This window comes from Micromonospora sonneratiae, assembly GCF_042679305.1.
In the GTDB taxonomy this organism is placed as follows: domain Bacteria; phylum Actinomycetota; class Actinomycetes; order Mycobacteriales; family Micromonosporaceae; genus Micromonospora_H; species Micromonospora_H sonneratiae.
The window spans coordinates 57,672-115,342 of record NZ_JBHTMP010000004.1; the positions used below are offsets into that span (position 1 = coordinate 57,672).

48 protein-coding genes (1 of these 48 only partly in view) are annotated in these 57,671 nt (G+C 69.5%); 25 read left to right on the plus strand and 23 right to left on the minus strand.

What is annotated here, in order from left to right:
• Positions 1 to 434 carry the 5' portion of a hypothetical protein gene (locus tag ACFQ4H_RS04235; protein WP_377567150.1) on the minus strand. It extends 229 nt beyond the left edge of the window, so only the first 434 of its 663 coding nucleotides appear in the window; the start codon lies at positions 432 to 434; its stop codon lies beyond the left edge, outside the window.
• A gap of 112 nt (positions 435 to 546) precedes the next feature.
• Here ACFQ4H_RS04235 and ACFQ4H_RS04240 point away from each other — a divergent pair, with 112 nt between their 5' ends.
• The gene (locus ACFQ4H_RS04240) at positions 547 to 1,068 is read left to right on the plus strand and encodes a pyridoxamine 5'-phosphate oxidase family protein (RefSeq protein WP_377567152.1); all 522 of its coding nucleotides are present in this window, start codon (positions 547 to 549) and stop codon (positions 1,066 to 1,068) included.
• The gene (locus ACFQ4H_RS04245) at positions 1,068 to 2,174 is read left to right on the plus strand and encodes an SDR family NAD(P)-dependent oxidoreductase (RefSeq protein ID WP_377567339.1); all 1,107 of its coding nucleotides are present in this window, start codon (positions 1,068 to 1,070) and stop codon (positions 2,172 to 2,174) included. Before ACFQ4H_RS04240 ends, ACFQ4H_RS04245 begins: the two co-directional genes overlap by 1 nt.
• Before the next feature lie 68 nt (positions 2,175 to 2,242).
• Here the strand turns inward: ACFQ4H_RS04245 and ACFQ4H_RS04250 are convergent, their stop codons facing one another.
• The 8 genes from ACFQ4H_RS04250 to yaaA all read right to left on the minus strand — a co-directional run bounded on the left by ACFQ4H_RS04250 (position 2,243) and on the right by yaaA (position 13,352).
• Complete coding sequence (locus ACFQ4H_RS04250; RefSeq protein WP_377567154.1) at positions 2,243 to 2,623, minus strand: VOC family protein; 381 nt, start codon at positions 2,621 to 2,623, stop codon at positions 2,243 to 2,245.
• 121 nt (positions 2,624 to 2,744) lie between these two features.
• Entirely contained in the window at positions 2,745 to 3,107 is a 363-nt protein-coding gene (locus ACFQ4H_RS04255; protein ID WP_377567156.1) for a DUF3703 domain-containing protein, read from the minus strand.
• Positions 3,104 to 3,838 (minus strand): cation transporter, encoded by a 735-nt coding sequence (locus tag ACFQ4H_RS04260; protein ID WP_377567158.1) that lies wholly within the window; start codon positions 3,836 to 3,838, stop codon positions 3,104 to 3,106. Before ACFQ4H_RS04260 ends, ACFQ4H_RS04255 begins: the two co-directional genes overlap by 4 nt.
• Entirely contained in the window at positions 3,838 to 4,179 is a 342-nt protein-coding gene (locus ACFQ4H_RS04265) for an ArsR/SmtB family transcription factor (protein ID WP_377567160.1), read from the minus strand. Before ACFQ4H_RS04265 ends, ACFQ4H_RS04260 begins: the two co-directional genes overlap by 1 nt.
• Positions 4,180 to 4,213: 34 nt before the next feature.
• Entirely contained in the window at positions 4,214 to 7,003 is a 2,790-nt protein-coding gene (locus tag ACFQ4H_RS04270; RefSeq protein WP_377567162.1) for a cation-translocating P-type ATPase, read from the minus strand.
• Between the two features lie 83 nt (positions 7,004 to 7,086).
• Entirely contained in the window at positions 7,087 to 10,623 is a 3,537-nt protein-coding gene (dnaE, locus tag ACFQ4H_RS04275; RefSeq protein ID WP_377567164.1) for a DNA polymerase III subunit alpha, read from the minus strand.
• A gap of 192 nt (positions 10,624 to 10,815) precedes the next feature.
• Entirely contained in the window at positions 10,816 to 12,336 is a 1,521-nt protein-coding gene (locus ACFQ4H_RS04280; protein ID WP_377567166.1) for an SIP domain-containing protein, read from the minus strand.
• A gap of 218 nt (positions 12,337 to 12,554) precedes the next feature.
• On the minus strand, positions 12,555 to 13,352 hold the full coding sequence (yaaA, locus tag ACFQ4H_RS04285; protein WP_377567168.1) for a peroxide stress protein YaaA: 798 nt from the start codon (positions 13,350 to 13,352) through the stop codon (positions 12,555 to 12,557).
• Between the two features lie 247 nt (positions 13,353 to 13,599).
• Between yaaA and ACFQ4H_RS04290 the strand changes: the two genes are divergently transcribed.
• Positions 13,600 to 15,918, plus strand: coding sequence for an APC family permease (locus tag ACFQ4H_RS04290; protein ID WP_377567170.1), 2,319 nt, complete (start codon positions 13,600 to 13,602; stop codon positions 15,916 to 15,918).
• A gap of 64 nt (positions 15,919 to 15,982) precedes the next feature.
• Here ACFQ4H_RS04290 and ACFQ4H_RS04295 read toward each other — a convergent pair whose 3' ends face one another.
• Positions 15,983 to 16,645: a hypothetical protein gene (locus ACFQ4H_RS04295; protein ID WP_377567172.1), complete on the minus strand. Its 663-nt coding sequence runs from the start codon at positions 16,643 to 16,645 to the stop codon at positions 15,983 to 15,985.
• A gap of 629 nt (positions 16,646 to 17,274) precedes the next feature.
• Here ACFQ4H_RS04295 and ACFQ4H_RS04300 point away from each other — a divergent pair.
• A complete protein-coding gene (locus tag ACFQ4H_RS04300; protein ID WP_377567174.1) occupies positions 17,275 to 18,534 on the plus strand; it encodes a L,D-transpeptidase in 1,260 nt (419 codons plus the stop codon).
• Positions 18,535 to 18,636: 102 nt separating this feature from the next.
• Here the strand turns inward: ACFQ4H_RS04300 and ACFQ4H_RS04305 are convergent, their stop codons facing one another.
• Positions 18,637 to 19,383 (minus strand): zf-HC2 domain-containing protein, encoded by a 747-nt coding sequence (locus tag ACFQ4H_RS04305; RefSeq protein ID WP_377567176.1) that lies wholly within the window; start codon positions 19,381 to 19,383, stop codon positions 18,637 to 18,639.
• Between the two features lie 86 nt (positions 19,384 to 19,469).
• Between ACFQ4H_RS04305 and ACFQ4H_RS04310 the strand changes: the two genes are divergently transcribed.
• The 5 genes from ACFQ4H_RS04310 (at position 19,470) to ACFQ4H_RS04330 (ending at position 25,489) form a co-directional block, all read left to right on the plus strand.
• Positions 19,470 to 20,012, plus strand: coding sequence for a sigma-70 family RNA polymerase sigma factor (locus ACFQ4H_RS04310; RefSeq protein ID WP_377567178.1), 543 nt, complete (start codon positions 19,470 to 19,472; stop codon positions 20,010 to 20,012).
• An 11-nt stretch (positions 20,013 to 20,023) separates the two neighbouring features.
• Positions 20,024 to 21,271 (plus strand): sensor histidine kinase, encoded by a 1,248-nt coding sequence (locus ACFQ4H_RS04315; protein ID WP_377567180.1) that lies wholly within the window; start codon positions 20,024 to 20,026, stop codon positions 21,269 to 21,271.
• Positions 21,268 to 21,933, plus strand: a complete 666-nt coding sequence (locus tag ACFQ4H_RS04320; protein ID WP_377567182.1) for a response regulator — start codon at positions 21,268 to 21,270, stop codon at positions 21,931 to 21,933. The genes ACFQ4H_RS04315 and ACFQ4H_RS04320 overlap by 4 nt, the downstream gene beginning before the upstream one ends.
• Before the next feature lie 262 nt (positions 21,934 to 22,195).
• Positions 22,196 to 22,978: an ABC transporter ATP-binding protein gene (locus ACFQ4H_RS04325; protein WP_377567184.1), complete on the plus strand. Its 783-nt coding sequence runs from the start codon at positions 22,196 to 22,198 to the stop codon at positions 22,976 to 22,978.
• Positions 22,979 to 22,984: 6 nt separating this feature from the next.
• A complete protein-coding gene (locus tag ACFQ4H_RS04330; RefSeq protein ID WP_377567186.1) occupies positions 22,985 to 25,489 on the plus strand; it encodes an ABC transporter permease in 2,505 nt (834 codons plus the stop codon).
• A gap of 92 nt (positions 25,490 to 25,581) precedes the next feature.
• On the opposite strand, the gene ACFQ4H_RS04335 is transcribed toward ACFQ4H_RS04330, so the two are convergent.
• From ACFQ4H_RS04335 to ACFQ4H_RS04355, 5 genes are all read right to left on the minus strand, one after another.
• Positions 25,582 to 26,571: an NAD-dependent epimerase/dehydratase family protein gene (locus ACFQ4H_RS04335; RefSeq protein ID WP_377567188.1), complete on the minus strand. Its 990-nt coding sequence runs from the start codon at positions 26,569 to 26,571 to the stop codon at positions 25,582 to 25,584.
• Between the two features lie 135 nt (positions 26,572 to 26,706).
• A complete protein-coding gene (locus ACFQ4H_RS04340; protein ID WP_377567341.1) occupies positions 26,707 to 27,969 on the minus strand; it encodes a nucleotide sugar dehydrogenase in 1,263 nt (420 codons plus the stop codon).
• Positions 27,970 to 28,160: 191 nt separating this feature from the next.
• Entirely contained in the window at positions 28,161 to 29,516 is a 1,356-nt protein-coding gene (locus ACFQ4H_RS04345; RefSeq protein WP_377567190.1) for a serine/threonine-protein kinase, read from the minus strand.
• 242 nt (positions 29,517 to 29,758) lie between these two features.
• Positions 29,759 to 32,500: a bifunctional acetate--CoA ligase family protein/GNAT family N-acetyltransferase gene (locus tag ACFQ4H_RS04350; RefSeq protein ID WP_377567192.1), complete on the minus strand. Its 2,742-nt coding sequence runs from the start codon at positions 32,498 to 32,500 to the stop codon at positions 29,759 to 29,761.
• Positions 32,501 to 32,617: 117 nt separating this feature from the next.
• The gene (locus ACFQ4H_RS04355; RefSeq protein ID WP_377567194.1) at positions 32,618 to 33,508 is read right to left on the minus strand and encodes a universal stress protein; all 891 of its coding nucleotides are present in this window, start codon (positions 33,506 to 33,508) and stop codon (positions 32,618 to 32,620) included.
• A gap of 584 nt (positions 33,509 to 34,092) precedes the next feature.
• On the opposite strand from ACFQ4H_RS04355, the gene egtA reads away from it, so the two are divergent.
• The 6 genes from egtA (at position 34,093) to ACFQ4H_RS04385 (ending at position 40,114) form a co-directional block, all read left to right on the plus strand.
• Positions 34,093 to 35,328 carry an ergothioneine biosynthesis glutamate--cysteine ligase EgtA gene (egtA, locus tag ACFQ4H_RS04360; RefSeq protein ID WP_377567196.1) on the plus strand — a complete coding sequence of 412 codons (1,236 nt, stop codon included), beginning with the start codon at positions 34,093 to 34,095 and terminating at the stop codon, positions 35,326 to 35,328.
• A 19-nt stretch (positions 35,329 to 35,347) separates the two neighbouring features.
• A complete protein-coding gene (gene egtB, locus ACFQ4H_RS04365) occupies positions 35,348 to 36,694 on the plus strand; it encodes an ergothioneine biosynthesis protein EgtB (RefSeq protein ID WP_377567198.1) in 1,347 nt (448 codons plus the stop codon).
• A gap of 37 nt (positions 36,695 to 36,731) precedes the next feature.
• Positions 36,732 to 37,475 (plus strand): ergothioneine biosynthesis protein EgtC, encoded by a 744-nt coding sequence (gene egtC, locus ACFQ4H_RS04370; RefSeq protein ID WP_377567200.1) that lies wholly within the window; start codon positions 36,732 to 36,734, stop codon positions 37,473 to 37,475.
• Between the two features lie 94 nt (positions 37,476 to 37,569).
• Positions 37,570 to 38,541 carry an L-histidine N(alpha)-methyltransferase gene (gene egtD / locus ACFQ4H_RS04375; RefSeq protein ID WP_377567202.1) on the plus strand — a complete coding sequence of 324 codons (972 nt, stop codon included), beginning with the start codon at positions 37,570 to 37,572 and terminating at the stop codon, positions 38,539 to 38,541.
• Between the two features lie 114 nt (positions 38,542 to 38,655).
• The gene (locus ACFQ4H_RS04380) at positions 38,656 to 39,288 is read left to right on the plus strand and encodes a DedA family protein (RefSeq protein WP_377567204.1); all 633 of its coding nucleotides are present in this window, start codon (positions 38,656 to 38,658) and stop codon (positions 39,286 to 39,288) included.
• Between the two features lie 238 nt (positions 39,289 to 39,526).
• Positions 39,527 to 40,114, plus strand: a complete 588-nt coding sequence (locus ACFQ4H_RS04385; protein ID WP_377567206.1) for a TMEM165/GDT1 family protein — start codon at positions 39,527 to 39,529, stop codon at positions 40,112 to 40,114.
• A gap of 65 nt (positions 40,115 to 40,179) precedes the next feature.
• Here ACFQ4H_RS04385 and ACFQ4H_RS04390 read toward each other — a convergent pair whose 3' ends face one another.
• Entirely contained in the window at positions 40,180 to 41,160 is a 981-nt protein-coding gene (locus ACFQ4H_RS04390; protein WP_377567208.1) for an aldo/keto reductase, read from the minus strand.
• A gap of 63 nt (positions 41,161 to 41,223) precedes the next feature.
• On the opposite strand from ACFQ4H_RS04390, the gene ACFQ4H_RS04395 reads away from it, so the two are divergent.
• Positions 41,224 to 42,228: an ArsR/SmtB family transcription factor gene (locus tag ACFQ4H_RS04395; RefSeq protein WP_377567210.1), complete on the plus strand. Its 1,005-nt coding sequence runs from the start codon at positions 41,224 to 41,226 to the stop codon at positions 42,226 to 42,228.
• Between the two features lie 150 nt (positions 42,229 to 42,378).
• On the opposite strand, the gene nhaA is transcribed toward ACFQ4H_RS04395, so the two are convergent.
• Positions 42,379 to 43,716, minus strand: a complete 1,338-nt coding sequence (gene nhaA / locus ACFQ4H_RS04400) for a Na+/H+ antiporter NhaA (RefSeq protein WP_377567343.1) — start codon at positions 43,714 to 43,716, stop codon at positions 42,379 to 42,381.
• A gap of 325 nt (positions 43,717 to 44,041) precedes the next feature.
• On the opposite strand from nhaA, the gene ACFQ4H_RS04405 reads away from it, so the two are divergent.
• The 6 genes from ACFQ4H_RS04405 (at position 44,042) to ACFQ4H_RS04430 (ending at position 50,784) form a co-directional block, all read left to right on the plus strand.
• Positions 44,042 to 45,643 carry a tyrosine-protein kinase domain-containing protein gene (locus ACFQ4H_RS04405; protein ID WP_377567212.1) on the plus strand — a complete coding sequence of 534 codons (1,602 nt, stop codon included), beginning with the start codon at positions 44,042 to 44,044 and terminating at the stop codon, positions 45,641 to 45,643.
• A 40-nt stretch (positions 45,644 to 45,683) separates the two neighbouring features.
• Entirely contained in the window at positions 45,684 to 46,946 is a 1,263-nt protein-coding gene (locus ACFQ4H_RS04410) for a glycosyltransferase family 4 protein (RefSeq protein ID WP_377567214.1), read from the plus strand.
• A gap of 41 nt (positions 46,947 to 46,987) precedes the next feature.
• Positions 46,988 to 47,557, plus strand: a complete 570-nt coding sequence (locus tag ACFQ4H_RS04415) for a hypothetical protein (RefSeq protein WP_377567216.1) — start codon at positions 46,988 to 46,990, stop codon at positions 47,555 to 47,557.
• Positions 47,557 to 48,531: a pirin family protein gene (locus tag ACFQ4H_RS04420; protein WP_377567218.1), complete on the plus strand. Its 975-nt coding sequence runs from the start codon at positions 47,557 to 47,559 to the stop codon at positions 48,529 to 48,531. Before ACFQ4H_RS04415 ends, ACFQ4H_RS04420 begins: the two co-directional genes overlap by 1 nt.
• Before the next feature lie 103 nt (positions 48,532 to 48,634).
• Positions 48,635 to 49,297, plus strand: a complete 663-nt coding sequence (locus ACFQ4H_RS04425; protein ID WP_377567220.1) for a hypothetical protein — start codon at positions 48,635 to 48,637, stop codon at positions 49,295 to 49,297.
• 434 nt (positions 49,298 to 49,731) lie between these two features.
• Positions 49,732 to 50,784, plus strand: coding sequence for a DMT family transporter (locus ACFQ4H_RS04430; RefSeq protein WP_377567222.1), 1,053 nt, complete (start codon positions 49,732 to 49,734; stop codon positions 50,782 to 50,784).
• A 33-nt stretch (positions 50,785 to 50,817) separates the two neighbouring features.
• Here ACFQ4H_RS04430 and ACFQ4H_RS04435 read toward each other — a convergent pair whose 3' ends face one another.
• Entirely contained in the window at positions 50,818 to 51,414 is a 597-nt protein-coding gene (locus ACFQ4H_RS04435; RefSeq protein WP_377567224.1) for a DUF1345 domain-containing protein, read from the minus strand.
• Positions 51,415 to 51,500: 86 nt separating this feature from the next.
• Positions 51,501 to 51,773 (minus strand): DUF2795 domain-containing protein, encoded by a 273-nt coding sequence (locus ACFQ4H_RS04440; RefSeq protein ID WP_377567226.1) that lies wholly within the window; start codon positions 51,771 to 51,773, stop codon positions 51,501 to 51,503.
• Positions 51,774 to 52,112: 339 nt separating this feature from the next.
• Between ACFQ4H_RS04440 and ACFQ4H_RS04445 the strand changes: the two genes are divergently transcribed.
• Positions 52,113 to 52,517, plus strand: coding sequence for a DUF2267 domain-containing protein (locus ACFQ4H_RS04445; RefSeq protein ID WP_377567228.1), 405 nt, complete (start codon positions 52,113 to 52,115; stop codon positions 52,515 to 52,517).
• A 19-nt stretch (positions 52,518 to 52,536) separates the two neighbouring features.
• Here ACFQ4H_RS04445 and ACFQ4H_RS04450 read toward each other — a convergent pair whose 3' ends face one another.
• Entirely contained in the window at positions 52,537 to 53,712 is a 1,176-nt protein-coding gene (locus tag ACFQ4H_RS04450; protein WP_377567232.1) for a CaiB/BaiF CoA transferase family protein, read from the minus strand.
• 137 nt (positions 53,713 to 53,849) lie between these two features.
• Between ACFQ4H_RS04450 and ACFQ4H_RS04455 the strand changes: the two genes are divergently transcribed.
• Both ACFQ4H_RS04455 and ACFQ4H_RS04460 read left to right on the plus strand, forming a co-directional pair.
• Complete coding sequence (locus tag ACFQ4H_RS04455; RefSeq protein WP_377567234.1) at positions 53,850 to 55,070, plus strand: DUF418 domain-containing protein; 1,221 nt, start codon at positions 53,850 to 53,852, stop codon at positions 55,068 to 55,070.
• Positions 55,071 to 55,269: 199 nt separating this feature from the next.
• Positions 55,270 to 55,788: a TrmH family RNA methyltransferase gene (locus ACFQ4H_RS04460; protein ID WP_377567236.1), complete on the plus strand. Its 519-nt coding sequence runs from the start codon at positions 55,270 to 55,272 to the stop codon at positions 55,786 to 55,788.
• A gap of 308 nt (positions 55,789 to 56,096) precedes the next feature.
• On the opposite strand, the gene ACFQ4H_RS04465 is transcribed toward ACFQ4H_RS04460, so the two are convergent.
• Both ACFQ4H_RS04465 and ACFQ4H_RS04470 read right to left on the minus strand, forming a co-directional pair.
• The gene (locus tag ACFQ4H_RS04465) at positions 56,097 to 56,444 is read right to left on the minus strand and encodes a histone-like nucleoid-structuring protein Lsr2 (RefSeq protein ID WP_377567238.1); all 348 of its coding nucleotides are present in this window, start codon (positions 56,442 to 56,444) and stop codon (positions 56,097 to 56,099) included.
• A gap of 644 nt (positions 56,445 to 57,088) precedes the next feature.
• Complete coding sequence (locus tag ACFQ4H_RS04470) at positions 57,089 to 57,541, minus strand: YbhB/YbcL family Raf kinase inhibitor-like protein (RefSeq protein ID WP_377567240.1); 453 nt, start codon at positions 57,539 to 57,541, stop codon at positions 57,089 to 57,091.
• Positions 57,542 to 57,671: the final 130 nt, after the last annotated feature.

Genomic DNA, 57,671 nt, shown 5'->3' on the forward strand with positions numbered 1-57,671 from the left:
TTCAGCGGTAAGCGCCATTCGACGACGTACTTCCGTACCGCATCCATCGGCGAGGAGTTCGTCGACAGGGCGTTCAGGGACAGCTTCCAGTCCAGGATCACCCGTTGGACCAACGAGAACCTGATGACGTTGATGTACCCCTTCGCGGATCGGGTGAAGAAGTGGACCGAGAAGACCAGGGCGATGAGAACGACGTACAGCGCTGCCTCACTGGGAAAGAGTCCCGAGGCGACCATTGCGATCAGTGAGCCGGAAACGAGGACCAGTCCCCAGTTGGTTGCGTTGTGGAGATATTCCATTGCCGTCGACAACTGGTCGGTCGTCATGGCCAGCAGGTCACCGGCGATCCAGTTCTCGTTGCCGGACGGACGTTCCGTTTCGTCGTCCAGGACGATGCTGCCCCGCTGGTAGCGCTTGAGGTGCTCCTTCTTCATTCCGCCCTCCACGAGAGGCAGCAGTTGCCGCCCATGGTGACAGCGTCGAACAACCCTCAGGTCGTGGTCGGGTGCCGGGCCGACCGTGTGATCTTCAACGATAGGGTTCGTCATGGTCAATGTGGCGAATCCATGGCTGGTCGGACCGGCACCCCGGAAACGACTTCCCCGGGAACGGCTCGAGGAACGAATTCTCAACCTGCTCTCCTCGCAGAACATGTGCGTACTCGCGACCATGGGCGGGGACGGACCGTTGGCCACGCCGGTCCGGTACTACCACCGTGACCTGGTCGTGTTCTTCACCAGTCAGGCCGGGACGCCGAAGCTACGCAACATCGAGCGGGATCCGCGGGTGTCCATCGGGCTGTTCGCACCGCTGGTGGGGCAGGCCAGCTCCCGTGGCGCGCAGCTCTTCGGTACGGCTGAGGTACTGCTCCCCGGTACGCCCGAGCACGCGGACGGAATGGAGATCTACCGTTGGCAGTCGGACGCGGTCGAGCGGGGCCGGTCGCTGGCTGACCCGCCCAGCGGACCACTGGTCCGGGTGGTCGTGGACCGCGTGGTCTATACCGAGCACTGGCTCCGCCGGGAGGGCTTCGCACCCCGGCAGTTCTGGTCACGGTCGAGTTCGTGATGGCGGTCGAGTTCGTGCTGGCGGTCGCTACGCCCCGGGGAGACGGATCCCGGGGTCCAGCTGCGCAGTTGTCCCACGACGTCGCCATGGCGAGGTTTCCGGTCCGCTTCGACGGGGATCCGCGCAGGGCAACCGGACAGACCCGGGTCCGGCGTGACCCCGGTGCGGAGACAGCCCTGATCCACGCCCGGGACCCGGGACGGCACGGGAAGGGAGAGCCGACGATGACGCCGGGAACCGTGGCCCCGAAGGTACTTGCCGGCCGTATCGCCGTCGTCACCGGCGCGGCGCGTGGTATCGGTCGCGCGGCAGCGGTTGCCCTGGCGCGGGCGGGTGCGGATGTCGTGGGAGTCGACATCGCCGCGAGGGTGAGCTCCATCCTCGACTTCGCACCGGCCACCCCCGAGGATCTGGCGGAGACGGGGCGCCTGGTGTCGGCCGAGGGAACGCGTTGGCTGTCCGTGATTGCCGACCAACGGGACATCGGCCAGCTCCGTCGGGTTGCGGAGCGGATCGAGCGTGAGTGGGGCGGGCTCGACGTCGTCTTCGCCAACGCCGGCATCCAGGCGTTCAGGCCACTGTTGGAGATGGCGGACGCCGACTGGCACGATCAGATCGAGGTGAACCTTACCGGGACGGCTAACGTCCTGCGGGCCTTCGCCCCGTTGCTGGTCGAGCGGGGCGGCGGTCGGATCATCGTGACGTCCTCGACGCAGGGCCAGCATGGCATGAAGTTCGGGGCCGCGTACTCGGCATCCAAGTGGGGCATCATCGGGCTGATGAAGTCTGCGGCGTTGGAGCTGGGTGGGCACGGCATCACGGTCAACGCCCTGGTTCCCGGGCTGATCGATACGGCCCTGACCCGGCACGAGGACAGGTACGCCCAGACGATCAGCGAGGCGGGGCGTACGCCGTCCGGCGACGTGGTCGAGGACGAGAGGACAGCTGTCGACCTGCTACGGGCGAAGACACCGCTACGGCTGCCGTGGATCGAGCCGGAGGATGTCGCGCCGGTGGTGGTGTTCCTGGCCTCGGCTGACGCCCGGATGGTCAGCGGCACCTCGTTCGCCGTGACCGGAGGCGACAGTGCCCACGTGACCGCCTGACCGCCTGGTGTCCCGGTGGATGGTCAGCCTCCGGCCAGCGTCCGGTCAGCCTCCGGTCAGCCGTCCGGTCAGCCTCCGGTCAGCCGTCCGGTCAGGCAGAACGGGTGCCCGGCCGGATCGATGTAGACCCGCCACCGCTCGCCACCCGGCTGGACTGCGGCCCTGGTGGCGCCGAGCTTCAGCAGCATGACCTCGGCCTCGTCGAGGTCGTCGACGGCGAAGTCGAGATGGAGCTGCTGCGGTACCCGCTGGTCGGGCCAGGTTGGCGGGCGGTGGTCGTCGACCCGCTGGAAGCCGAGGAAGAGTCCGTCCCTGACGACGAGTCCGGCGAAGTCGTCTGTGGAGTCATCGGCGACTTCGAGCCCCGTGGCCTGCTGGTAGAACCGGGCCAGCGCCATGGGGTCCGGACAGTCGAGCGTTATCGCCGTGATGGTCAGTTTCGGAGGCACCAGCAAGGCTAACCCGTCGAACAGGAACGTGGGCAGCGCCGATGTCCAGCCATCGACCCGTACCGCGTCCCGCCGCTGCCCCTGCCCGTTACCGCTGGCCCTGCCCCGCGAGCCGAACGCGTCACGGTCCCATCTGCGCCGTGGCCAGTACGGCGGCGAGGTCGTCCGGCACCGGCATCGGCCGGGTCAGTGACACCGAGGCGCGACCGGTGTTGCCGGTCGGATAGCGCCCGGTCGCCGATCCCGGCCCGGCCAGCGCCAGCCGGATGACCTGGCCGATCGCCTCGCCGACGTCGCGTTCGCCGAGCGCCCGCCGCAGCATCGCCCCGTGCACGACCGTGTGTGGCCAGGGCCACGGCTGCGACAGGATGTGGGCGCGCTCGGCCGCCCGCCACGCTGCCGCAGGGTCGGTGGCGGTACGGGCGTCGTGCATCTCGGTGTCGAATGCGGCCCGCACGGCGACGGGCATCCGACGGAAGATCATGAGGTTTCTCCACGGCAGCAGGAACAGCCCGGCTGACAGCCGCAGGCATCGGAAGCCACATCGGCACCGGCGGCGGCCGACGGGGCCAGCGGGACGACGCAGCACGCATCCCCACGCCATGCCTCCCGGCCCTCCTTGACGGCCACTGCGGCGATCACCAGGGCGGCGACCGGATCGGCCCAGGACCAGCCGAACAAGCTGTTGAGCGCCAGCCCGACCAGTAGCACCGCCGACAGGTAGGTGCACAGCAGGGTCTGTTTCGAGTCGGCCACGGCGGAGCGTGACCCCAGTTCACGGCCTGCCCGGCGCTGGGCGTACGACAGCACGGGCATGATGGCCAGCGACAGCGCGGCCAGGGTCAGGCCCACCGTGGAATGCGCCGCTTCGGCGTCGCCGAACAGTGCGCGTACCGATTCCACCGTGACGTAGGCGGCCAGGGCGAAGAACGAGACCGCGATGATGCGCAGCGCCACCTTCTCGCGGGCCTGCGGGTCGCGGCCGGCGAACTGCCAGGCCAACGCGGCGGCCGAGGACACCTCGATCACCGAGTCCAGCCCGAAGCCGATCAGCGCGGTCGACGAGGCCATCGTTCCAGCGGTGATGGCCACCACCGCTTCGATGACGTTGTAGGTGATGGTGGCGGCCACCAGTAGCCGTATCCGCCGGGTCAGTGCCGTACGGCGGGCGAGCGTAGGTCCGGTGGCATCCGGTCGTGTCAACGGTGCGCTCATCAGCAACAGCCGTCCCGTTCGGCGTCCGGGCAGGCGGCCGGGTCCACCACCAGGACCAGACCGAGCAGGTCGCCCAGCGCGTGTCCGATCCGGGGGTCGGCCAGTTCGTACCTGGTACGCCGGCCCTGCGGCACGGCGACGACCAGGCCGCAGCCCCGCAGGCAGGCCAGGTGGTTGGACAGGTTCTGCCGGGTGGTGTCCAACAGGTCGGCCAGTTCGGCCGGGTAGCCGGGCCCGTCCCGTAGCGCCAGCAACAGCCGTGCCCGGATCGGATCGGACAGGGCGTGGCCGAAGCGGGCCAGCACCTGCCCGTACGTCGTCGTCTCCACGGCGACGACCATACAGTATCCGCTGTATACAGCAAAGGATGTACTGTCATCGACGGCGGCGGAGGGCCAGTTTCCTCAGCTCTTCAGCCCAGAGGACGACGCTTGCCAGGGCGGTGCACAGCACCCACTGGCCGGCTCCGAGCGGGGACGTGCCGAAGGCGTCCTGGAGCAGCGGTACGTAGACGACCGCCACCTGGAGCAGCAACGAAACGACGATCGCCGCCCACAGCAGTGGATTGGTGAACATGTTCCGGAAGGCGCTGATCCGGTCGGATCGAGCGTTGAAGCAGTTGAACAGTTGCGCCAGCACCAGCGTGGTGAAGGCGGCGGTGCGGGCCCCGGTCAGGTCCGAGGTGCCGTCGATCAGACCGCCCGGCAGTTGGATGTCGAACGTCAGAAGGGTCACCAGGGCCATGATCAGCCCGATGAAACCGACCGCCCACCGCATCCCGGCGTCGATGATCTGGTCGCCCGGTCGGCGCGGAGGACGGCGCATGGTGTCAGCGGGCGGCGGATCGACACCCATGGCCAGCGCCGGACCCGTGTCGGTGAGCAGATTGATCCACAGGATCTGCGTCGCGAGCAGTGGCACGGCGATGCCCTCGCCCCGGTCGAGACCGATGACCCCGGCCAGCAGGACCCCGAGGAGCATCGTCAGCACCTCGCCGATGTTCGAGGACAGCAGGTAGCGGAGGAACGAGCGGATGTTGGCGAGGATTCCGCGACCCTCCCGGATGGCCCGGATTATCGTCGCGAAGTTGTCATCGGCGAGGATCATCTTCGCCGCTTCCTTGGTGACGTCGGTGCCCGTACGGCCCATGGCGATCCCGATGTCGGCCGTCTTCAAGGCGGGCGCGTCGTTCACCCCGTCACCGGTCATCGCCACCACGTTGCCGTCGGACTGAAGGGCGTCGACCAGTCGCAGCTTGTGCTCGGGGGCCACCCGGGCATAGACGGACCGGGTCCGGGTGGTCTGGCGCAGGCTCTCGTCGTCCAGGCGGTCCAGCTCCACGCCGGTCACCGCAGGCTCCCCGGCGGGGACGATGCCGAGTTCGGCAGCGATCCGGGCGGCCGTGCGGGGGTGGTCCCCGGTAATCATCATCACGCGGACCCTGGCCCGTTGGGCCTCGGTGACCGCGTCACGCGTCTCGGCCCGTGGCGGGTCGATCATTCCGACCACCCCGGCGTACACCAGGTCCTGCTCGAGTGGCTCCACGTCGGCCGGGAGCGTCTTTGCCTCGATCGGTCGATAGGCGACGGCCAACGGACGCAACGCCTCGTCGGCCAACTGCTCCACCGCGGTCAGGATGCGGTGGCGGCGGTCGTCGGTGAGCGGGTGTGTCTGCCCGGCCACCCGCTCGCGGGTGCACCGGGCCAGCAGCACGTCCGGTGCCCCCTTCGTCACCACGGTGATCCGGCCCTCGCGCGTCGAGTCGGACTCGAAGCTGCTCATCAGCTTGCGTTCGGACGTGAAGGGGATCTCGCCCACCCGATGGAACCGGCTGCTCCGTACGGCGCTGAGCTCGCCCATCTTGCGCTCGGCTACCAGGAACGCCACCTCGGTCGGGTCCCCGCGTACCGCCCATGTTCCGTCCTCCCGGGTCAGGCTGGCGTCGTTGGCCAGACTGCCGCCGCCGAGGACGGCCCGCACCTCGTCCAACAGGGCACCCTCGTCGGTCGGCTGGCCGCGGACGACCACCTCACCGTCGGTCTGATAACCGGTACCGGTCACCTCGACCTCACCGGAGGCGGTCACCACCCGGCGGATCGTCATCTCGTTCCGGGTGAGCGTGCCCGTCTTGTCCGAGCAGATGACCGTGGCCGAGCCGAGCGTCTCCACCGACGGCAGTTTCTTGAGGATCGCCTGATGCTGGGCCATGCGCCGGACACCGAGCGCCAGTACGACCGAGAGGATGGCGGGCAGACCCTCCGGTACGGCGGCCACGGCCAGCGACACGCCGATGAGGAGCACATCGAGGATCTCGGCGGTGCCCCTGACGTCCGCGGTGAGGAGGATGGCACCCACCACCACGAGCGCGATCACGATGACGACCCGGCCGAGCAGGCGGGCCACCCGGACGATCTCACGTTGCAGCGGGGTACGTTCCTCCTCGGTCTCGGCCAGCAGGCGGGCGATCTTGCCCATTTCGGTGGCCATGCCGGTGGCGGTCACCAGTGCACGGCCGCGCCCACGGGTCACGCCCGTTCCGTTGAACACCATGTTGACCCGGTCGCCGAGGCCGACCGGACCCGGTAGCGGGTCGGTCTGCTTGACGGAGGGCTCGCTCTCACCGGTCAGGGTGGCCTCGGCCACCTGTAGCGATGCCGCCATGACGAGTCGCCCGTCCGCGCTCACCGCCTCACCCTCGGCGAGGAGCAGTACGTCGCCGGGCACCACCTCGGCAGCGGGAACGTCGATCGTCGTACCGTCGCGCACCACGGTCGAGGTCGGCGTGGCCATTCGCTGTAGCGCGGCCACCGCGGCTTCGGCGCGAGCCTCCTGCACGAAGCCGAGCACCGCGTTCGCGATGAGGATGACGGCGATCACCAACGCCTCGAGCGGTGGCCCCTGGGCACCCTCCACCAGCCAGGCCGCCGTGGAGATCACCACGGCACCGATCAACAGGTAGACCAGCGGATCGGCGAACTGGGCGAGAAGCTTGCGCCACGCGGGCATCCGCGCCGGCGGCTCAAGCTCGTTCGGTCCCCATTCACCCAGGCGGGCCGCTGCCTCCGCCGCCGTGAGTCCACGATCCGGATCGGTACGGAGGCGAGCGGCGAGCTCCATGGTGTCGAGCAGCGAGGGGTCCTCGTCAAGCCCGAATGCGCCCCCCATGTCCGCCATTCTTCTGTGGTGGGAACACCGACCGCAGTCGAACCGGAAGTCCTGCCGTACGGCCGGCGGTGATCAGGGACCGGTCACTCCAGTGCGCCTGCCCCGAGTAGACCCTTGATCTCCGACCGGAAGTTGATGTCCGGGCTCACGCTGTGCCCACCCAGGGCCAACCGGATCACCTTTCCGCCCCGGCTGCGCAACCGGACCTGAAGCGGAGACTGACCCTCGTGCCGCTCGACGATGTTGTGCAGTTCCTCGGCGAGTGCGGGAGTCACCTTCTCGGTCTGGATCGTGAGCACCACCGGCGGGTTGGCCGCCAACTCGTGCTCGCTGATCTCCAGTACGGCCATGTCGGTCACGGCCACGTTGCGGCTGTCCTCACGCTGGTTCACCCGGCCCTTGATCGCGACCACCGCGTCCTCGACGATCGCATCGGCCAACAGTTCGTAGGTGTTCGGGAAGAACAGCACCTCGACCGAGCCGCTCAGGTCCTCCAGGGTGGCCACCGCCCAGACCTTCCCCGCCTTCGTCATCCTGCGTTGCGTGCCGGTGAGCAGCCCGGCGAGCGCCACCGTCGCCCCGTCGGACAGTTGCTCGCTGTCGGCCACCACCGCGGTGGAATGCTCACTGTTGCGGGCCAGCACCCGTTCGGCCCCGGCCAGCGGGTGGCTGGACACGTACAGGCCGAGCATTTCCCGTTCGAGCGCCAGGAGTTCCCGTCGTGGCCACTCCTGATCACTGATCGCGAAGTCCAGGCCGGTGATGCCCTCCGCCTGGTCGTTGTTGAACCCGTCGCCGAACAGGTCGAACTGGCCCTCGGTCTCCTTCCGCTTGATCGGTACGACCGCGTCGATGGCGTCGGCGTGTCCTTCGAACAACCCCCGCCGGGTGTGTTTGAGCGAGTCGAACGCACCCGCCTTGATCAGTGATTCCACGACGCGCTTGTTGCAGACCGTGAGCTCGCTCTTGCTGAGGAAGTCGGGGAACGTCTCGTAACGGCCCTTCGCCTTGCGGGTGGCGACGATCGACTCGACCACGTTCGCACCGACGTTGCGTACCCCGCCGAGGCCGAAGCGGATGTCCTCGCCGACGGCGGAGAACCGCAGGTTCGACTCGTTGACGTCGGGGGAGAGCACCTTGATGCCCATCGCCCGGCACTCGGCCAGGTAGACGGCCATCTTGTCCTTGTTGTCCCCGACGGAGGTCAGGAGGGCGGCCATGTACTCGGCCGGGTAGTTGGCCTTCAGGTAGGCCGTCCAGTACGACACCAGCGCGTACGCGGCGGCGTGCGACTTGTTGAACGCGTAGCCGGCGAACGGGAGGATGGTGTCCCACAGCGCCCGGACAGCCTCGTCGGAGAAGCCCATGGACAGCATGCCGGCCCGGAAACCCTCGAACTCCTTGGCCAGCACCTCCGGCTTCTTCTTACCCATCGCCTTCCGGAGCACGTCTGCGCGGCCCATGGTGTAGCCGGCGACCTTCTGGGCGATGAACATGATCTGCTCTTGGTAGACGATCAGACCGTACGTCTCGGCCAGGATGTCCTGCAGCGGCTCCTCCAGCTCCGGGTGGATCGACTTGATCTCCTGGCGGCCGTTCTTCCGGTCGGCGTAGTCGTTGTGGGCGTTGACACCCATCGGACCGGGTCGGTAGAGGGCACCGACCGCGATGATGTCCTCGAACGTGGTGGGCCGCATCCGGCGCAGAAGTTCCCGCATCGGCCCGCCGTCGAGCTGGAACACCCCCAGGGTGCCGCCCCGGGCCAGCAACTCGTAGGTCGTGGGGTCGTCGGTGGTCAGCCGGTCGAGGTCGATGTCCAGACCCCGGTTCGCACGGACGTTGTCGATCGCGTCGCCCATGACGGTCAGGTTCCGCAGCCCGAGGAAGTCCATCTTCAGCAGGCCGACGGCCTCACACGACGGGTAGTCCCAGCCGGTGATGATCGACCCGTCCTCCCGGGCCCACAGCGGCACGCTCTCCACCAGGGGTGAGCTGGACAGGATCACCGCGCAGGCGTGCACACCGGCCTGCCGGATCAGCCCCTCCAGGCCCCGGGCGGTCTCGAACACGGTGCTGATCTCGGACTCCTCCTCGATCAGCTTCCGGATCTCGGTGGCTTCCTTGTAGCGGGGGTGGTTGGGGTCGACGATGCCCTTGAGCGGGATGTCGGAGCCCAGCACGGCCGGCGGCATGGCCTTGGTGATCCGGTCACCCAACGCGTACGGGAAGCCGAGCACCCGGGTCGCGTCCTTGATCGCGGCCTTCGCCTTGATCGTGCCGTAGGTGATGACCTGCGCGACCCGGTCCGCGCCGTACTTCTCGGTGGCGTAGCGGACCATCTCGCCGCGCCGGCGGTCGTCGAAGTCGATGTCGATGTCGGGCATCGAGGCACGTTCCGGGTTCAGGAACCGCTCGAACAGCAGACCGTTCGCGATGGGGTCGATGTTGGTGATGCCGAGGACATAGGCGACGAGGCTGCCGGCGGCGGACCCACGACCCGGACCGACCCGGATACCGATCTCGCGGGCGTGGCTGACCAGGTCACCGACGACGAGGAAGTAGGCGGGGAAGCCCTTCTCGGTGATGACGCCCAGCTCGTAGTCGAGTCGCTCCTGGTAGCCGTCCGGAACGCCGTCCGGGAATCGACGCCGCAGGCCGGTGGCGGTCTCGTGACGTAGCCAGCTCTCCTGGGTGTGCCCTTCGGGTACGTCGAAGACGGGCATCCGGTCGACGAGGTCGAACACCTCGGCGTAGGACTCCACCCGTTCGGCGATGAGCAGCGTGTTGTCACAGGCCCCGGGGAGCACGTTGTCCCAGGTCGTACGCATTTCCTCGGCGGCCTGGAGGTAGTAGGTGTCGCCGTCGAACTTGAACCGGTTCGGGTCGTTCATCGTCGACCCGGACTGCACACACAACAGCACCTCGTGGCGGCGGGCCTCGTCCCGCGTCACGTAGTGGGAGTCGTTGGTGGCCACCGGTGGGATGTTCAGCTTGCGGCCGATCTCGAGGAGGTCCTCGCGGATCCGGCGCTCGATGTCGAGGCCGTGATCCATGACCTCCAGGAAGAAGTTCTCCTTACCGAAGATGTCCTGGTAGGCGCTGGCGGCCTTCAGGGCCTCGTCGAACTGCCCCAGCCGCAGCCGGGTCTGTACCTCGCCGGAGGGGCAGCCGGTGGTGGCGATGACGCCCTCGGAGTGCTCGGCGATCAGGTCCCGGTCCATCCGGGGCTTGCGGTAGTAACCGGTGAGGCTGGCATCGGTGGAGAGCTTGAACAGGTTGCGCAGACCGGTGGAGTTGGCGGCCCACATGGTCATGTGGGTGTAGGCACCGCCACCGGCCAGGTCGTCGCGGCGCTGCTCCGGCGTACCCCAGAAGACCGGCTTTTTGAACGTCCGGTCGCCCGGCGCGAGGTACGCCTCGATCCCGAGGATCGGCTTCACCCCGGAGTCCTTCGCCGCGTTGTAGAAGCTGTACGCGCCGAACATGTTGCCGTGGTCGGTCATCGCCAGCGCGGTCTGGCCGAGCCGGGCGGCTTCGGCGAACAGGGGTTTGTGCTGGGCGGCCCCGTCGAGCATCGAGTACTCGGTGTGGGTGTGTAGATGTACGACCTGGTCAGGCACGCCCGACTCCCCCTCGCCCCGCAAGATCGAACATGGCTCCAGACGAGCCTATAGCCACTAGCTCGTCGGGCTGGAGAGACCCGCCGTGTTGTGAGACGCACCAGTTTTCGACCGGGTACGGCCCGCCGTACTGCTGCCCCCGCAGGCGTACGCCGACCTGCTCGACGGCACGTCCGGGCAACGGGAGTTGACCTAGAGCCGACGGATCCGGGCCAGCCAGGCAGGCAGGTCGCCCGTCTCCCCGTTCCGGCCGACGACGCCCCGATAGTGGGCCGCCCGCAGGTCTTCGAGGGCCCATCCCTCGCCGAACGCCTCCCGGATGGCCGTATCACTGACCTGTGGCCCGTACCCCGGGCCGTCGTCGGACAGGGCAAGCACGTGTACCAGGGCACCCGGGCGGCAGGCCCGGTGGAGGCTGCGCACATACCGGGTGCGGTCCCCGGGCTCGAACACGTGGAACAGCGCGCTGTCGAGGATACAGTCGTACCTGGCCTCGTCGCCCAGGTCCAACGCGTCCGCGACCTCGAACCGGGCGGCGACTCCGCGCTCGGCCGCCTTGGCACCGGCCTGTACGACCGCCTCCGTCGAGAAGTCGACGCCGTGTACGTCGTAACCGAGTCGGGTGAGGTGGATCGTGTGTTCACCGGTGCCACAGCCCACGTCGAGCACCGTTCCCCGCAGCCAGCCGTCTCGCTCCAGGGCGACGACGGCCGGTTGTGGGCCGCCGATCTCCCAGGGGGCGAACTGTGACCGGTAGGCCTCGTCGAAGACCGAACGCGCCGAGGCCGTCTCGTCGTCCTGACCGGCGGCCTCCTCAGCCCTGGCCGCTGCGGCTGCGGTCAGTTCCTGGGCGTGTGCCAGCAACTCCCGGGCGTCGGCGAGGTCTGCCTCGGTCGGGGCGTCGTCCTGGGTCAGTCTGCGTCGCCAGTAGCCGCTGAAGTCGATCGCCCGCTTGTCCACGCCACGCTCGTCGACGAGGTGCCGGCGCAGTGCCCGTACCGTGCCCGCCTCACCGGCCAGCCACGCGAACACGGAGCCCGGTGGGAACGACGCCGTGCGTACGGCGTCGAGCAGGCCCTGGTTCCGGCCCGCCTGCGCCTCGCCCCGGTGCAGCCAGTGCACGGTCACGTCGCCCCGGGTCGGGAGGTGCTGCTCCTCGGCCGGGCCGTCCACCTCGACGTACGCCACCGTCCGCACCCCCGCAGGCAGCCACTCGATCAGGGTGCCGATCGCCGGCAGCGCCGATTCGTCACCGACCAGCAGGAACCAGTCCGCCTCGGTGACCGCGGTGGCGAGGGGGACCGGCCGGGCGAACGCCGGTGCCGGGCCGAACATGCCGAGTGTGTCGCCGGGTTTCGCCGATTGCGCCCACCGGGTCGCCGGGCCGGCGTCGCAGTGCAGCACGAAGTCGACGTCGATCGTGTCATCGTGCCGGTGGTACGCCCGGATGGTGTAGCTGCGCATCCAGGGCCGCTCATGCTCAGGTATCGCGGTGTACGCCGCGTACCACCGCATCATGTCGTCGTCCGGTTCGGGTAGCGGCAGAACCGGACTGGCCTGGCCCGGCCTCGGGAAGTACAACTTCACCTGCTGGTCGGGGCCGTCGAGGGGCAACGTGCCGAGATCGTCGCCGGTGAAGGTGACCCGGGCCATGTGGGGCGTGACCCGGCGGACGTCGACGACCCGGATGAACTGGACTGGCAGGCGCTCCATCGGCACTCCAAGGATTGCGGGCAGGCGAAATCGACCACTGCCTGGCGGGATTTCCAGCCTCAATTCTTTCATTGAACTTCGCTGTGAGACTTTTCCAAGAAAGGCGAATGCCGCGAGCGTGGGAGCCGCCAAAAAGTCTCAAAGGACGCGGCAAGGTGGTGGGGGCGTGGAGGACCTGCCTGGTCGGTCGGCCAGGGATCAGTCCGATGTGGATGTGGTCAGAGGTCGGTGACGATCACGTCGAGCTGCCGTGGGCGGCCGGTGGCCGACGGCTGTTCCTCCACCGTGTACTTGAGGTCCCGCAGTGCCACGACCAGTTCCTCCGGCGATCGTGGTCGGACTCCGGCGGTCAGCAGGTTCCGGACCAGCTGGCCCTTGGTGGCCTTGTTGAAGTGACTGACCACCGAGCGGGTGACCACCCCGGCGACCTCCCGCTCGCTCACCACCCGGACCGTCACCGTACGTTCGGCCAACTCGCCGGTGGGCCGCCACATCGCCGAGTAACCGGCGGACCGGAGGTCCAGTACCGGCCCATCCCCGGCAGCCTGGGCCATCGTCGCTGCCATGGCCGTACGCCAGTAGCTGCCCAGCGTCCCCGGCCCCGGCAGGTTGACGCCGATCGAGCAGCGGTAGGCCGGGATCCGGTCGGCGAGGTGCAGCGCGCCCCACAGCCCGGAGAAGACGAGGATCGACCGGCGGGCCAGTCGGCGGGCGGGTGTCGGGAGGGTGGCGGGTTCCAACGCGTCGTACAGCACGCCGGTGTAGATCCGCTCGGCCATCGCCGTCGGGGCCTGGCGGAGACGCGCGTTACGGGCCACCTCGGCACCCTGGCCCGGGCTCAACCCAAGGACGGTACGGGCAGCGTCGCCGTCCGGTGCGGCGCAGAGGTCAACCAACGACTCCAACACCCGTTCGCGGGCCGGGGTGAGTTCCGGTAGCGACAGGGCGGCCAGATCCAGCGGGGCACCCGACCTAGGGGCGGTCTTGCCTTCCGAGGGGGGTAGCAGGACGAGCACGGGGACACTCCTCGGCGTCGGTGCGGTGACCTCGATGGCCGGACACCGCAGGTCGCAGGCCCGCCAAGGGTACGTCCTCCGCGGTGGCCGCCTGCAGACCTCACCGCCCGAGACCCGTACCGGTAGACCGTGGCCCAAGTCGGGCATATGACGACACGTACCATGATTTAGGGCATGAGTTGACGTTGGGTGGTCGACCTGACGTGAGGCCAGTTGCCCGACGGGCAGCCAGGAGGACAGGGACGGGATGGGCGAGCAGCAGGAGCGTGAACCGGGTGGCCGGCACCAGGCCACGCCGGAGCCGACCGTCACGCTCAGTCCATCGGCGGAACTGCCCGCGATGGGTGAGGACGAGCTGGACCTGCTGCGTCAGACCGGCCGGAGTTGGGCCGAGGCGCTACGGGATCGGCGCAACGTCCTGACCACGCTGCCGCTGGATCCCGGTCTCGGCCGGTATCGCAGCCCGCCGACCCCGACCAGGTTCGGCCGCTTCGCTCCGGTGGAGATGTTCCGGGTGGCGGAACCGGGGGAACCGGATGAACTCGTCGCGACCGGTCCTTCGGGCGAGGCCGAGTCGCTCCCCGGACGGATGCTGGCCAGGATCCGCCGTACGATCCTGGGCCCACCGTTGACCAGCGCCGCCGTCGTACACGAACGCATGCGCAAGCTCGTCGCGTTGCCGGTGCTCTCCTCGGACCTGCTCTCCTCGGTGGCGTACGGGCCCGAGGCGATGCTCACCGTCCTGGCCCTGGCCGGCAGTTCGGCGCTCGTGCTGTCCCTGCCGATCGGGGCTGTGCTGGTGGTGCTGATGATCGTGGTCGGGATCTCCTACCGGCAGACCATCCCGGCCTATCCGCACGGTGCCGGTTCCTACATAGTCGCCGGAGACAACCTTGGCCGGCGGGTCGGTCTGGCCGCCGCAGCCGGACTGATCATCGACTACATCCTCACCGTGTCGGTATCGGTGGCGGCCGGGGTGCATGCGGTCACCTCGGCGCTGCCCGGCCTCATGCCATGGACCGTCCCGTTCGGCCTGCTGGCCATCGCGGTCCTGCTGGCCGGCAATCTTCGAGGTGTACGGACGTCCGGCAACATTTTCGCCGCGCCGACCTACCTGTTCATCGTGGCCATCGCGGTGTTGGTGACGGTCGGACTGGTCCGGGCCGCCAGCCGGGGATTCACCCCGATTCCGCCCGAGCCGGTCGCCGCCACCAGGAGTACCGGCCTCCTGCTGGTGTTGCTGGCGTTCTCCTCCGGCGCGACCTCGATGACCGGCATCGAGGCGGTGTCCAACGCGGTTCCCGCCTTCCGGGCTCCGGAGTGGCGCAACGGCCGCACCACGTTGACCTGGATGATCAGCCTGCTCGTCGTCATGTTCGTCGGGTTGATGCTGCTGATCCATTTCGACGGCGTGACGCCGAGAGCCGACCAGACCCTGCTCTCCCAGTTGGCTCATCGGACGTTCCCCACCGGGCCGTGGTACGTCCTCATCCAGGCCGCCACCGCACTGATCCTGCTGTTCGCGGCCAACACTGCGTTCAACGACCTGCCCCGGCTGTTGTTCTTCATGGCCCGCGACGGCTACGTCCCGCGACGATTCCTGCACATGGGCGACCGGCTGGCGTTCAACAACGGACTGATGGCACTCGCTGTCGCGGCGGCGGTCATCCTGGTGGCGTTCCGTGGACATACGGAATCACTGATCCCGCTCTTCGCCGTCGGCGTCTTCCTGGCGTTCACCCTGTCGCAGGCCGGCATGGTGGTCCACTGGCTACGTAAGCGTGGTCCGCACTGGCGCAAACGGCTGACCCTCAACGCTGCCGGCACACTGTTGTCCGGGGTGGTACTGCTGACGGCCGCCATCACCAAGTTCACCGAGGGCGCCTGGGTCGTCGTGATCGCCGTACCGCTGCTCATCCTGGTCGCGCTGCGGGTCCGACGACACTACGACATGGTGCGGGTGCAACTCACCCCGCATCCGTCGCGTCTCAACGTTGCCCGGCCGGTGAATCCACCCTCGGTGGCAGAGACGAGTCGACGGGCGACCGGGCCCGAGAAGGCGGAGCATCGGCCCGATTCCGGAGAAGAGGAGGGGCCGCAGACCGGGGAGGAGCCGGAGACCGAGGAGAGCCCACAGGAGATCTGGCATCTGGTCGTCGTACCGGTCGAACGGCTCAACCTGGCGGCGCTGCGTGCCCTGGCCTACGCCGTGTCGATCGGGCAGCCGGTGCTGGCCGTGCACATCAGCCCCAGCGAGGACGAGGCGGCGCGGTTCTGCCAGCAGTGGGACGCCTGGGGTGACCACGTACGACTCGAGCTCATCGTCTCGCCGTACCGGGCGATCGTCGCCCCCCTGGCCTGCTATCTCGAGGCTCTGCACGCGCTGCGACCGGACGTCACCCTCACCGTGATTCTGCCGGAGATCGTGGTACGGCGACGGTGGCACCAGGTCCTGCACAGCAACGTGCCCCGGCACCTCCGGAGGGCACTGCGTCAACTGCCGGGGATCGTCGTCACGACGGTGCCGATCCACATTCCGCACGCCGGGGTGCAGCGCACGAAATAGGGGCGGGACCGGAGGTGATGCCCCACCTCCGGTCCCGCCCATGGATCGATCCTGGCTGGTTCGGTCAGCTCTGCACCTTCGCGTCCCGGCGGCGGCGCAGGACGAGCACCATGCTTCCGGCGAGGACGAGGCCGCTTCCCACGGCCAACGGCACCGCGAACGACGGGTCACCAAAGCTCGTTCCGGTCACCGGCAACTTGGTGTGGCTGGGGGTCACGGTCGGGGTGCCGGTTGGCGTGCCGGTCGGGGTACCGGTCGGGCCGCCACTGGCCGGGCAGGTGTGCGTCAGGTTGAAGTTGTCACCGGGCTCGGGGTTCCCGGTGATGTTCGCCGTGGTGGAGCCGTTGGTGAGCGTCCAGCCCGCCGGTGTCCTGATCCAGGCCTTGCTGGTGCCCATGTCGTCGACGATCGCGCTGTCCTGGGTCGGGGTGGTCGTGATGTCCCGGGTGACCGGACCGTTCGGTGTCGAGAAGTTGAGGTGCAGCGAGACGAACTGACCCAACTGGTTGGGCTGGGGGAGGACGAAGACCCAGACGTCCTGGTCGGCAAAGGGGCCGCCGCCGAGGTTCTGCTCGCATTGGCGGGTGCCGAAGCCGGCGGCGGTGGTGGGCACGTTCCCCGGGTTGATCGGGATGGTGCCCGCCGCCGAGGCCGGACTGGCGATCGCCAAGCTGATCATGCTGGCCAGCATCGCACCGGCTAGGCGAACAGATGTTCGTAGTTTCATGGGATTACCTTGATCTTCCTCTTCTGCAAGCGACGAATGACTGGTAGTAACTCACCGTGAAACTGGATATCACGGACAGTAGAGTCATTGTGGGTAAATGACCTCTTTTCACGCTAAAAGCCATGATCATGCTCATGTTTGCCCAAGTCGCCGCGCAGGGGTGATCGTTCCGGTTGGCGCGGTACCGGCACCGGGTCGTTGCGTGTCCAGGAGCTTCGCCCGACGCCTCGCCGGTGGGGACCCCGTCGGCCATGGTCGTACGCCCCTCGCCGTGTCTGCCGGGGCTGCTGTTGCCCGACGTGAGATTGACGTGGCCGTGAACCACGGGTCCCGCGATTCCTGACGGCCCGACGAGGGCTCTGTTCCCTGAGCGGGCACCGGGACTGTTTGGAGTTTGCGGGTCGGTGGGGGTGGAAGTGCCCGGCAGATCGCCACAGTGGATGCAGATGTTGCGACGGGAAACACTGGTTTCGTCAGCATCGTTCGATGCTCTGGTCGCATTGGTCGACACGTATTGCTTCCGCACTCGAATGACCCGCCATTGCGGACGGTTCTGGTGCGGAACCTGCTCCGCGATCCCCGACCCCGTTACACAATGTGATCAGGACGAGACGGAACGGGGGTGGACCATGAATTCGAGGCGCCGAGACGCGCTGATGATGCTCGTGGCTGCTGCGCCGCTGGTTCTGGTGGGCTGTACCAGCGAGTCGAAGAAGGAGGAGAGCGCTCGCTCGGCACCGCCCAAACTTGCGATTACTCCAGCGGCGAACGCCACTAACGTCCCGATCAGTGCCGAGATCGGGACGAAGGTCTCCGACGGGAAGATCACCACAGTTTCCCTGACGGACAACAAGGGTGCGAAGGTTGACGGGAGCATGCGGGCGGACGGTTCGGCCTGGGTGCCGAATACGCCACTCAAGAACAGTCAGACCTACTCCGCCGAGGTCACGGCGACCAACAGTTCCGGTACGGCCACGAAACAGCAGGTACGTTTCACCACAATGGCCAAACCGGAGAAGCGGGTCACCACCAACCTCTACTTCGAGAACGACCGGACGTACGGGGTGGCGATGCCGGTGACGGTCGCGTTCGAGCCGACCGTGCCGAAGGAGGCCCGGGCCGAGGTCCAGCGTCGGTTGTTCGTCGACACCGACCCGCCGCAGCCGGGTGCCTGGCACTGGGTCGAGGACGGTTCGCAGGTCTACTACCGGGCACCGGACTTCTGGCAGCCCGGCACGCGGATCAACGTCCGGGCCGCCCTTGACGGCCTGCCGATGGGAAAGGTGGGGTACGGCGACGACGACCGCACCGCGAGCGCCAAGATCGGCAACAAGGTCTTCCTGGAAATCGACAGTGCGACCAAGCAGATGTCGGTCTTCCAGGACGACAAGCTCACCCGGAAGATCCCGGTCAGCCTCGGCAAGCCGAGCACACCCACCTCGAGCGGAAACATGATCATCATGGAGAAGCTGGAGGCGACGACCTTCGACACGCGGGGTGACCCGAACGGGGGTTACGTGGTCGATGTCGAGGACGCCCAGCGGCTGACCTGGGGCGGTGAGTTCATCCACGCGGCACCGTGGTCGGTCGGTGACCAGGGCTACACCAACGTCTCACACGGCTGCACCAACGTCTCCAACGAGAACGCCGACTGGCTCATGAAGACCACGCAGGTCGGCGACCTGGTCACGGTCAAGGGCACCGAGGTGCAACTCGAGCCGGGCAACGGCTGGACCGCATGGAACATGGAGTGGAGCGAGTACGTCAAGGGAAGTGCACTGCCCGTACCCGCTGATCTCAAGCCGGAGGCGAAGCCGGCGCCGGCACCGAGCGGATCGTCGGCCACCAGCGGACCGCCCGCACCGACCCCGTCGAACCGGGGCGGCTGACACCGCGACCGACTGAACCGGGGCGGAACACGCACGCTGACGGCCCCGCGCTCCCCATCCGGACAACGGTGGGAAGCGCGGGGCCGTAGCCGTCGGTCATGGTCAGGCTGCCGGCCGGATTCCCCGGTCACCCGCCTCGGCGGCGAGGCCGGGCAGGAGTCGTAGCCGTGGTGGTGCAGGCTCCGGCTCCTCGTCGTCGAAGCGGGCCCGCCAGCCAGGTCGGTCGTCGTCGCGTCCGGCTGGTGGTGCCCCCGGGTCCAGGCTCCGTCGCGACAGGGCCAGGACGATCAGGTAACCGGCAAGGAGGAAGCCGTGGCTGAGTAGCCGGGCCGGGTCGACCCGGCCGGCCGCGAGGTCGCTGATCGACAGTAGTGCGAGGACCGTGACGAAGGCGGTCAACATCGGCACGATGCCGCCGGCGCGACTGCGGCGCAAGGCGATCCCGGCAAATCCGGCACCGATGGCGATGTTCCAGGCTGCGGACTCGTGCCAGAGGTGGTCGGGGGTGGCGCCCGGGCCGGTGTGCGGATGTCCGGTGGTGAAACCGGTCACCTGCACCAGCCCGAGGACGAACTGTGCCAGTCCGAGCACGCCGAGTGCGCTGCGCAGCAGGACCACCAGCCGACCGCGCGCCGGGCCGGGTACGGCGTCGAGCACCTCGTCACTGACCCCGGGTGTCGCGATGACCAGGCCGGTACGGGCCAGGCGGGTCACCCGGGCCGCCTCCTCCGACCAGTTCCGGCATGCCGGGCAGTTCGCCAGATGCCGGTCGACCGCGTCCCGGGTGACGCCGTCGTCCTCCCCGTCCATCCGGGCTGACACCGACTCTCTGCACTGCTCACAACCCACCCGCCCATACTCGGACGAAAGCCGGGGCGGCCCACCACCGGGGTGCCTGACCCCACCTGCGGGGCGTCGGCGGTTAGCCTTCCGGGATGCAGCCGACCGGGCTTGACGACGTGGACATCACCGGGTGGGCGTTGGCCGCGCGGGCCGGCGACCGGACCGCTGCTGCGGCGTTCATCCGAGCCACCCAGCAGCAGGTGTACCGGTTTCTGGGGCACCTGGTCGACGGCGCGGACACCGAACACCTGACGCAGGAGACGTATCTGCGTGCGATGCGTGGGTTGCCCCGGTTCTCCGCCCGCTCGTCCGCCCGTACCTGGCTGCTGGCGATCGCCCGGCGGGTCGCTGCCGACCACGTCCGGTCGTGGCGGAACCGGACGACGGGTGCCCCGGCGCCCATCCGGCCCGACGACGGGTCGACGGAGGGGATGTCACTGCGGGAGATGCTGGGCACGCTGCCGCCGGATCGGCGGGAGGCTTTCGTCGCCACCCAGGTCCTCGGACTGAGCTATGCGGAGGCCGCCGAGGTGTGCGACTGCCCGATCGCCACGATCCGGACCCGGGTCGCCCGCGCCCGCGCCGATCTCGTCGCGGCGTTGCCGGCCCGAGGGCGCGGAGCAGCAGCGTCGTAGGCTCGGGAGACATGGCACGCACCATCTTCGGCCGCCCGCTGCGCACCGTCGGCTTCGACCTCGTGGTCTCCGGGCTGGTGGCCCTGCTGGCAATCACCGGCACCGCGGTCCAGCCCGGCGGCTGGCCCGCCACGCTGATCGGCTTCGGGATGGCGCTCGCCCTGCTGTTCCGGCGGCGACACCCGTCCGCCACGGCCGCCGTGGTTGCCGCGCTGGCCCTGCTCCAGGTGTACTTCGACTGGCATCCGCTGCCCTACGACGTAGCCGTGCTGATCGCCATGTACAGCGTGGTCAAGTACGCCGAGCGGCTACGCGACGGCATCGTCGCCGGGGCGGCCGTCGCCGTCGGGATCCTGCTCACGGTCCAGAACTTCGAGGGGGTCTGGTGGGTCGGCGTGATGTTCCTCGTGCTGATGTGCGGAGCGGTCTGGCTGGCCGCGCTCAACGTCCGTACCCGTCGGCTGTACGTGCTGAGCCTCGAGGAACGGGCAGTCACCCTGGAGCACGAGCGGGACGCGCGGACCCGCGCGGCGGTGGCCGAGGAGCGCACCCGGATCGCCCGTGAGCTGCACGACGTCGTCGCCCACAGCATGGCGGTCATGATCGTGCAGGCGGACGGCGCGCGCTACATGATCGACCGGGACGTCGACACCGCCCGGGGAGCAATCAAGATCGTCGCAGACACCGGTCGCGAGGCGCTGGAGGAGATGCGCCGACTGGTGGGCGTCCTGCGGGAACCTTCCGCGGACGTACCCGGCGAGGACGGGCCAGCCGGACCCGCCACCCCCGGTTCCGCTGCCGTCGAGGACCTCGGTGCGGAGCCGAACCGGCGACGGCTGGCCATCGGCGAGTTGGACACCCTGCTGGACCGGTCCCGTCGGGCGGGACTCACGGTCCGGCAGAGCGTGCTGGGTGCACCCGTCGCACTACCCGCCGGAGTGGAACTCACCCTCTACCGGGTGGTGCAGGAGGCGTTGACCAACGCCCTCAAGCACGTCGGTGCCGGGGCCAGCGTGGAGGTCGTGCTCGACTACGCCGAACCGGGCACGGTGTCGGTCCGGATCGTCGACGATGGCCGGGGCCGCGGCGTCGTCGGTTCGGTCGCGCCGTCGGGCGGACATGGCCTGGTCGGCATGCGGGAGCGGGTCGCGGTGTACGGCGGCACCCTGCACGCCGGAGCGCGGCTCGCCGGGGGCTGGCAGGTCGACGTACGTCTGCCGCTACCGTCGGTCCGAGCAGAGAGCCAGGGGGCAGCATGACGATTCGTGTGGTGATCGTGGACGACCAGGCGCTGGTGCGCGCCGGCTTCCGGATGGTCCTCGACTCGCAGCCGGACATGACGGTCGTCGGCGAGGCGATCGACGGCGCCGACGCGTTGCGGGTGTTGGCCCGGACCCCGGCCGACGTGGTGGTCATGGACATCCGCATGCCGATCATGGATGGCGTGGAGGCGACCCGCCGCCTCGGCGAGGGACCGGCCGAGGGACGTCCCAGGGTGCTGGTGCTGACGACCTTCGACACCGAGGCGGACGCCTTCGCGGCGTTGCAGGCGGGCGCCAGCGGATTCCTGCTCAAGAACGTTCCACCGGAGGAGCTGCTGGCGGCGATCCGGGTGGTGGCCAGTGGGGATTCGGTGGTGGCGCCGTCCATCACCCGTCGGCTGCTCGACCGCTTCGCCGGTCAACTCGGCCCCGCCCCGGCGGCCGATCCGAGACTCGAGCAGCTGACCGACCGGGAACGGGAGATCCTTCTGCTGCTGGCCGAGGGGTTGTCCAACGCCGAGATCGCCGGGCGGTTGTTCGTGGCCGAGGCGACCGTCAAGACCCACGTTGGCAAGATCCTCGCCAAGTTGCGGTTGCGGGACCGGGTCCAGGCGGTGGTGCTGGCGTACGAGAGCGGTCTGGTCACCCCCGGCCGCTGACCGTACGCCCTCGACCCGGATGGCCGTACGTCCTCGACCCTGCCGTGATCCCGACCGACCCTGCCGTGATCCCGACCGACCCTGCCCACCGGCCAGTTCCACCCAGGTACGTCGATGGCATGCGACCTATGGCGTAGGGGAGCGCACCTAGGGTCGCCACCTGCGGCGTATTCCGTTCGGGCACTCCGGTGGAGATCCTTCCCGGTCCTGCGTGACTAGCGTCGAACACGTCCAACAACCGCTGCCTAGCAGGGAGTAGAACGTGTCCGTCGGCTCGCCCCCACACGTTTCCACCAGCGTCACGGTGACCGCCCGGGGACTGACCAAGAGGTACGGCTCCGGCGTTGCCGCCGTGACCGCCCTCGATTCCGTCGATGTCGACTTCGCGGCCGGCCGGTTCACCGCCATCATGGGTCCCTCCGGATCGGGTAAGTCCACGCTGATGCACTGCCTCGCCGGGCTGGACCGGCCCGACGCCGGCTCGGTGCACATCGGCCAGACCGACATCACCCGGCTCGACGACAAGCGCCTGACCCTGCTACGGCGTGACCACGTCGGGTTCGTGTTCCAGAAGTTCAACCTGCTGCCGGCGCTGTCGGCCGCGGAGAACATCCAGCTACCGCTGGCGATCGCCGGTCGTAGGCCGGATCCGGCCTGGATGCAGCAGGTCGTCGCGGCGGTCCGGTTGACCGACCGGTTGTCCCACCGGCCCAGCGAGTTGTCTGGTGGGCAGCAGCAGCGGGTTGCCATCGCCCGGGCGCTGGTGACCCGGCCATGGGTGGTCTTCGCCGACGAACCGACCGGCAACCTCGACTCGCGCTCCGGGGCCGAGGTGCTGCGACTGCTCCGGGAAGCCGTCGACACCCTCGGCCAGACCGTGATCATGGTGACCCACGACCCGGTTGCGGCCAGTCACGCCGACCGGGTGGTGTTCCTCGCCGACGGGCGGTTCGTGCACGACCTCGTACAGCCGACGGCCGAGAAGGTCCTCGACGTCTTGGCCCGGCTCGACAGTTCGGCGGTCGCGCCGGCTCAGGGGCGGTGAGGCGGGATGCTGCGACTCACCCTGCGCTCCCTGCGGGCCGACGCGCTTCGCCTGGCACTGTCCTCGTTGGCCATCGTGCTCGGGGTCGCGTTCATCGCCGGCACCCTGATGTTCACCGACGGCATGAAGGCCGCCTCGTACGCCAAGGCCGGCGCGTTCGACCGCCACACCGACGCCGCCGTGTACCCGGCTGACACCGCATCCGGCGACCGGCCGCCGGCCGGCTTCGACCAGGCGGTTGTGGACCGGGTACGTGCAGTTCCCGGCGTACGGGCGGCCGAGGGGGAGGTGACCGGGCTCGGCGGTGTACTCGGTGCCGACGGTAAGCCGGTGCTCGGCTACTCGCTGGTCGCCAGTGTGCCCGCCGATCCGGCGCTGCAGTCGTACGACGTCACCCAGGGACAGCTGCCGCAGCGTCCCGGTGAGGTGGTGCTCGACGAACGGACCGCCGAAGCGGAGGGGTTCGCCATCGGGGCGACGGTCCGGGTCGGCGGCAACGGTGGCCAGGCGACCGACTACCGCCTGGTCGGCGTGGTGGACGTCGCCGGGAGTTCGCGGGACTTCGGCGGGGCGTTCATCGGCCTGACCGGGCCCGACGCCCTGAAGGTGACCGACAGCAGGGGGTACGGCCGGATCATGGTCGCCGGCCAGCCGGACGTCTCCGACGAGGAACTAGCGAAGCGGATCGCCCCGGTCGTGGACGCCAAGGCCACCGTCCTGACCCACCAGCAGATCGTCGACGAGGGGCTCCAGGACGCCGTACGGGACGTCGAGCAGTTCAACATGGGGCTGCTGCTGTTCGCCGCGATCTCGGTGCTGGTGGCGGCGTTCGTCATCACCAACACGTTCACGATCGTGCTGGCCCAGCGGACCCAACGGACCGCGTTGCTGCGGGTGGTGGGCGCTACCCGGGGACAGGTGTTCCGGTCGGTGCTGCTGGAGTCGGCGGTGCTGGGGGTGGCGGCGTCGCTGGCCGGGGTGCTGATCGGCGCGGTGATCGCCGTCGGCCTCGGGGCGTTGCTGTCGCCGACCGGGGCGGCGACGGGCGAGGTGACGCTCTCTGCCGCGACCGTGCTCCTGTCCGTGGTGCTGGGCACCTCGATCACGGTCGGTGCGGCGATCCTGCCAGCCTGGCGGGGTACCCGGGTGCCGCCGGTCGCTGCGTTGTCCGATGCCGCCGTGCAGACCACCCGGCGGGCCGGCTGGCTGCGCCTGGTCATCGGCGGGACCACCTTCGCGGCCGGGGTGGCGGCGCTGTTGCTGGCCGGCAGCACCGGCAGCGCGGCGTTCGTCGCCGCCGGAGGCGTGCTGACCTTCGCCGGCATCGTGCTGTTCGGACCGCTGCTGGTGCCGGCGCTGGTCCGGGTGCTGGGCTGGCCGGCCCGACTGCTGCTGGGCAGCATCGCCGGTCTCGCGATCGCCAATGCCGTACGGAATCCGCGCCGGATCGCTGCCACCGCGAGTGCCCTGGTGATCGGTATCGGGCTGGTTTCGGCGTTCACGGTTGGTGCGCAGAGCACCAAGGAGGGCATCGAGCGCAGCGTCGACAACCAGGTCGGAGCGGACTTCCTCGTCACCGCGACCGGTGGCGACCTGCCCGGAACCATCGTGGCGGACCTGAAGAAGCGGCCGGAGTTGGGCTCGGTGCACGTGCCCCGCACCGTCGAGTCCGGTGGGGCCCGGGTGGTCTCCGCACATCGGGACCAGGTCGGGCGTACCCTCGCCCGGGTGGTCGAGGGGGACGTCGGCAAGCTCGGCCCGGGTACGGCCCTGGTGTACGACTCGTTGGCCCGGGAGCGCGGCCTGACCGTCGGGTCGACGGTGCCGGTGGCGAACCGTACGTTCCAGGTGGTGGCCGTGGTGGTGGCCAAGGGCGAGCCGATGATGTCGGGTAGCGACCTGCCGGCCGGGCAGACGATCGCCGTCTCCGACGACGAGTTCTCCGCGTTGTTCCCGGACCGCAGGGGCTACCTGGTGCAACTGGATCCGGCCGACGGGGTTGCCGAGCTGCGGGCCCGGGACGCGATCGAAGCGGTGATCAGCAACTATCCGACCGTGTCCCTGATGGACCAGGCCGGCTACAAGAAGATGCTGACCGGCACCGTGGACATGCTGCTGGCGTTCGTCACCGCACTGCTCGGCCTGGCCGTCGTGATCGCGCTGGTCGGCGTGGCCAACACCTTGACCCTGTCGGTGGTCGAGCGCACCAGGGAGAACGGGGTGCTCCGGGCGGTCGGGCTGACCCGGGGGCGGATGCGGGCCATGCTGGCGGTGGAGGCGCTGCTGATGTCGCTGGTCGGGGCGTTGCTCGGGATCGGTCTGGGCACCGGGGTCAGCGCGGGAGCGATGAGCTTCCTCAACGAACTCGGCGGTGACTTCACGGTGGACCTGCCCTGGGGACAGCTCGGGCTGATCCTCGCCGTCGCGGCGGTGGCCGCGCTGGCCGCCTCGGTCCTACCGGCCCGTCGTGCGGTGAGCCGGCCGGTGGTGGAGGCGCTCGGCGTCGAGTGACGGGGAGCGGGGTCGGGTGATCGGTGGTGGGGTCGTCGGCGTTACGGGGCCGACGACCCCACCCGTTCGTGGGTGTTGCGGTGGTACGTCCCTCACACCCGTGACATGCGTGCCTCGGCCTGCGCCTCGGCGATGGTGTCCTGGATGATGTCGTCCAACGTCCGTACCGGCCGCCAGTTGGTCAGGCTGCACAGCTTGCCGATGTCGGGCACCCGGCGTTCCACGTCCTCGAAGCCGGCCGCGTAGGCCGTGTCGTACGGCATGAGTCGCAGTTGGGAACTGCTGGCCGAGTGTTTGATGATCCGTTCGGCGAGTTCGAGGATGCTGACCTCCTCGGGATTGCCGACGTTGAACGTCTCGCCGATGGCCGCCTCGGTCTCGAGCAGGGTGGCCAGCGCGGCGACCGCGTCCAGTACGTGGGTGAAGCAGCGGATCTGTGACCCGTCGCCGTAGATGGTCAGCGGCTCGTTGCGGATGGCCTGCCGGACGAGTCGGGGGATGACCATTCCGTTGTGCGGGCTCTGCCGTGGGCCGACGACGTTGAAGAACCGCACCACCACGGTGGGCAGTCCCCGTTCCCGGTGGTAGGCGTTGGCCAACGTCTCGTCCACCGCCTTGGCGGTGCTGTACGCCCAGCGGGCCAGGGTCGGACTGCCGATCACCCGGTCCGCGGTCTCGGCCAACGGGCCGCGTGAGTTCTTGCCGTAGATCTCCGAGGTACTGGCAATCATGATCTTCCGCTGGTAGCGGTGCGCGGCCGAGATGACCGTCTGGGAACCCCGTAGGTTCGTGTTGAACGACCTCAGCGGCTCATTCATGATCAGTTTGACGCCTACGGCAGCCGCCAGGTGGACGACGGTGTCGCAACGGTGCATCAGTTCGTCGACGATGACCTCGTCCAGGATCGAGCCCTGGACGAATTCGAAGTTCGGGTGACACGCCACCCGGTCAAGGTTGCTGATCCGGCCGGCGGGCAGGTTGTCCAGTACGACGACCCGGTCGCCCCGGGCCAGTAGGACGTCAACCAGGTGCGAGCCGATGAAGCCCGCTCCGCCGGTGACCAGAATCGTGCTGCCTTGCATCTAACGCTCCCCTGGTTGCCGTAGCGGCTTTAATGCGCCTCAAGCACTATAAAGCGGTAAATTTGTCTAAGGTGATGTATGAGTGTTTTGCCCTGCGTGGCGTCGCGTCCGGATCTGCTCTTCCGGTAGCGGTGCTCAGAGGTGCTCGACGTTGGGCCCCGCGCACCGGTTACGGGCGTCGAAGATGTAGCGGGCCGAGCGGACGACCAGGTCGTAGTCGAGATCGTCGTGGTCGGTGACCACCACCACCGCGTCCGCTTCACGGATCTCCCGCTCGGTCAGGCTGACCAGGGTCACGTCGTCCGGGATGGGTTGCAGCCCGGCGTACGGCTCGACCGCGTTCACCCGGGCACCGAGCCTGGTCAGTTGGTCGGCCACCGCCAGGGCGGGGGAGTCCCGCATGTCCCCGGTGTTCCTCTTGTACGCGAGGCCGAGCAGCAGGACCCGGGCGTCCCGGATCGGCCGACCGCGGTCACTCAACCCGATCATGACCCGGTGCGCCACGTGTTCGGGCATCGCGTGGTTGATGTCGTTGGCCAGCTCCACGAACCGGAACTGCCGGTTCAGGGTGCGTTTGACCTGCCAGGACAGATAGCAGGGGTCGATCGGCAGGCAGTGCCCACCGACGCCTGGGCCGGGGCGGAACGCCATGAAACCGAAGGGTTTGGTGGCGGCGGCGTCGATCGCCTGCCAGATGTCGATGTCCAGGTGGTGGGTGAGCATCGTCAGCTCGTTGACGAGTGCGATGTTGACCTGCCGGAACGTGTTCTCGATCAGCTTGGTGAGTTCGGCGACCCGGGTGGAGTCGACGGCGACCGTCCGGTCCACGATCCGCCGGTAGAAGGCGTCGACCTTGCTCAGGGCGGCGGCATCCAGGCCGGAGACCACCTTGGGGGTGTTCTCCAGTCGCCAGATCGAGTTCCCCGGATCGATACGTTCCGGGCTGTAGCCGAGGTGGAAGTCCTTCGGGCTGTGTAGCCCACTGCCCTGTTCGAGTAGCGGGCGCAGTAGTTCCTCGGTCGTGCCGGGGTAGGTGGTCGACTCCAGGATCACCGTGCAGCCGGGGCGGAGGTACGGGGCGAGCGCGGCGGCCGACTGCTCGACGTGGCCGAGGTCCGGTGTGCCGTCGCGTAACGGGGTCGGCACGCTGATGACGCAGACGTCGAAGCCGCTCGCGTCCGCGTAGGTGCTGGACGGCCGGTAGCGACCGGTGGCCAGCGCGGCGGCCAGCCGGTTGGATGAGATGTCCTCGACGAAGGACTCGCCGGCACCGAGGCGCTTGACCCGGCTGGTGTCGACGTCGATCCCGACAACATCGAAACCGGCCTCGACCGCTCGTATCGCTAGGGGTAGCCCGACATACCCCTGACCTACCACGACCAGTTTTTCAGTCGGTATGTCAGCTTCTGTGGCTCTTAAAGGCATAGAGTCCACTTTAAGTGTTGATCACTACATATAAGGCAGAAACTGGACAAACGGCGACTCGTCGGCACGGAGCTTCCCGAGGGCGGGAGAGAGTCGGCCCCTGGCCCTCGTGGTGCGGGACGGACCTGGGCACGCCATGGCCGGATTTTTGGAGGAACGGCCGGTCAGTTGTTCCCGCTCGGACTGTCCGGCTGGGTGGACGGTCCCGAGGTGCGCGTTGGCGCCGCAGTCGTGCCGTTGCTGGCTGGCGGGTCGGTTGGCTGGCCGGTCGGCGCGGTACTCGGCTCGTTGCTGGGAGCGGGCGACTCGGTCGGGACAGCGGTCGCCGACGGGGACGGGGTGCCCGGCGTACCCGGATTGCGATCCGTGGGCGCGGTGTCCCGGCTGCTGGACGAGGTGGGTTTGTCGGCTGCGGTGGACGGTGCCGGAGCCGACGGCGACGCCGGGTCCGTCGTCGGGGGAGCGGAGTTGCCCAGGTTCAGCACCACCGCCACGCCCGCCAGCCCGAGCAACGCGGCGACCGCGACGCTCACCACCGTTGCCCGTCGGGTCCGGGAGCGCGGCGGCGCGCTCCCGACCACCGGGGGCAGGTCGGTCAGTGTGTCCGAGCCCGGCGTCGGACCAGCGGCGGCTGCCGTGAGGGCAGTCGTGGCTCCGGCGGTGATGGACGTCCGGTCGCCGGAGCCCGACAACGGCCCGGCGACGGCCCGGACGGCCTCCGCGAACGCGGCGGCGGTCGGGTAACGATCGGCCGGGTCCTTGGCCAACGCCCGTTGCACCAGTGCCACGACCGGAGCCGGAACGTCGTCCGGCAGCGGCGCCGGCTGCTCGTCCAGATGCTTGACGGCGACCTCCAACGGGGTGTCGCCGGTGAACGGCGGCGCTCCCGCCAGACAGCAGTAGGTGACGGCGCCGAGGGCGTAGATGTCCGTGGCAGCCGAGACGGGCCGGCCCGCCGCCTGTTCCGGCGCCATGTAGAGCGCGGTGCCGGGGATGCCGTTGGTGCTCGTGATGCTGGTTACCGAGGTCGACCTGGCCACGCCGAAGTCGACCAGCAGCACCGAGCCGTCCGCCTGCACCAGCAGGTTGCTCGGCTTGACGTCCCGGTGCACGATTCCCTTGGTGTGCGCCGCGTGCAGTGCGTCGGCAGCCTGGGCCACCACCGAGAGGGTCTCGGTCACCTCGAGCCGACCGGCCGCCTCGATCCGCCGGTGCAGTGGCTCCCCGTGCACGAACTCCATGACCAGGTAGTCGGCGCGACCGCCGGCTGCGTCCGGGTCCTCGCCACAGTCGTACACCCGCACGATCCCGGGGTGCAGGAGCGAGGCCATCATCCGTGCCTCAGCCCGGAAACGGGCGATGAAGCTCGGATCGGTCAGCAGGGACGGAAGCAGGATCTTTACCGCAACCTCGCGGTCCAGCAGCAGATCGGTCGCGCGCCAGACGTCGCCCATCCCGCCGGTGGCGACACGTTCGTCCAGCCGGTAGCGGCCACTGAGTACGACTCCCGAGCACAGCACGGCGGTAACCGTACCCAGTCCGCCGTTCGACCATGCGACGGGTTCAGCCAGCGGGCGGAGCGCGGCGGTGGTACGGGACCGTGGCGGTGCGTCCGCCCTGATGGTCGGGCAGGAGCACGTGCGGACCAGGCGGGTGCCCGGACCGGGCGGGGGCGTCCCGAATGGCCAGAGTGGACAGTGGGGGTGCCGTGACTCCAAAATGGACAGGTGGTCGTCCGGCTCCGGGCCGCACCGGAACACCGTCAGCTGGGCTGGCGCAGTTGCCGGAGCGTCGGATCGGGTTCGGCGTCCACCGCCGCCAGGCGCAGCTTTGCGTCGACGGCCAGGGCACCGTCAGGCCCGACGAGGACCGGGTTGAGATCCAGTTCGGCGACCTCGGGGACCTCCTCGGCAAGACGTCCCAACCGCAGGAGCAGATCCTCGACAGCGGTGGTGTCGACGGCCGGCGCCCCCCGGAAACCGGTCAGCAGAGGCGCGGCGCGCAGTGAACGCCACATCTGAGCGGCATCGCGGTCGGTCATCGGTACCAGTCGGAACGCCCGGTCGTCGAACAGGTCCGTGTGGACGCCACCGAGACCGGCCATCACCAGCGAACCGAACAGCGGGTCGTGCACGATGCCGGCGACGAGTTCGAGCTGCCTACCCGCCATCGGCTGCACCAGGGCCCCGGCCGCCGGCCGGCCGGCGGCGGTCACCGTACGGAACGCGGCGCGTACCGCCTCCGCGTCGGCGAGGTCGAGCTGGACCGCCCCGGTATCGCTCTTGTGCACCAGGTCCGGGTCGGCGGACTTGAGTACGACCGGATAGCCGATCCGCGTCGCGGCGGCGACCGCACCCTCCTCGTCGGTCACGGTGACCGTCTCGACCAGTGGGATCCCGTAGCAGGCGAGGAGCTCGGCCGTGCGGTCGTACGGCTGCCAACCGCCGTCGGCGGCCATCGCCCGTACGACGGCGGCCCGGGCGTCGGCGGAGCGTACGCCGGGCAGTTCGGGGCGGGCACCGAGTGGCGCGGTCCGCCAGGTGGCGTACCGGCTGGCGTGCCCCAGCGCCCGGACCGCCCGTTCGGGCAGGTCGAAGATCGGTGCCTGCCGGGCGGCGAATGCCGGCGGGGCCTGGGGCAGGCCGATGACGACGGCGGCGACGGTCAGTTCGGGGTGGTGGTCGACGACCGGGGTGATCGCCGCCAGGGTTGCGGGGACGTCGTTGGTCCGGCTGGCGGCGACGATCACCAGCAGGCTGTCGACCTCACCACTGGCCGCGAGTGCTGCCACCGTTGCCCGGAATGCCTCCGGTGTGGCGGCGGCACCGAGGTCGAGGGGGTTGTCGTGGCCGGCGGCGTCGGGTGTGACGCTGGCCAACCGGGCCCGCAGCGTCGGGCTCGGTGCCGGGATGCGGAGCCCGGCAGACTCCGCCGCGTCGGCGGCCAGCACGTTGAACCCGCCGGCGTTGCCGACCACCGCCAGCCGGTTGCCGGCCGGCAGCGGCTGGTCGGTGACCATGCGGGCGGCGTCCAGTAGGTCACCGAGGTTGTCGACCCGTACCACCCCGGCCTGGGCGAAGAGCGCGTCCACGGTCACGTCGGGGGCGGCAGCCGCGGCGGTGTGTGAGGCACCGGCACGGCGTCCAGCGGCGGACCGGCCACTCTTCACCGCCAGTACGGGCTTGCGGCGGGCGAGGGCCCGGACGGTACGGGCGAACTTGCGGGGATTGCCGAACGACTCGAGATAGAGAGCGACGGCGGTGGTGGCCGGGTCGTCGAACCAGTACGCGATGAGGTCGTTACCACTGACGTCGGCCTTGTTGCCGAGGGACACGAAACTGGACACCCCGCACCCACTCTTCACCGCGTGATCGAGCAGGGCGATGCCGACCGCGCCGGACTGCGAGGCGACAGCCAACCCACCCGAGGCCGGTACGGCCGGCCCGAAGCTCGCGTTCAGCCGTACCTCCGGATCGGTGTTGACGATGCCGAGGCAGTTCGGGCCGACCAACCGGATGCCGTACCTGCGGGCCTGCCGGACCAGTTCCGCCTGGCGGGCGCGACCGTCGGCCCCGGTCTCGCCGAATCCCGAGCTGAGCACCACGGCCGCGCGTACCCCGGCTGCGCCCGCGTCGGCCAGCACGTCGGCCACCGATCCGGCCGGCACGGCGATCACCGCGAGGTCGACCGGGCCGGGCAACTGGGCGAGTGCAGGGTACGCCGGAACTCCGTCGATCTCCGTGGCCTGCGGGTTCACCGCGTACAGGTCGCCGGTGAAGCCGTACTCCCGCAACGCCCGCAGGGTCTCGTGGCCGATGCCACCGGGTGTCCGGCCGGCACCGACGACGGCGACGGACCTCGGTGCCAGCAGCGGTCGCAGCGAGGCCCGTTCCGCAGCGCGTTCCCGGTCGTCGACGGCCAACTGTGCGGCATCGTCCAGGCTGGTGGTGAGCCCGACCCTGACGATCCCGTCGTCGAACCGGGACCGGGCTTCGGGGGTGAGGTCACGGGCCACCTGCAGCATGCGGCTGTTGCCCGGCAGGACCTCGCCGACCAGCTCCTCGACGCCGCTCGCGCGGGCGCGGGCGGCGAGGTGTTCGAGCAGCAGCGTGCCGATGCCGCGACCATGCTGCGCCTCGTCGACGAAGACCGCGAACTCCGCCCTCGGGGCGGTGTCGGTGTCGCGGTCGTACGAGGCGACGCCGATGATCGTACCGGCCTGCTCGGCGACGACGGCCTCGTGTCGTGGTGACCCCGGTCGGCACAGCCGATCCACCTCCACAGCGATCGTCGCTGAGCCCGGAGCCGCGAAGAACCTCATCCGCAGACTGTCGTCGCCAGCCCGACCATGGAGGGCGGTCAGTTCCGACCGGTCAGCCGGGTCGACCGGTCGGATCCGGACGATGCCGCCATCGGCGGTCAACGCGTCGATGGGCGACAGGACGGGTACGGTCGTGGCTCCGACGACGGTGGTGGGCCGGGCGGGAGTTGGGGTGGCGGTCACGTTCGGCTCCTGGGCGGGGGTGTTCCGACAGTCGTGTCGGCGATCCGGGACCGATCAGCGGCCACGACGGCACCGGTGCGGATCCGATAGGCACCGGTGCCGTCGGGTCCGGTCGGATCAGCGGGAGCGCACGATGGCCACCGGGCACGGCGCGTGGTGCAGAACCGACTGGCTGACCGATCCGAGGAGCAGCCCGGTGAAGCCCCCCAGACCCCGGCTGCCCAGGACGGTCAGTGCCGCGCCTGCCGACTCCCGGACCAGGACCACGCCGGCGGGGCCCTGGACCACCCGCCGTCGTACCGGTACGTCCGGGTACTTCTCGCTCCAGCCCGCGAGCGCCTCCGCCAGCAGCCGGCTCTCGTCGCCATGTATCTCGTCCACGTCGTAGGCCAGGGGCAGCGCGCCCGGATAGAGGGGCTGCGGCAACTGGTAGGCGTGTACCGCGGTCACCCCGAGTCCGCGCCAGGCTGCCTGCTCGAAGGCGAACTCCACCGCGAGGTGCGACAACGGCGAGCCGTCGACGCCCACGACGATCTGATCCGTCGAGCCGCCGGCGGGGTGGGGGGCGTCGCCTCGAACCACGACGACCGGGCAGGCCGCGTGCGCCGCCACCTGGGTGCCGACGGAGCCGAGGAGCAGCCCGGTGAACCCGCCGAGTCCGCGACTGCCGACCACCACCAGGCTGGCGTCGTGGGATGCCTCGATCAGCGCCCGGGCGGGCGCGGACACCGGCTGGTCGGTGGAGATCTCCAGTTCCGGCGCGACCTTGCGGGCGTGGTCGGCGGCGGCGGACAGGATCTGTTCGGCCGCGTGCAGTAGTCCGGTGCTGGCCGGGTCGAGTGGCACCGGGCTCAGCGCGGCCGGCACCACCGGCCACCGGAACGCGTGGACGATCCGGAGCGGGCGGTGACGGAGCCGGGCCTGCTCGGCACCCCAGTCCACGGCGCGCAGACTGTCAGGTGACCCGTCCACACCGACGATGACGGGGGCTGTGGGGCTGAGTGTCATCGACTCTTCCTTTCCAGCGGCATCCGGGCTGACGACCGGGGGATCACGACAGCGGCATCCGCCCGGCGAGCGGGTGGGAGCTTGGGGTCGGGAAGCTGGTCGGGCCCGGGCGGGCGACGCCGTTCGGCTACCGCCAGCCGGGTGGGTCCACCGGCGCTGGCAGTGCGGTCGCGGGTCGCGGTCATAACTTGATGATCACGGACGTCCGGCCGGCCGAACAGGGCCGAAGGTCATCGACGGGTGGGGCCTTCGGTGTGCCTCGTCGGGTGGCCGGGCCCGGTCGATCCGGTTTACCTCCACCTGGACCGCGACCTCCGGAAACGCCTGTTGCCCGGACACCGGCTCCGTGCCCCAGGTCACGGGCACTGTCGAGATCCGCGCGGGCCGGCCCAGGTCGCTGCCCGATCGGCGTGGCTGGTGCGCTTTGGCTACCAAAGGCCTGGCGTGTCCGGTGGCGGTCGGGTACAAATCGAAGATGACCTGTGTCTTCGGTACCTGGATTCATCCTGTCCGATCGGCAACGGCGGTTGTGTCGTTGCGATCGGGGTATGTCGGAACCGCCGGACCGGAGGGAGCCTGAGGCCGTGGTGATGACGCCTGACATCGACAGCGCCGCCGTGCTGCGCAAGCTCAGCGATGCCGAGGGTTATCTGGCGAAGATCTGCTTCAAGACCGGACCACCGAGCCTGGTCGGGGTTGAACTGGAATGGACGGTCCACGACGCCGTCGACCCGACCCGACCCGTACCGACCGGACGACTTCGTGATGCGCTCGGGCCACACGCGCCCACCACCCTTGATCCGGAAAGCCCCGGGCGACCGTTGCCCCATCTCGGCACGGTCACCGTCGAACCCGGCGGACAGGTGGAGATCTCCACCATCCCCCAGCGCCTGCTCGGCGTGCTGCACGAGACCACCAGCGCGGACATCGACCATCTGACCGGCCTGCTCGGCGAGGCGGGCCTGGTCCTCGGCCAGAGTGGCATCGACCCCCACCGGCCGCCATCTCCCGCACTCGACACCCCCCGCTACCGGGCCATGCGAGAGGCCTTCGACCGGCGCGGCCCGGCCGGCCGGGCCATGATGTACAGCACCGCAGGACTACAGGTCTGCGTCGACGCCGGTCAGCCTTCGCAGGTTGCCGCCCGATGGCAGACGGTGCACGCACTCGGTCCACCGCTGGTCGCCGCGTTCGCCACCGCTGCGCGACATGCCGGCCAGGAGACCGGCTGGGCATCCGCACGACTGGCGGCGTGGCAGCGCATCGATCCCGGTCGGACCCGGGCGGTCTGGACGCCCGGAGCCGGTAATGCCGACCCGGTCGTGGCATGGTCACGCTACGCGCTGGCCGCGCCGCTGCTCTGCGTACGACGGGACGACGCAGACTGGACCGCGCCGCCCGGGGTCAGTTTCCAGGACTGGATCGACGGGGCACTGCCCCGGCCGCCCACCACCGACGACCTGGACTACCACCTCAGCACCCTGTTTCCCCCGGTCCGGCCCCGGGGCTACCTGGAGATCCGCTACCTGGACAGCCAGCCGGCCGACGAGTGGATCGCCCCGGTGGCGGTGCTGGCCGCACTACTGGCCGACGAAACAGCCGCCAATCTTGCGCGGGAAGCCTGTCAGCCGGTCGCCGACCGGTGGGTCCGGGCCGCGCGGTACGGCCTCGCCGATCCGGCGCTGGCCCGGGCGGCGGCCACCGTGCTCGACGTGGCCTGCCGTGCGCTGGACCGCACCGGGCTCCCGCCGACCACCCGGGCACAGATCAGTCGGATCGTGCAGCGGCGACTGAACGCCGTGGAGAGGGCACAGCCGTGACGTGTGGGAGGGAAGGATCATGACGTCGACATCGCCGGGGACCGCACCGGTCACCCCAACCACCGACCTGCGTCATCGGATCGCGGCCGAACTGGACCGGACCCGTGCCCGCAGCGCCCTGCTCACCGAGGCCGTCGACGACGCGGATCTCATGCGCCAGCACTCGCCGATCATGTCCCCGCTCGTGTGGGACCTGGCCCACGTCGGCAACCAGGAGGAGTTGTGGCTGGTCCGCGATGTCGGCGGTCGGGAGCCGGTCCGGCGCGACATCGACGACCTGTACGACGCGTTCAAACAGCCCCGCCGGGATCGGCCGTTGCTGCCACTGCTGCGCCCGGACGAGGCGCGGGCCTACCTCGACACGGTACGGACCAAGGTGCTCGACCTGCTGGACTCCGTACGCTTCGACGACCGGCGACTGGTCACCGACGGGTTCGCCTTCGGAATGATCGTGCAACACGAGCAGCAGCACGACGAGACGATGCTGGCCACCCACCAGCTCCGGGTCGGTCCACCGGTGCTCACCGCCCCGCCACCGCCGCCATCGGCCGCGCCGGTGACCGGCCAGGTGCTGGTGCCGGCCGGGCCGTTCACCATGGGCACCTCGACCGATCCGTGGGCGTTGGACAACGAGCGCCCGGCGCACCGGGTCGACCTGCCGGCGTACCTCATCGACGCGGCACCGGTGACCAACGCCGCCTACCTGGCCTTCATCGCCGACGGCGGCTACGCCCAACGCCGGTGGTGGAGCGAGGCCGGCTGGCAGCACCGCTGCTCAGCCGGCCTGTCCGCACCGATGCACTGGCAGCGCGACGGCTCCGACTGGGGCTACCTGCGCTTCGGACGGTTCTCCCCGTTGATCCCGGACGAACCGGTGGTGCACGTCTGCTACTACGAGGCCGAGGCGTACGCGGCGTGGGCCGGTCAGCGACTGCCCACCGAGGCCGAGTGGGAGAAGGCGGCTCGCTGGGATCCGGTCAGCGGCCGGTCGCGCCGCTACCCGTGGGGCGACGACGACCCGACCGCCGAACACGCGAACCTCGGGCAGCGACACCTCGCTCCCGCCCCGGTCGGTGCCTACCCGGCCGGAGCCTCGCCGCTGGGCGTGCACCAACTCATCGGCGACGTGTGGGAATGGACCTCCACCGGGTTCGACGGCTATCCCGGGTTCGCCGCGTTCCCGTACCGGGAGTATTCGGAGGTCTTCTTCGGCGAGTCGTACCGGGTGCTGCGCGGCGGTTCGTTCGGCACCGACCGGGCTGCCTGTCGGGGCACGTTCCGCAACTGGGACCTGCCGATCCGTCGACAGATCTTCAGCGGCTTCCGCTGTGTCCGGGACCCCCGACCCGAGGAGGACGTCCGGTGACGCCGGGCCGTGCCGACCACCGCCGGGTGGCCGCCTGATGTGCCGTCACGTGGCCTACCTCGGACCACCGGTGACGCTGTCGGCGCTGCTGTACGACCCGCCGCACTCACTGGCCCGGCAGTCCTGGGCGCCCCGGGACATGCGTGGTGGCGGGACGATCAACGCCGACGGGTTCGGGATCGGCTGGTACGAGCCCGGCCGCCCGGAGCCGGTGCGCTACCGGCAGGCGCACCCGATCTGGTCGGACGCGACGCTGCCGGCCCTGGCGGAGGCCACCTCCTCCGGCGCGATCCTGGCGGCGGTGCGGTCAGCCACGGTGGGCATGCCGGTGGTGGCGACGGCCGCCGCGCCGTTCACCGACGGTCCGTGGCTGTTCAGCCTCAACGGGGTGGTACGTGATTGGCCGGACTCGCTGGTGCCACTGGTCCGTGACCTGCCGACCCGGGATCTGCTGACCCTCGACGCGCCGACCGACGCGGCTGTGCTCTGGGCCCTGGTACGGCACCGGTTGCGTGATGGAGCCGTACCCGCCGAGGCGGTCGGGACGACGGTTCGCCAGGTGGCCACCGCCGCTCCCGGCTCCCGACTGAACCTGCTGCTCACCGACGGGCACACCACGGTGGCCAGCACTGCGGGACACGCCCTGTCGGTACGTCGTCGGGGCGACTCGGTGTGGCTGGCCTCGGAGCCACTCGACGACGACCCCGGCTGGCAACCGGTGCCCGACGGACGACTGGTGGTCGCCACCGCCGGTGACCTGGTCAGCTGCCCGATCGGGTGAGCGCCGACCGTGATCTGCCCCGCCCGTCGGTGCCATCTCGTGGGTCGACGGGCCCGAAGAGAAGTGCCGCAGCCACGACCGAAGAGGAGGGACTGTGAGCGCCGAGCCGTTGGAGATCCACCTGAAGGACCGGGACCTCGCCCGGGAGTTGCGTCACGATGTGCGGGTAGGACTGACCGCGACGCCGAAATGGCTGCCACCGAAGTGGTTCTACGACGCTCGGGGCAGCGAACTGTTCGAGGAGATCACCCGCCTGCCGGAGTACTACCCGACCCGGGCGGAACGGGCGGTCCTGACCGCGCACGCCGATGACATCGCCCGGTTGACCGGGGCGAAGACCCTGATCGAGTTGGGCTCCGGCTCGTCGGACAAGACCCGACTGCTGCTCGACGCCTTCTCCCGGCACGGTGGGCTGGGCACCTTCGTACCCCTGGACGTGTCGGTCAGCGCCCTTCGGCAGGCGACCGCCCAGATCGCTGCGGACTATCCGAAGCTGCGGGTCCGGGGAATCGTCGCCGACTTCACCCGGCAACTCGACCGACTGCCCACCGGGGGACGCCGCCTGGTGGCCTTTCTCGGCGGCACGCTCGGCAACCTCACGCCGGTGGAGCGGGCGGCGTTCCTGTCGGCGATGCGCTCCGCCCAGGAGACCGGTGACTGGTTGCTGCTCGGCACCGACCTGGTCAAGGATCCGCAGGTCGTCGTCGCGGCCTACGACGATTCCGCCGGTGTCACGGCCGACTTCAACCGCAACGTACTGCGGGTGGTCAACCGGGAGTTGGGGGCGGACTTCGAGCCGGAGGGGTTCGAGCACATCGCGCTCTGGGACGCCGACCGGGAATGGATCGAGATGCGGCTGCGGGCCCGTCGGGCGATGAGGGTACGGATAGCCGAACTGGACCTCGATGTGGACCTCGCCGAGGGGGAGGAGATCAGGACCGAGATCTCGGCCAAGTTCCGCCGTGCGGGCATCTCCGCCGAACTGGTCTCGGCCGGATTCGTCCCCCGGGCAGCCTGGACCGATGACGGCGGGTTGTTCCTCGTCACCCTCGCCCAGGCAGGCTGACCCGGGGCCGCGTACCCGCCTGGGCGTACCCCGGCCGGGCCCGTACCGGCGGTTCAGGGCAGTCAGATGTGAATAGTTCCGTTGCGGCCGGTTTGAGTCTGTTGGACTGATGCCATGAGCCGGTTCGCGGCGTGGCTGCTGGGGCTGCCCGGCGTACCGGTCTATGCGTTGGTGGGCGCGCTGGTCTTCGCCGAGGACGCATTGTTCCTCGGGTTCGTCATCCCGGGCGAGGCCGCAGCGGTCCTCGGTGGCGTCGCCGCGAGCCGCGGACACGTCGAACTACCCGTGATGATCGTCGTGGTGGTCGTCGCGGCGATCATCGGCGACACGGTCGGATACGCCGTCGGCCGCCGCCTCGGGCCCCGACTGGTGGACAGCCGGGTGTTGCGGCGGCACCGGGACCGGGTGCACCGGGCCCAGCGCTTCGTGGCCCGACGTGGCGGACCTGCCGTGTTCCTGGGGCGCTTCGTCGCCTTTCTCCGGGCGCTCGTACCGGCGTTGTCCGGCGCGGCACGGATGCCGTACCGGAGGTTCCTGTTCTTCAACGCGGTGGGCGGGCTCGTCTGGGGTACTGCCGTGGTGCTGCTCGGGCACCTCGCTGGCAACTCGTACGCCCTGGTGGAGCGGACATTCGGGCGGGTGACGGCGGTGACCGTCGTGGGCCTCGTCGTGGTCGGCTGGCTGGTGTGGCACCTACGCCGCCGACGGAGCCGCCCTGGGCGGCGGGCACGGCACCGCCGGCCGTAGCCGGAGCACGGACCACGGGGTGATCTGGGGCACCCGCCTGGTGTGTGCGACCCGGAATCGGTTAGGGTCGCTCACGCGAAGGGGAGTAGCTCCCAATGTCGTGGTCGACATACTGGTGCGTTCCGCATCCGGCCACGCGGCCTCACTCCGGTGAGGCGGGCGAGACCTTCGACCCAGGCTGTACAGCCGGGTCGAGGTCGCCCATGCCCCGAACCCGGCTCTGATCGGGAAGGGCTTCATGGACGGTTTTCTCGTGGCGCTGGCGGTCAGCTTCGGCGTCATCTTCGTCGCCGAGTTGGGCGACAAGTCGCAGCTGATGGCGTTGACCTTCGCCACCCGGTTCAAACCGTTACCGGTGTTGATCGGCATCACCATCGCCACGTCGGTGGTGCATTTGGTGTCGGTGGCGATCGGTGTCGGCCTCGGTGCGGCGATACCCACCGGATGGATCTCACTGATCGCCGGTCTGGCGTTCCTGGCGTTCGGCGCGTGGACCCTACGCGGCGACTCGTTGACCGAGGAGGAGAAGCGCAAGGCCGAGCGGAGCGACCGGTCCGCCCTGGTGCTCGTCTCCGTCGCCTTCTTCCTGGCCGAACTCGGCGACAAGACGATGCTGGCCACCATCACCCTGGCCACCCAGTACGGCTGGTTCGGTACCTGGCTCGGCTCCACGGTCGGCATGGTCGCCGCGGACGCCCTGGCCATCCTGGTCGGCCGGATGCTCGGCAAGCGACTTCCGGAGAGGACCATCAAGTACGGTGCGGCCATCCTGTTCGCCATCTGCGGCATCTGGCTCATCGTGGAGGCACTCGAACAGTTGGCCTGAGGTCCGCTCCGGTGGACCGGCCCGCCCGGGTCCGGGGCGATGATCCCGGACCCGGGCACCCCCGTTCACCAGGCCCAGGCCTCCGGACCGGGACCGCCCTTGCCGATCGGCGGGAACAGTTCGTCCAGCCGGGCCAGGGTGTCGGCGGACAGTTCGGTGTCCAGCGCCGCGAGGGCCAGGTCCAGCTGTCCGGGCGTGCGCGGGCCGATGATCGGGCCGGTCACTCCCGGCTGGGCGAGCAGCCAGGCGAGCGCGACGGTGGTCGGCTCCTCGCCCAGTTCGGCGCACAGTTCCTCGTAGCCCTGGAGTGCCGCCCGGTGTGGTTCGACTCGCTCGGCGGCGTGCAGGACGCTGCGGCCGGAGACGCCCTCGCGTTGTTTGCGCAGCGCGCCGGAGAGCGCGCCGAAGTGCAGCGGCGAGTACGGCAGGATTCCGATTCCGAGGTCGATCGCCGCCGGTAGCACCTCCAGCTCGACGTGGCGGGTGAGCAGGTTGTACTTGCACTGTTCGGAGACCAGACCGAGGAAGTTCCGTCGATCGGCGGCGGCCTGCGCCCGGGCCAGGTGCCAACCGGCGAAGTTGGACGAGCCGACGTACCTGACCTTGCCCTGGGTGACCAGGACCTCCATCGCCTGCCAGATCTCCTCCCACGGTGTGTCCCGCTGCACGTGGTGCATCTGGTACAGGTCGATCCAGTCGGTGCGCAGCTGGCGCAGCGAGGCCTCGCAGGAGGCGATGATGTGCCGGGCGGAGAGCCCGCCGTCGTTCGGCCAGTCGGTCAACGGCGCGTACACCTTGGTGGCCAGCACCATCTGGTCGCGCCGGCCGGTTTTCTCGCACCAACTGCCGATGAACTGCTCGCTCTTACGGTCACCGCGCTCGCTGCCGTACATGTTGGCGGTGTCCACGAAGTTCACCCCCTCGTCGAACGCCCGGTCGAGGATGGCGTGACTGGCTGCCTCGTCGATCTGCCAGGCGAAGTTCATCGTGCCGAGGCAGAGCCGGCTCACGGTCAGGCCGGTCCGGCCCAGGTAGGTGTATTCCATGTCGCGACCGTAGGCAGCGGAGTCCGTTGGGCGGTAACCGTTCGACCGTGTTCGAATGTCAGCATGATCGAGATCGAGTTTGCGTCGACGGACCTGCTCGGGCTCAGGTTCGCGCACTCGCCGATGGTCGAGGTGGTGACCAGCGGTTTCGAGCTGATCCGGCCGGCGGGGTTCTGGATGTACGCATCCTGGCGAGCCGGGGTGGAACCGAGGTTGGCCGGGGCCGGCCTGGAGACCTTCCTCGCCCTGATCTCCGGACCGAACTGCTACGTGCCGGATTTCCTCACCCCGGTGCCGCCCACCTCCCGACCGAGCCTGGACGAGGAGTTGCAGGTGGTGGCCGCGACCCCGCTGGACCGGGTGGCGGCCGAGGTCCATGCCGCCTGGGCCGGTCATCGGGCACCACCGGAGATCCGACGTTTCGGCACCGACCCGGCCGGTGGCCTGGTCGAACTGGTCCGGCAGATCCGGCGGTACTTCGAACTGGCACTCGCCCCCGTCTGGCCCCGGCTGCGTGCCGTGGTCGAAGGCGAGATCGCAGGTCGGGCGCGGGCCGCGACGGAGCACGGGCCGCAGACGCTGCTGGCGGACCTGCACCCGAAGCTGGACTGGGACGGCTCGGCGCTGCGGCTGGCGTCGCCCAAGAGCCGGCACTGGGGGCTGGACGGCCATCCGCTGGCCCTGCTGCCGGCCGGGTTCGCCGGCCCGAAGGTGCACCTCATGACCGAGGCCCCGACGGGCCGGGCGCTCTGGTATCCACCGCGCGGCTACGGCCGGCTCTGGGACCAACCCGAGCGGGTCGAGCCGTCGGTGACGCTGGCCGCGTTGCTCGGTCCCACCAGGGCGGCGGTGCTCACCCTGTTGGCCGTGCCCGGCAGCACGGGCGAGGTCGCCAGCGCCCTACGGTTGGCCCCGGCGACCGCCTCACACCACCTGACCATCCTGCGGGACGCTGGTCTGCTGGTCGCTGACCGGGTCGGCCGTCGGCTGAGGTATCGACGTACGGACCTTGGCCAGCAGCTCGCCGGCGTCAGCGACGCCCGAGCCGGCGGTGTCAGTGCGGCCTGAACCGGCGGTGTCAGTGCGGCCTGAACCGGCGGTGTCAGCGATGCCCGAACCGGCGGTGTCAGTGCGGCCTGTACCGGATGGCCCCGACGACCGCCGGCCGGTGGCCGTTCGTGCGCGCGGAGTGGCCCGGTACCGGGTCACCGCCGAGGCCTACCGGCCGGAGTCGGGTCCGGAGGACTCCTGGTAGACGTCGGGAACACCGTCGCCGTCGTCGTCGCGGGTCTCCTGCTCCTGTATCCGGCGGTAGACGGCGTTGCGACGGACCAGCACGACCGAGGCCAGCAGGGCGGAGGCCAGGGAACCGGCCAGGACGGCGGCCTTGACGTGCTCGTCGCGTTCGCTGCCCGCGCCGAACGCCAGCTCGCCGATCAGCAGCGAGACGGTGAAGCCGATACCGGCCAGCAGCGCGACGCCCAGCAGGTCCGACCAGGTGATTCCTTCGTCGAGTTCGGCGTGGGTGAATCTGGACAGCAGGTAGGTGGAGCCGAAGATGCCGATGCACTTACCGAGGACCAGACCGGCCGCGATACCGATCACCACCGGATCGGTGACCAGACTGGCGACATCGCCACCGCGCAGCGAGACCCCGGCGGCGAAGAACGCGAACACCGGTACGGCGAGCCCGGCCGACAGTGGCCGCCACCGGTGTTCGAACCGTTCGGCCAGGCCGTGCCCGTTCCGGTCGCGGCGCAGCACCGGTACGGCGAAGCCGAGCAGCACCCCGGAGACCGTGGCATGTACGCCGGAGGCGTGCATCAGGCCCCAGGTCACCACGCCGAGCGGGATGAGCGCCCACCACCAGGTCCTGCCGCGCTGCACCAGCAGTGTGAAGACCGCGATCGGGGCCAGTGCGCCGAGCAGGGGCAGCAGGTTGACGTGGTCGGTGTAGAAGACCGCGATGATCGTGATGGCGAACAGGTCGTCGACCACGGCCAGGGTGAGCAGGAAGGCCCGGAGCCCACTCGGCAGATGGGAACCGATCACGGCCAGGACGGCGACCGCGAACGCGATGTCGGTGGCGGTGGGGATGGCCCACCCCTTCGGCGCCCCACCTTCGGCGATCAGGTTCACCGTGAGGTAGACGACGGCGGGCAGCGCCATACCGCCGAGGGCGGCGACGACCGGTAGCGCCGCCCGTCGGGGGTTACGTAGATCGCCGGCGACGAACTCGCGTTTGAGTTCGAGTCCGACCACGAAGAAGAAGATCGCCAGCAGGCCGTCGGCGGCCCACTGGGCCAGGTTCAGGTCGAGGTGGAGCGCGTCGCCGCCCGGCCACGGTACGAACCGGCCGAGGGAGAAGTAGGAGTCGGCCCAGGGGGAGTTGGCCCAGACGAGGGCGATGACCGCGCCGAGCAGGAGTAGCCCCCCACCGACGGTCTCGGTACGCAGGATGTCGGCGACGACCTTCGCCTCCGGCCAGGTCGAGCGCTGAAACAGGCGCCTGGCCGCGTTCGGCCTGCGGGATGCGGATGGTTGCTTGGACAGCATGTCCTGCCTCGGTGTCGTCGGAGTCTCGTGCCCTACCTCGCCGACCAGACTTCCCGGCACACCGTTGATCACCTTATCAAGTTCCGCCGAGGTTGCCCGGTCCTGCGTACCTGCGACGTCACGGTTGCCGGGCCCGACGCGGCGGTATCGGCCATGTCGGGCCTTGTTGGGTCGAATACGGATACTTGTCGACCTAGGATCGTTTACATTTGGTTAGGCACTTAATGCGCAAAGTGGGGATTTTTCGATTCTTCGAACCTCCGTAACTTGCGAGTCGCGTAGGTCGATCAACTAGTTGGTACCTGAGACGGGAGGGCTGACCCCGATGGACCTGCATGACCATCTGCGCGTGGTGCGCCAGCGATGGTGGGTCGTACTCGCGACGGTCGTGGTCGCTCTCGGTGTCGCCGGGTTCCTCACCGTGCGGGCCGAGCCCCAGTACACCTCCTCGGTGACGTTCTTCGTCACGACACCGAGTCGGGGCGTGACCGACGCGTACCAGGGCGGTCTGTTTCTCCAGCAACGGGTCAAGTCGTACGTCGACCTGCTCACCAGCGACCGACTGGCGCAGAGCATCGCGGCTGATGGGACGGTCGGACTGAGCGCCAGTGCGGTGCAGTCCCGGGTCTCCGCCCGGGTCCAGGCGGACACTGTCCTGCTGGAGGCGACGATCACCGATGCCGACCAGTCACGTTCGCTGCGACTGGCCGAGGCGCTGGCCACGAGCTTCGTGAAGCTGGTGGAGAGGATCGAGACGCCGCCGGGTGACGACGAACCACCCGTGAAGATCGAGGTGGTCAGCGGTCCTCGGACGAACCCTGATCCGGTCTCGCCCCGTCCGGTCCGTACCTCCGTTCTCGCCGGCCTGATCGGTCTGGTGGTCGGTATCGGACTGTCGGTACTGCGCGGGCGAACCGACACCACCATCCACGACGGCACCCAGCTTTCCCAGATCACTGCCAGCCCACTACTCGGGCAGATTCCGTTCGCCACGGACGCGAAGACCTCTCCGGTGATCGTGAATGCCGCCGGACAGTCGGCGCGGGCCGAGGCCCTACGCAAGTTGCGTACCAACCTCCGCTTCGTCGACGTGCAGGAACCGGCCGGGGTCATCGCGGTGACCAGCGCCGTGCAGGGCGAGGGCAAGTCCACGATGGCCTGCAACCTGGCGATCGTGCTGGCCGAGGCGGGCTGGCGGGTGCTGCTGGTGGACGCCGATCTCCGGCGGCCCAAGGTGGCGCACTACCTGGGCCTGCCGTCCGGGGTCGGCCTCACCGACGTGTTGATCGGCGAGGTCGGGGTGAGCGAGGCGGTGCGCCCCTGGGGGGATCGCTCGCTGCTCGTGCTGACCGCTGGTTCGGTCCCGCCGAATCCGAGCGAGTTGCTCGGCTCCAAGAGCATGGCGGATCTGCTGCTCTCACTGCGGGAGACCGCGGACATCGTGATCATCGACACCGCGCCCCTGCTGGCGGTCACCGACGGCGTCGTGGTCGCGGTACAGGCCGACGGGGCCCTGCTGGTCACCAAGGCCGGCAAGACGTCGCGTGACGAGGTGATGGCGGCGGCGGAGGCACTGAGTTCGGTGGCCGCGCGGCTGCTGGGCTGTGTGCTGAACATGGCCAAGACGTCGGCGACCGAGTCGTACCAGTACGAGGCGTACCGGGTCATCCAGCCGACCGGGGAACCGGGCCGGCGGCCCGGGACGACAGCCGACCAGGACGCTCCGCCCGCGACGAAGCGGAACACCCGGATCGGGCAGTCGGAAACGACGGCGGCCGGGCAGAGCGCGCCGCCCGAAGCGATGCCCGGGAACAGGACGTACAGCGAGACCACCGCGCCGACCGAGGCGAGTGCGGCCAGTGCGGTCGACGCGTACACCATCCGGGCGATGAGCGAACCGACCCAGGAATTCACCCGGATCCCGTGATGAGCCGGATCACTGCTGCCCAGGAACTGGCGGTGGCCAGATGAAGATTGGCATCCTGTCGTACTTCTTCCCACCGGAACCGGCGTTCATCCCGGGCAGCCTCGCCGAGGAGTTGGCCACCCGGGGGCATGAGGTGCGGGTGTTGACCGGCTTCCCCGACTATCCGGGCGGGCAGCTCTATCCCGGCTGGCGACAGCGCTGGAAGCACCAGACCACGAGCGAGCGGATCACCGTACGGCGGGTGCCGCGCTATCCCGGCCACGACGCCTCCGCCGCCCGCATGGTGGCGAGTTACCTGTCGTTCGCCGGTAGCGCCGCGTTGGTCGCGCCACGATATCTGGCCGACGTCGACGCGCTGTACGTCTACCACCCGCCGGCCACCACGTTCGCGGCTGCCGGGTTGCTACGACTGCTACGCCGGATCCCCACCGTCCTGCACGTACAGGAACTGTGGCCGGAGTCGGTTGCCGTCTCGGACGTGGCCCGCAGCCGTGCCGCCGAACGGCTCCTCTACGGCGGCCTGGCCAGTACGGTGCGACGGATCTACCAGGCGGCCAGCGGCATCGCGGTCATCGCCCCGTCGATGCGGGAGCTGGTGATCGCTCGCGGTGCCGACGAGGCGAAGGTCCGGGTGGTGCTCAACTGGACCGATGAGCGGATCTTCCGGCCGGTGGCGGCGACCAGGGCGGCCCGTCAGGCGATCGGGCACCGGGGACGGTGCACCGTGATGCACGCGGGCAACATGGGGCCGTTCCAGCGGATAGAGACGGCGGTGCGGGCAGCCGCCCAGGTCGAGGGATCCCTCGACCTGGTGCTGGTCGGATCGGGTAGCGAGGAGCAGCGGGCCCGGCAGTTGACCGCCGAACTCGGTGCCACCAACGTACGTTTCGTCGGGAGCCGGCCGCCCGAGGAGATCGCCGAGTTGTACGGTGCCGCCGAGTATCAGCTCGTCATGCTGCGGGACCTGCCGGCGCTGCGCGGCACCGTGCCCTCGAAGCTACAGGCCGCCCTCTCCTGCGGCTCGCCAGTCGTGGCGTCCGCCGGTGGGGACACCGCCGACCTGGTGGAGCGGGCCCGCGCGGGACTTTCCTGCCCGCCCGAGGACTGGCAGGCACTGGCCGACCGGTTCGCCCTGGCGTCGGTGATCCCGGCGGAGGCGAGGGCCGAGATGTCCCACCGGGCACGGGAGAGCTACCTGTTGCGCATGTCGATGCGGGCCGGCGTCGACCAGATCGAGCAGATGCTGGTCGAGGCGGTGGCCCGCCGGGACGAGCAGTCGGGCGACCAATCAGCCGACGGGTGACCTCCCGTACCCGTCGGACAGTCGGTAGAGAGGGTCTCGCCGTGCGGCTCCTGCGCATCGTTCCCGCGTTCGTGGCCGGTCTCGCCCTGACCGGTCCTGCGATGGTCGGCGGCCCGCCGGCCGCAGGGTCGGCCGCGCCGTACCCGCCACCGCCACCCGTCCTCCTGGTGAACCCGGTGACGGCCACACCCGGGGCGACCACGACCCTCGTGGTGGTGGGCTTCGGGGCCGACGAGACCGTCGACATCGTGGTCACCCGAGCGCTGAACCTCCGGGCGACCACCGATGCCAACGGCCGACTCGAAACCAGGTTCCAACCGGAGCAGCTCGGGACGTTCACACTGGTCGCAACGGGACGGCGGTCCGGGCGTACGGCAACCGCCAGGTTGACCGTGATCAGGACCCCGTCGTCGAGTGCCGGCGGCATTCCAGGCGAGCAGTTGCGGACCGGCCTGGCTGCGGTGTCTGCCGGTTCGGTGCTGCTGATGCTGGCGCTCGCCCGACGTCGGCGTCGCATCCGTGCCCTACCGGAGAGCAGTTCGCCGGGACCGGTCCGGCCCGGTCCCGGCGACCGGATGGGCGGGGGAGGGCACCGGCGTACAGTCGACTGATGACTAGCGCCGCCGAGCCGATGCCGGGCCACATCGAGAGCCCAGGGGTACCTGCGGCGGAGCCGACCAGCGTGTTGCTGGCCGGCCACGATGTGCCGCTGGGACGGTACACGACCGTGCGGCGGCTGCTGCCGCACCGGCAACGGCGGATGATCGGTGCCTGGTGCTTCGTGGACCACTTCGGCCCGGACGACGTGACCGGTCTACCGGGCATGCAGGTCCCCCCACACCCGCACACCGGCCTGCAGACGGTCACCTGGCTGTTGGATGGGGAGATCCTGCACCGGGACAGCCTGGGTAACAGTCAGCCCATCCGGCCCGGGCAGCTCAACGTGATGACCTCCGGCCGCGGCATCGCCCACTCCGAACAGTCACCGTCGGACCATCCGCCGCTGATGCACGGCCTGCAACTGTGGGTGGCCCTGCCTGACGAGGCACGGCACGGTCGACCGGGGTTCGCCCACCATGCCGACATACCGGTGCTTCCCGGCAGCGGCATGAAGGTGACCGTCCTGGTCGGCGAGTTCGACGGCGTACGGTCCCCGGCGGTCGTGCACACACCGCTGCTCGGGGTGCAGATCGAACTCTCCACCGATGGCGTGACCCGGGTGCCGTTGGACGCCGCGTTCGAGCACGGCGTGCTGGTGCTGTCGGGTGCGGCCGAGGTCGCCGACGTCACCCTCAAGCCCGGGTCGTTTCTCTACCTGGCTCCCGGTCAGCGGGAACTGACCATCCGGGGCGGTGCCGAGAGCCGGTTGGTGCTGTTGGGTGGCGAGCCGTTCAACGAGCCCCTGGTGATGTGGTGGAACTTCGTCGGACGCTCCCACGAGGAGATCGTCGAGGCGCGTGAGGACTGGATGGCCGGACGCCGGTTCGGCACCGTGGCGCAGGACGATGCGCCGCCGCTGCCAGCGCCGACGATGCCTGCTGTCCGACTGAAGGCCCGGGACCGGTACGGCCGTCTGGTCGGGTGAGCAACCGCGCCGACCGGTGGCCCGGACCGGCCGAGGTTGGCGGTGGCTGAGGGGGCTTGGCTCGGCCCGTTCCGGGTAGTCGCACCGGATGACAGGCACGGTCATGACCAGCGTGGAAGAAAAGAAGCGGATGGCTCGCCGCCTGGTCGGCAGCGGTCGGGGGTTCGCCGAGGCGTACGGCTTCCGGGTTACCAACAACCCGGCCAGCCTGTTCCAGGTGCTCTACCTGTCCATCCTGCTCCGGCGGGCGAGGGACTTCCGGCGGGCGATCACCACGGCGCAGGCGCTGCGGGACATGGGCTGGGAGAGCCCGGCACGGCTGGCGAGGTCGTTGCACGAGGCCAGGTCCCGGGTCCTGCGGGAGGGGTGCTGTCCCCGGAATCCGGACGAGGTGGCCAGCATCCTCGGTGATCTCGCACTCGGCCTCGTCGAACGGTACCGGGGCGACCTGCGCCGGCTGCGCGTCGAGGCCCGCTACGACCCGGGCCAGGAACGGCGTCTGCTCAAGGAACTCGCCGGTGTGGACGACGGCGTCGTCGACCTGTTCTTCAGGGATGTCCAGGCACTGTGGCGGGAGGTCGCGCCGGTCGCCGATCAGCACGCGTTGACCGCTGCCCGTCGTCTCGGCCTGGGACGATCGGCCACCGAGTTGGCCGAGCTGGCCGGCAGCGGAGAATCGGAGAAACTGGCCTGGTTGGTAGGAGCCCTGGCCAGAGTGGATCTGGAGAACAGCTACGGCGAGTTTGCGCAGCCGGTCCGGGCTTGAGCACGGGTACGACAGCGTGGGCTTACCCACAATTCCGGGCTAATCCACCTTATGGGTGATGCCGGATCGTATGATGGGTCCGGTAGCGATGCCTGCCCGGTTCGAGCAGGCATCTGCCGCCCGGCGATCGTGTCCGGTTCGGACACGTCGGAACTCGCCGGGGCTTCGTCGGACGTGGTGACCTGGGTGGGGGATGCCCCCGCCCAGGCGCCTCGTCCGTTTCTTTCTACTACCCCGGTGAGCGGCTGCGCCCCCGACCCACCGGCCGCCACGTCGTCGTCTCCGGTCCACGTGGGCTCCTTCTGCCAGACGAGGCGATGCCGCCATCTACGTCGATTGGCGTAGCAGCAATGCCCACCTTGGGAGGACGTCGCTCCCGGCCTTTTCGGCGATCGTGAAGCCATGACGGAGTTTCGACGTACGGCGGCACGAACGTGACTCCGCTGTTGGCCTCGGTCCTCTTGTCGGTGGCCTCGGCAGCGGCGTACGCGACCGCAGCGGTGCTCCAGGACCGGATCGCGGCGTACGCCCGGCAGCCGGCCGGCAGCGGTGAACCACTCTTCGACTTCCTGCTGCGCGGCCGGTGGTGGGCGTCGGTCGGACTGACCGGCACGGGTGCCCTGCTGCACGTGCTGGCGCTGGTCTACGGGCCGTTGGCGGTGGTGCAACCGTTGGGCGTGCTCACGCTCGTCCTCGCGCTGCCGTTCGGCGTGGCAGCGGCGGATCGCCGGGTAACCTTCCGCAGGTGGTGGGGGGCCGGGGCGATAGTCGCCGGTCTGGCGGTCTTCCTGGCGCTGACCGTACCCGGACCGGTCGACGATGGGCTCGATCAGAACCAGGCCTGGCTGGTGGCCGGCGTGGCCGCCGCCGTACTCCTCGGCCTGCTGCCGGTGGTCCGGTGGTGTCGGCGACCTGCGGTCCGCAGCCTGCTGCTGGCCGTCGCCGCCGGGATCGCCTTCGCCGTGGGGTCGGCACTGACCCAGACCGTGCTGCGTCAGGTCGGCCGGGCCAGCCTCGGCCTCGTGGTTCTCCCGCTGGTGCTGGCCCTGGCCGGCATGGCGGTCGCGGGGCTGCTGCTGTCCCAGTTCGCCTACCGTTACTCGGACCTGGGTGTGCCGTTGGCCACGCTGACCCTGGCCAACCCCATCGCCTCCACCACCATCGCGGTGGTCGTCCTGGGGGAGCGGCCCGAGGCCGGGGCATGGGGGACACTGGCCGTCGTGCTGGGCTGTGTCGTCGCCGGTCGGGGCGTGGTGCTGTTGGCCACGTCAGAACAGCCGAACGGTGACGATCGGGGTCGGCCAACGGCAGCCGGTGGGCCGGGGCCGGCTCGACCGTCGTCCCCGGCTTCGGGCCGGCCGGCACCGTCCTCCGGTGAGCGCTCGCCACTCCCCGACGCGGTTCTGAGCGCCGCTGCCGCCGACTCCGACGGGCTCGGAAGCCTGCCCGAACCGCGACTGCCCTGTGGGGCCGGCGGGCAGCGGTGAACCCGGCTCGCGGTGCCGGGGACCGGCAGCGGGTCACCGCACCAACCCGGCGATCAGGTTGATGGTCGACGCAATGATCACCGCGCCGAACAGGTACGACAGCAGGGCGTGCCGCATCGCCGTCGTCCGCATCTGGTTGCTGGTGAGGTTGGTGTCGGAGACCTGAAACGTCATGCCGATGGTGAAGGAGACGTAGGCGAAGTCGGAGTAGCGGGGCGGGGAATGCTGGTTGAAGTTGATTCCGCCGTCGGGGCCGGTGTAGTAGAGCCGGGCGTAGCGGGCGGTGTAGACGGTGTGCACGATCGTCCAGGACAGCAGCACGCTCCCGATGCCCAGGCCGATCTGGAGCTGCTGGGCGTGTCCGTGGACGGACTCGGCACCGGCCAGTACGACCCCGATCGCCAGCAGGCTGGCCACACAGGCGACCAGCAGCAGGGTGTCCCGTAGGGCGAGGTTGGGCTCCTCACGGACGGCCAGTCGTGCGGTGCTCTTCGGGTCCATCGGCCAGATGGCCGCCCAGGCCCAGGTCAGGTAGGTCAGGGCGGCGACATCCCAGCCGACCAGGGGGGCGAGCTTCGGCGAGTGCAGCAGACCGAACAGTCCGCCGGCGCAGACCCCGGCGACCGCCATGACGGCCAGTTGAAGCGACGGCGGTGCCGGATCGGTCTGCGTCCTGTTCCTTCTCCAGGTCCGCACGTTGGGTCAGGCGGTCCCGCTCAGATCCCGCGCAGGTGCCGGGCGACCCGCTGGTGCGCGCGGTTGCGGGTCTTGGCAGCCAGGTCTGCGGGCGTGACCTCCGGGGCACGGGCGGTAGCCGCCGAGCGGGCGACCTCGTTGGTGTTGTGGTAGTCCACGGGCGGCATGGCGCGTAGCGCCTTCAGCACCTCCGGAGGGGCGCCCGCCCGCTCCGCCTCGCGGACGATGTCCTGTTTCTCGGCTGGAAAGTCCATCGAGTTGAGATACCGCAGTACGTCGGCGTTGGTCACCACGGTCGCGCTCCCCACCGGTAGGTCTGGTCACGGACCGTGTGCTTACCCGTTCCGGTGATGGTCACGCCTGGCCTGTCGGGATACGCGGGACCTGCCGGGATACGCGGGACCTGCCGGGATACGCGGGACCTGACGGGATACGCCTGGCCTGCCGGGATACGCGTGGTCGGACGGAATACTCGTGGGCTGCCGGGGGCACACCGTCGACCGGCCTGGTCGACGGCCGGTCCGGCCGTTTGCCGCCCGTGCCGCCGGGTAACCGGCTGCTTCTGCCGCCGGTACGGCGTGACACGTCGTGCCGGGGCAAGGTCGTGTCATGACGCGAAGGAGATGGCCGGCATGAACTACGACACCTTCATCGACCTGGTCGCCCAGCGCGCCCGGGTCCCCTCGGAGCAGGCAGTCGACCTCACCCGCGCGACGTTGGAGACGCTGGCCGACCGGTTGACCAGCGGAGAGGTGTTGGATCTCGCGGTACAGCTCCCCAAGCCACTGCAGACGACACTGCGCAAGCGGGGCGAGGCCAGGGAGTCGTTCGGGGTGGAGGAGTTCACCCGCCGGGTGGGCGTGGGGGCCGGAGTCGACGAGGCGACCGCCGGCACCGGCCTGCAGGCGGTCTTCACGACCCTGCGCGAGGCGGTCAGCGGCGGCGAGTTCGACGAGGTGATGACCCAGTTGCCTGGTGAGTACCGGGACCTGGTCGCACCCTCGATGATGCCCGGCGGCGTGCTACGCGACCGGTAGGGACGATCAAGGCCGCCGGTCAGGCAACCGCACCCTGGTCGCGTAACCGGGATATCTCGCCATCGTCCAGTCCGAGTTCGTGCAGCAGCTCGTCGGTGTGCTCGCCCGGCTGCGGCGGTGGCCGCCGGATGACGCCGGGCGTACGGCTGAACCGAGGGGCCGGCGCCGGTTGGCGGACCCCGTACGGTTCGACGAAGACCTCCCGTGCGGCCAGGTGTGGATGCCCCGGCGCCTCCGCCCAGTCGAGTACGGGCGCCACGCACGCGTCGGTGTGTTCCAGCAGCGCCGCCCACTCGTCCCGGCTGCGACTGCGGAAGAGCCGGGCCCAACGCTCCCGGTCGGCCGCCCAGTTCCCGGGGAGGGTGCGGTCCCGTCCGGTGCCGGGTTCCGGCTCGAAGCCGGTCCGGTGGACCAGTTCGTCGTAGAACCGGGGTTCGAGTGCGCCCACGGCGAGGTAGCGCCCGTCCGCACACTCGTACGTGTCGTAGAACGGTGCCCCTCCGTCGAGGAGGTTTACCCCGCGCGGGTCCTGCCACCGGCCCATTCGACGTAGGGCGTGGATCTGGGTGGACAGCACCGAGACACCGTCCACGATCGCGGCGTCGATCACCTGGCCGACGCCACCGGCCTGTACGTCGTACAGCGCGCAGACCACCCCGAAGGCCAGCATCATGCCGCCCCCACCGAAGTCACCGAGCAGGTTCAGCGGCGGCACCGGGGGCCCGTCCGACCGACCGATTCCGTGTAGGACACCGGTCAGCGCGAGATAGTCGATGTCGTGCCCGGCGTGCTGGGCGTTGGGGCCGTACTGCCCCCAGCCGGTCATCCGCCCGTAGACCAGCCGGGGATTGACTTCGAGGCAGTCGGCCGGCCCGAGCCCGAGCCGCTCGGTGACCCCGGGCCGGAAGCCCTCGACCAGTACGTCCGCCGTGCGGATCAGGTCGAGCACGACCTGTCGTCCGGCTGGTGCCTTGAGGTCGACACCGATCGAGCGTCGTCCCCGGTTGAGCAGGTCGGGGTGTGGCTGGCCGAACAGCTCCGCCTGTACCCCGTCGACCCGGTCCACCCGTACCACGTCCGCCCCCAGATCGGCCAGCATCATCGCGGCGAACGGTCCGGGCCCGATGCCGGCCAGTTCGATCACGCGGATGCCGGAGAGGGGGCCCTCCAGGTGCGGTCGACGCTCCGCCGTCATGGGGTCACCATAGGCGATTCGTGGTGAGGGTGGTCCATCGGAAGATGTACGCCGTTTTCCCCAGCCGGTAGGACGGATGGTCCCGATCCGGCTGCGAACCTGAACAGGTCAGGGGCACCGATCGGACGGGGAAAAGAATGGCAGCGGTCGAAGTCGCAGTGGGCCGTGGCGGCGGCGGTACCGGCCAACACCATGGCCGACTGGCCCTGCTCGACGTGTTGCGTGGGGTGGCCATCCTGGGAACGTTGGCCACCAACATATGGATCTTCGCTACCCCGGGCGGGGAGCAACGCGTACTGGACGACTCGGCCAGCATCTCGGTCACCGCCGGCCTCTCCACCGATCCGGGTGCGGCACTGGTGGAGGGCGCGTTCCGGTTTCTGGCCAACGGCAAGTTCCTGGCCCTGCTGACCATCCTGTTCGGTGTGGGGCTGGCGATCCAGCACCGGTCCAGCCAGTCCCGTGGCCGGCCCTGGCTACGTAGCTACCTGTGGCGACCCGTGCTGCTGTTCATCGAGGGCAGCCTGCACTTTCTGTTGATCTTCGCGTACGACGTCCTGATGGGCTACGCCCTCACCGCCGTACTCGTCGCCGTGCTGGTGGGACGCTCGGTCCGTACCCAGAGGGTCGCGATGTACCTGGCCGGTTCCCTCCACGTCACGTTCATGGCCCTGCTCACGGTGGCCCTGCTGCTGGCCCCTGCTACCGGACCGGCAACCACGACGGATGGGGCACCACGCGGGGAAGGTGCGCTGTTCACCACCGGCAGCTACCTCGACCAGGTGTCGTTCCGGGTGGAGAACCTGCTGGCGCTGCGGCTGGAGCCGATCATCAGTTTCGGTCTGCTGGTCTTTCTCTTCCTGCTCGGGGTGCGGCTGTTCCATGCCGGTGCCTTCGGCGCTGACGAGCGTGGCCAGCTACTGCGGCGTCGGCTGATCTGGATCGGGCTGGGCGTGGGTCTCCCGCTGAACGTGTCCACCACGCTGATCGGCCCGGAACTGTTCCTCGTGGACCGGTACGTCTGCGCGCCGATCATGGCACTCGGCTACCTGGGACTGGTCGGCTGGATCGTGGACCGGGCCCGGAGTGCCGATCCGGTCACCACCGCGTTGGCCGCTGTCGGCCGTACCGCGCTCTCCGGTTACGTGCTGCAGAACCTCCTGAGTGCGATCGTCTGCTATGGCTGGGGGCTGGGCCTGGCCACCGCACTCGACGCGAGCCGGCCCTGGTGGGTGCTGGCGATGTGGGTGATGGTCGGTGTGATCCTGGTCGGGATGTCCCGGCTGTGGCTGAGGTGGCTCGGCCAGGGACCGCTCGAGGCGGCGCAGAAGTGGGTGCTGACCCGGCTCAGCCGATGAACGACCCGGGTGAGGGGCGGTGCTGGAGCGGACGTAGCGACCGGGCCGGACAGTCGGGGGTCGACTGTGGACAGCGACTTGTCCAGCCCCGGTTGGGGCCTTAACCTGGACCGGACATTCCCATCGTCGATGGCCCGTGTGCGCCGCCAAGCACACCCAACGTGAAGATCGATTCTCGCGGCGGAGCCGCTTCGCGCCGGTGAGCCCGGCCATCCGTATCCGCCCCCGACGGGAGCTACGCGCCGTACGCCGTCGGCGTCCGCACCGGTGTTGGGGACACCTGATCGCGGCACCACTGTGGCCGATGCACGGGGCCAATCTCGGTACCCTGCTACGTACCTGCGACGCGGTCGGCGCGTGTCTCGCCGTACCACCGTTCGACTGGGTCGATGGTGCCCTGGCCCGGGGGAACACCCTCCGCCAGCCGACCTGTGTGCACCGCGTCGGCAATCCGGTGCGGTGGCTGTCCGGTGAGCGGGCCCGGGGCTCGCGCATCATGGGTGTCGAATTGGCCGAGGAGGCGATTCGCCTCGCCGACCTGCCCGCCGCCCGGCAACGCACCATCGTCGTACTCGGACACGAGGCCGACGGCATTCCCGTCGAGGCGCTCGACGTTCTCGACAGCGTGGTCGAGATTCCGATGGTGGGTACGGGGTTGAGCCTGAACGTGGCCGTGGCCGGCTCTCTGGTGCTCTACAAGCTTGCCGGGCTCGTGTAGCCGGCCGCGTCGGATTGGCGGACGCCCGGTTCCTCGGCAGGTTGGAGTGACGTTCGGGAACCCATTGGCGGACACGCCGGTTTTGGCAACCTTATTAACCGATAGGGTGCGGGTGGTGGCGACCGGCCAACCTCCGTCAGGGCGAGCCGCAGAACAGGTGACCGAGAGCTATTGCATACCGCTGTCGGGGGCGCTTTCCCGGTTCGCGGTCGTTGTTGTCCACGCGGTTCCGGGTAGCCCCCGCCGATCCGATCTGATCAGCGGGGGTGGACCAGCTACGACGCCCAGCAGGGGAGGCGGGCTGTCGCTCAACGCTCGTTGTACGCCTTGACCACGGAAGCGGGGATCCGACCGCGCTCGGAAACCTCGTAACCGTTCTTGGCCGCCCATTCCCGGATGGCCTTGTTCTGGTCACGGTCGGTCCGGGTCGGAGCTGCGCCACCGGCGCGACGACCCGGGCGGCGTCCTTCCACCCCGCTCCGACCAATGCGGTTACCCGCCGTGAGGTACGGGTCCAGCGCTTTGCGGAGCTTGCCCGCGTTCTTTTCCGACAGGTCAATGGTGTAGTTCACGCCGTCCAGGCCGAACTCCACGGTGCGGTCGGCTTCTCCACCATCGAGGTCGTCTGTCAGAACGGTGATTACTTGCCTTGCCATAGCTGGTCACTCCTCGTGAACAATCAGTATCGTGGGTCGAGTTTGACGCATCAGGGCTTAAAACTGCAAGCTGTTCGGCCAGTCTCATCGGTCCCGGGGGTCGTCGGCCCGAGTGTGGCCCTTCCGCGCTTTTCCGCTGCTTGTCTGAGCCACCTGGTGTGGTGATCGATGTTGTCGATTCGCTGGAAGTGTCAGACTGGGCATTAGCGGCTGTAGAAGTGAGCAAGACTGACGCCCGGCCCGCCAGCACCGTTTGTCGAATGGTTTGACGGACCATAGTCCGACTTGGTGAGAAGGTCTCGGGCAACGGAAACCTCGCGGTTGTGACCAGGGTGCGACCGGGACCAACAGGCAATATGAAACGCGCCGGCGGCCGGCGCTCGGTTCGGCCGGCAGTCGGCGGCGGGTGCCGGGTCACGAGGTTGTCGGCGAGGTGTCCCCGGGCTTGACGGTCGTGGCGGTGGCAGCGGCCCGTTCACGAGAGGCAGCGGAACCCGTTTGCCCCTCAGCCTACGACGCCCGCCGACCGTTCCTGCCTGTGCGGCAGGGCGGGTATCGGCGGGCGTGTGGATATGTGGATATGCAGAGGAAGGGCGCGGACCCCGGCACCCGGCCGACAAATCACCGCGCCCGGGTGTGACCGGTCAGCGGGCGAACGTGCCGACCATATTTCCGCTGGTCAGTTCATGACCGGCGATCGCCTTGCGGATGTCGGGGACCTGCGGCGTGGCGGGTAGTTCCAGTGGTTGGTCCACTGCGAAGATGCGGAAGAAGAATCGGTGCGGGTCGTCATTGATGGGTGGACGAGGGCCGCCCCAACCGGCGCTGCCGAACCCATTGATCCATTCTTGTCCGCCGGCCGGTGTCTGTCCCTCGGCCACCCCTGTGGTGCCGGGGTCGATGCCGGTTACCAACCAGTGCAGGAAGGGGGTCGGGCCGGCATCGCGGTCCTCCACCAGGAGGACGAGTTCGCTCGCGGATTCCGGCACGTCAGACCATTCCAGCGGTGGGGAGATGTTTCCGCCGTCCATGGAAAAGCGCTGCGGCATCAGATCGTGGTCGTTGAAGGCGGAACTGCGAATCGGTATGCCGGCCATGTATGCCCTCCTCGGAACGAGTCGACCCCGGATACTCGGGGCCGCGTACCCCGGCCGGACCGTGCGAAACGCCGCTGCGAGGGGTTCCGGCCCGGTTTCGGACCGGTGGGGTCGATCGCCGGAATGTCGG

Bases quoted from the DNA above. Each gene is read 5' to 3' on its own strand.
- ACFQ4H_RS04240 (WP_377567152.1), top strand. From the start codon at position 547: ATGGTCAATGTGGCGAATCCATGGCTGGTCGGACCGGCACCCCGGAAA.
- ACFQ4H_RS04245 (WP_377567339.1), top strand. From the start codon at position 1,068: ATGGCGGTCGAGTTCGTGCTGGCGGTCGCTACGCCCCGGGGAGACGGA.
- ACFQ4H_RS04255 (WP_377567156.1), bottom strand. From the start codon at position 3,107: ATGATCTTCCGTCGGATGCCCGTCGCCGTGCGGGCCGCATTCGACACC.
- ACFQ4H_RS04260 (WP_377567158.1), bottom strand. From the start codon at position 3,838: ATGAGCGCACCGTTGACACGACCGGATGCCACCGGACCTACGCTCGCC.
- ACFQ4H_RS04265 (WP_377567160.1), bottom strand. From the start codon at position 4,179: ATGGTCGTCGCCGTGGAGACGACGACGTACGGGCAGGTGCTGGCCCGC.
- ACFQ4H_RS04270 (WP_377567162.1), bottom strand. From the start codon at position 7,003: ATGGGGGGCGCATTCGGGCTTGACGAGGACCCCTCGCTGCTCGACACC.
- ACFQ4H_RS04280 (WP_377567166.1), bottom strand. From the start codon at position 12,336: ATGGAGCGCCTGCCAGTCCAGTTCATCCGGGTCGTCGACGTCCGCCGG.
- ACFQ4H_RS04290 (WP_377567170.1), top strand. From the start codon at position 13,600: ATGGGCGAGCAGCAGGAGCGTGAACCGGGTGGCCGGCACCAGGCCACG.
- ACFQ4H_RS04295 (WP_377567172.1), bottom strand. From the start codon at position 16,645: ATGAAACTACGAACATCTGTTCGCCTAGCCGGTGCGATGCTGGCCAGC.
- ACFQ4H_RS04300 (WP_377567174.1), top strand. From the start codon at position 17,275: ATGAATTCGAGGCGCCGAGACGCGCTGATGATGCTCGTGGCTGCTGCG.
- ACFQ4H_RS04310 (WP_377567178.1), top strand. From the start codon at position 19,470: ATGCAGCCGACCGGGCTTGACGACGTGGACATCACCGGGTGGGCGTTG.
- ACFQ4H_RS04315 (WP_377567180.1), top strand. From the start codon at position 20,024: ATGGCACGCACCATCTTCGGCCGCCCGCTGCGCACCGTCGGCTTCGAC.
- ACFQ4H_RS04320 (WP_377567182.1), top strand. From the start codon at position 21,268: ATGACGATTCGTGTGGTGATCGTGGACGACCAGGCGCTGGTGCGCGCC.
- ACFQ4H_RS04330 (WP_377567186.1), top strand. From the start codon at position 22,985: ATGCTGCGACTCACCCTGCGCTCCCTGCGGGCCGACGCGCTTCGCCTG.
- ACFQ4H_RS04335 (WP_377567188.1), bottom strand. From the start codon at position 26,571: ATGCAAGGCAGCACGATTCTGGTCACCGGCGGAGCGGGCTTCATCGGC.
- ACFQ4H_RS04355 (WP_377567194.1), bottom strand. From the start codon at position 33,508: ATGACACTCAGCCCCACAGCCCCCGTCATCGTCGGTGTGGACGGGTCA.
- egtB (WP_377567198.1), top strand. From the start codon at position 35,348: ATGACGTCGACATCGCCGGGGACCGCACCGGTCACCCCAACCACCGAC.
- egtC (WP_377567200.1), top strand. From the start codon at position 36,732: ATGTGCCGTCACGTGGCCTACCTCGGACCACCGGTGACGCTGTCGGCG.
- ACFQ4H_RS04380 (WP_377567204.1), top strand. From the start codon at position 38,656: ATGAGCCGGTTCGCGGCGTGGCTGCTGGGGCTGCCCGGCGTACCGGTC.
- ACFQ4H_RS04385 (WP_377567206.1), top strand. From the start codon at position 39,527: ATGGACGGTTTTCTCGTGGCGCTGGCGGTCAGCTTCGGCGTCATCTTC.
- ACFQ4H_RS04390 (WP_377567208.1), bottom strand. From the start codon at position 41,160: ATGGAATACACCTACCTGGGCCGGACCGGCCTGACCGTGAGCCGGCTC.
- ACFQ4H_RS04395 (WP_377567210.1), top strand. From the start codon at position 41,224: ATGATCGAGATCGAGTTTGCGTCGACGGACCTGCTCGGGCTCAGGTTC.
- nhaA (WP_377567343.1), bottom strand. From the start codon at position 43,716: ATGCTGTCCAAGCAACCATCCGCATCCCGCAGGCCGAACGCGGCCAGG.
- ACFQ4H_RS04405 (WP_377567212.1), top strand. From the start codon at position 44,042: ATGGACCTGCATGACCATCTGCGCGTGGTGCGCCAGCGATGGTGGGTC.
- ACFQ4H_RS04410 (WP_377567214.1), top strand. From the start codon at position 45,684: ATGAAGATTGGCATCCTGTCGTACTTCTTCCCACCGGAACCGGCGTTC.
- ACFQ4H_RS04420 (WP_377567218.1), top strand. From the start codon at position 47,557: ATGACTAGCGCCGCCGAGCCGATGCCGGGCCACATCGAGAGCCCAGGG.
- ACFQ4H_RS04425 (WP_377567220.1), top strand. From the start codon at position 48,635: ATGACCAGCGTGGAAGAAAAGAAGCGGATGGCTCGCCGCCTGGTCGGC.
- ACFQ4H_RS04435 (WP_377567224.1), bottom strand. From the start codon at position 51,414: ATGGCGGTCGCCGGGGTCTGCGCCGGCGGACTGTTCGGTCTGCTGCAC.
- ACFQ4H_RS04445 (WP_377567228.1), top strand. From the start codon at position 52,113: ATGAACTACGACACCTTCATCGACCTGGTCGCCCAGCGCGCCCGGGTC.
- ACFQ4H_RS04450 (WP_377567232.1), bottom strand. From the start codon at position 53,712: ATGACGGCGGAGCGTCGACCGCACCTGGAGGGCCCCCTCTCCGGCATC.
- ACFQ4H_RS04455 (WP_377567234.1), top strand. From the start codon at position 53,850: ATGGCAGCGGTCGAAGTCGCAGTGGGCCGTGGCGGCGGCGGTACCGGC.
- ACFQ4H_RS04465 (WP_377567238.1), bottom strand. From the start codon at position 56,444: ATGGCAAGGCAAGTAATCACCGTTCTGACAGACGACCTCGATGGTGGA.
- ACFQ4H_RS04470 (WP_377567240.1), bottom strand. From the start codon at position 57,541: ATGGCCGGCATACCGATTCGCAGTTCCGCCTTCAACGACCACGATCTG.